We start from the raw sequence: 57,671 nt of genomic DNA, 5'->3' as shown, positions 1-57,671 counted from the left end.
AAAGGACAGCCCGGACACTGGCATCACCACCTACACCTACGACCTCGCGGGCAACCGCACCAGCCAGACGGATGCTCGGGGTGTCACCACCAACTACAGCTACGACGCCCTCAACCGGCTCACCGCTATCCAGTACCCGGACACCAGCCTCAACGTCAGCTACCAGTACGGCCAGCCTGATACAGAAACCGGTTGCCAGAACTCCAGCCCGAAAGGTCGCATGACCACCATGACCGACGTGAGCGGCAGCACCAACTACTGCTACGACCACCGGGGCAACCTCACGCAAAAGACCCAAACCACCGCCGGCGTTGCGCTTACAACCCGCTACCAGTACAACCTGGCGGACCAGCCGACCCGGATCACCTATCCCAGCGGCAAGGTGGTCAACTACAGCCGGGACAGCCAGGGCCGCATCGCCGGCCTGGCCCTCGAAGGGCAGACCCCCGAAACCCTGATTGCCGATATCCAGTACGCCCCCTTTGGCCCGGCCACTCGATTGGACTACGGCAACGGCCATACCCAGGACAGGCTTCTGGACCAGGACTACCGGCCAAAGTCCATCCAAAGCAGTCTCGCCACAGGCCTCAATCTGCACTTTACGCTGGACGATGTGGGCAATATCACCCAGATCGGCAACAGCCCGAGCACAGCCGATCGCAGCTACGACTATGACAACCTCTACCGGTTGACCGAAGTCAAGGACGCCCAGCAGACGCCATTGCACGGCTATAGCTACGACAAAACCGGCAATCGCCAAAGCAAGATCACTGGCACCGAGACAGAAAACTACTCCTACGAGAATGACAACCACCGACTCAGCGCCATTGATGGCAATGCCCGCAGCTATGATGCCAATGGTAATACCCTGGACAATGGTACCGGGCAAAGCTTTACCTATGACGACCGCAACCGTATGGTGGAGGCTCGGGAGAACGACACCGCTGTCCTGAACAACCAATACAATGGTCGCGGCGAGCGAGTAGTCAAAGCTACCGGAACGGAGACTCGGCTGTTCACTTACAATCAGGCCGGACAGCTGATCGGTGAATATACTGACACCGGTGCGCTGATCAAAGAGTACGTCTGGGTGGGAAACCTGCCGGTAGCAGTGCTCGAATCGGCCTCCCATTATGCAATAGAACCGGATCATCTTGGCACACCGAGAGCAGTAATCAATCCTGATAGCCAAGCAACCGTTTGGGAATGGGAAATTCAGAGCGAAGCCTTTGGGGCAACAACTCCAAATGACGATCCGGAGGATGTCGGCAATAGCTATGTATTCCCGCTTCGCTATCCGGGTCAATACGCTGATTCAGAAGCTGGAATAAATCAAAATTATTATCGCGATTATGACCCAGAAACTGGTCGCTACCTCACCAGTGATCCTATCGGTCTGCGTGGAGGAAGTAATACATATAGATATGTAGTTAATAGTCCTTTGCTCTGGGTAGACCCATATGGCTTGAAAAAGACTTGTATTCCATGGTTCTCGAAAAAGAATCCATGGGTAGGAGTGGGGCCTGTTGATTGGGATCAAGAAATTGTGGTAGGAAATACATTTGCAAAATCAGCAGGATTTTGTGCATGGAAAAGGTATGGAGAGCAAAAGCAAGCAAGGTTGGTAACGGAGAGAAAGCTTTGCCGTGAGTGCGATGATTGCACAGGAGAGTGTGACATCTATATACAAAATGGGGAGAGTCATACTGAGACGAGGCATGAAAAAATAAAACAAACAGGAGCTAGCAATATTCAATTTTACATGCACAAATATAAGGAGTGGATGCGATGTGTAAGTCCATGGAATTCAAACGTGGTTGCAGAAGGGCCATTGAACCCAAAAATTTAGGGGTGTTTTTTTTAACCGTTTTCCTTCTTGGTTGTGGGTCGGAAAGAAAGGGAAAGATGATGGAGGTTAATTACGATGAGGGGAAGTCCCCGTATGATTTCGAATCAAGAATAAAAAATAACTTTTATGTCGAAAGTAGGAGAGAGAATTTTATTAAGAGCCTTATGAATGACGCCAAAAAGCGTAATAAGGGTGAAAATTATATTTATAAAGACGAACCAACTGCAGATATAGCTGGATATTTTTTGACTGGAGGGGGCGATAATCCTCACAAGGTATATTTCAACTATTTTGTCATTAGTTATGAAAAGGACTCTGATGGGAAGAAGATTAAAACTGTAGGATTTTATTTTGATGAGAAGAATGAGCTGATTTGGATCCGGTGTTCAAATGGGATCGATTTGGAGTGTCCAGAGTTTGAATACCCAAACTACTTGGGGATGGTGTGGACGTACGGGAATTAACCTATAAGGTTCTTCGTAAATCAGTGTGAAGGCGCCGGTTCGAGACTGTAAATTAAATTGTGTATCAGCCACTTGGCCCCAATGTCGAGTTCTGGCTCCGTGTTTGGTGCGCACAGCGCACCCTACGCATCAATGCTCGGGCGCTTTCCGATCCATTTTCTTCACCCGCGCCCGCGTAATCATCTTGTCCGAGACCGCCTCGATCTCCACGCGGTAATTCAGGATAAAGAAGCTGATATTGCCGTCCGGAATACTCTCCAGGTGCTCCATCGCCAGCCCGTTGAAGGTCTTGGGGCCGTCGGTGGGCAGTTCCCAGTGCAGGGTGCGGTTGATGTCGCGGATCGAGGTGCCGCCCTCGATCAGGTACCAGCCGTTGCCCTGGGCGACGATCTCCTCGTCTTCGCTCGGCACCGGGCTGGCGGTGAAGTCACCGACGATTTCCTCCAGCAGGTCCTCCAGGGTCACAATGCCCATCACCTCGCCGTACTCGTCCACCACCAGGCCCATGCGCCGTTTCTTGTGCTGGAAATTCATCAGCAGCGTCGGCAGCGGCGTGGCTTCGGGGACGAAGTAGGGTTCGTCGGTGTAGGACTTCAGCAGGTCCGGGCTGAATGCGTCCGGGCCGTCGCGCAGTATCTGCGCCGCGCGGCGCAGGTGCAGAATGCCTACCACGCGGTTGATGTCGCCCTGGAATACCGGCAGGCGGGTGTAGCTGCTCTCGGCCAGTTGTTGCAGGATTTCCCCGCCGGAATTCTCCAGGTCCACGCCGACCACTTCGTTGCGGGGGATCATGATGTCCTCCACCGTGGCCTGGTCCAGGTCCAGCACGTTCAGCAGCATGCCCTTGTGCTTGCTGGGCAGCAGGGCACCGGATTCGAATACCACGGTGCGAAGTTCCTCCGGCGCCAGGTGCTCGGCCTCGGACTGCTCGCCGGCCTCCACGCCCACCAGGCGCGCCAGGCCGTTGGAAACGCTACCCACCAGCCAGACGAAAGGCGTCATCAGCCACAGCAGCGGGCGCAGTATTACCGAGGCGGGGAAGGCGATCTTTTCCGGGTGCAGTGCGGCGATGGTCTTCGGTGTGACTTCGGCGAAGATCAGTACCACCACGGTCAGCACCGCGGTGGCGTACCAGGTGCCGGCACTGCCGTAGAGGCGGGTGAACACCGCGCCGGCGAGCACCGAGGCGAGGATGTTGACCAGGTTGTTGCCGATCAGGATGACCCCGATCAGCTTGTCCGGGCGCGCCAGCAGCTCCATTGCGCGCCGGGCACCGCGGTGGCCGCTCTTGGCCTGGTGGCGCAGGCGGTAGCGGTTCAGCGCCATCATGCTGGTTTCAGAGCTGGAAAAGAAGGCGGAAATGACGATCAGCAGGCCTATCAGGGCAAATAGCAGGCCGGGAGGTATCTCGTTCAATTTGGAACTCTGTTTATTCGCGAAACGGGATATTGAAACAGAATTTCCGGGCCCGCAAGTGTTGCGGCGCCCGCAGCGCCGTGCCCGGCGCTATCCGCGCTGTAATATGACCTCGAGTACCAGTTTGCTGCCGAAGTAGGCCAGCATCAGGGCGGCAAAGGCGGCCAGGGTCCAGCGCACCGCGGTGTTGCCGCGCCAGCCCTTCTTCCAGTGGCCCCACAGCAGGATGCTGTACAGCAACCATGCCAGCAGCGACAGCGCGGTCTTGTGCACCAGGTGTTGGGCAAAGAGATTGTCCAGGAACAGGAAGCCGGTCACCAGTGATGCGGTCAGCAGCAGCTGACCGAAGGCAACCAGCCCGAACAACAGGGATTCCATCGTCTGCAGTGGCGGCAGGAAACGGCTGATGCCGCCCGGGCGGTGGTTGTGCAGCTGCTGGTTCTGGTAGTAGAGGTAGATCGCCTGCAGGGTGGCGAGGGTCAGCAGGGAGTAGGCGACGATGGACAGCAGTGCGTGTACCGCAATGCCGGCGGACAGCTGCTGGCGCGGCGTCACGCCGCCCCAGTCGTGCACTGCGGCCAGCTCCGCCAGGGCGCCGACGGGGGCCATGATCACGATCAGCAGCTGCAGCGGGTGCCGGGCGGCGAGAACCAGTAGCAGCAGGTTGACGGTCCAGCTGATCAGGGACAGCATCGCCAGCAGGTCGAAGCGGTATCCTGCGGGGGTCACCAAGGTATAGATGAGAGACAGGCCGTGCGCGACCAGTGCCCCGGCGAGCAGTCCCAGCAGCAGCGGCCTGCCCGGCTGGCGCTGCCGGAAAAAGTTGTGCGCGGCCACGGCGGTGGTCGCCAGGTAGAGTGCAATTGCCGTCCAGTGGGCGATCGTCGCCATGGATAAATCCGTCTCTCCGTTCTTATCAGGGCGGCAGTGTGTCACAGCGTGCCGGTGCAGGAAAGTCATTCGGGCCGGGCGGCGCTTCCGCCGGCACAGTGTTTCTGCCGTGCGGCTCCTGAGCTATACTGCCGCGCCTTGGAAGGGGCACCGGTCGGTGCCCGGGAATTTCCGCCGTCCGGGAAATGTCGCCGGACGGCCAGTCACACAAATCGGGACGTATCCATGTTCGACAACCTCAGCGACCGATTGTCGTCTGCGTTAAAGAAGGTCACCGGTAAGGCGCGCCTGACGGAAGACAATATCCGCGATACGCTGCGGGAGGTGCGCAAGGCGCTGCTGGAGGCGGATGTCGCCCTGCCGGTGGTCAAGGAATTTATCAAGCAGGTGCGCACTGCTGCAGTGGGCCAGAAGGTCAGCAAGGCCCTGAACCCGGGCCAGCAATTCGTCAAGATTGTCCAGGACGAGCTGGTCAAGGTGATGGGCGAGGCGGCCACGCCGCTGAACCTGGCGGTGCAGCCGCCGGCGGTGATCCTGATGGCCGGTCTGCAGGGTGCGGGCAAGACCACCAGTGTGGCCAAGCTGGCCAAATACCTGCAGGAGCGGGAAAAGAAAAAGGTGATGGTGGTCAGTGCGGATGTCTACCGCCCGGCCGCGATCAAGCAGCTGGAGACCCTGGCCGGCGAGGTGGGGGCCATCTTCCACCCGTCCAGCGGCGACCAGAAACCGCTGGATATCGCCAGCGGGGCGATGGAGGCGGCGCGCAGGCAGTTTGCCGATGTACTGATTGTCGACACCGCCGGCCGCCTGCATATCGATGAGGAATTGATGGGCGAGATCCGCGAGTTGCACGGCGCACTGGATCCGGCCGAGACGCTGTTCGTGATCGACGCCATGATCGGCCAGGATGCGGTCAACACCGCCAGCGCTTTCAACGACGCGCTGCCGCTGACCGGTGTGATCCTGACCAAGGCCGACGGCGATGCCCGCGGTGGTGCGGCGCTGTCCGTGCGCCACGTGACCGGCAAGCCGATCAAGTTTATCGGTGTCGGCGAGAAGACCGACGCGCTGGAGACCTTCCACCCGGACCGCATCGCCTCGCGCATCCTCGGCATGGGCGACATCATGTCGCTGATCGAGGAGGCCGAGCAGAAGATCGACAAGACCAAGGCCGAGAAGCTGGTCAAGAAGGTGCAGAAGGGCAAGGGCTTCGACCTGGAGGACCTGCGCGACCAGCTGCAGCAGATGCAGAATATGGGCGGCTTCGGCTCCCTGCTGGAGAAGATGCCCGGCATGGGCAATATGGCGCAGATGGCCCAGCAGGCGGATATGGGCAAGCAGTTCAAGCAGATGGACGCGATCATCAGTTCCATGACCCCGGCCGAGCGCCGCAATCCCGATATTCTCAACGGCTCCCGCAAGCGCCGCATCACCGCCGGCTCCGGCACCCAGGTGCAGGACCTGAACCGCCTGCTCAAGCAGCACAAGCAGATGGGCAAGATGATGAAGAAGTTCAAGGGTGGCGGCATGAGCAAGATGATGCGTGGCATGGGGGGCATGCCGGGCATGGGCGGCGGCGCCGGCGGTATGGGCGGTATGCCCGGCGGCCTGCCGCCGGGCCTCGGCAAGAAGAAGTAGGGCCCGCCAGGCGTGCGGGAACAAGCGCTATACAAACTCCGGGCGGTACATTAGAATACGCCGCCTTTCAGCCGGGTGAGCTACCGGCTTAATTGATGTAGGCGGCCGCGCGAAGCAGTCGTCCAGTGTGTAAAACTACAGGAAAGCTACATGGTAACCATTCGTTTGGCTCGTGGCGGTGCAAAGAAGCGCCCGTTCTATCACCTGACAGTCACCGACAGCCGCAAATCCCGCGACGGTCGTTTCATTGAGCGCGTGGGTTTCTTCAACCCGGTTGCGCGCGGTCAGGAAGAGCGCCTGCGCATCGATCGCGACCGTATCGAGTACTGGGTTGGCCACGGCGCCCGGATCTCTGATCGCGTCAGCAAGCTGCTGAAAGAATCCGCGTAATTCGGGCCGGGAATGGCGGGTGCGCCTGTGACAACTGTTAATCGCGACAGCGGCGGATTCCAATCCGCTGAATTGGTCACTGTCGGGCGTATCACCGCCGTCTACGGCGTCCGCGGCTGGGTAAAGGTGCACTCCTATACCGAGCCGATGGACAATATCCTGCAGTTCGGCCAGTGGTGGCTGCAGGGACAGGGCGGCTGGGAGCCGCTGGAGATCGATCGCGGGCGGCGCCACGGCAAGGGCCTGATCGCCCATATCGAGGGCGTCGATGATCGCGAAGTGGCGGCGCGCTACTGCCAGCGGGATATCGCCATCCGCCGCGATGCGATGCCGCAGCTGCAAGAGGGCGAGTTCTACTGGCATCAGCTGCAGGGCCTGCGCGTGATCAGCCGCTTCGACGGCCGCGAGCAGGATTTCGGCACCGTGATCCGGATGATGGAGACGGGCGCCAACGATGTGCTGGTGGTGCGCGGCGGCGAGGATGGGCGCGAGCGCCTGATTCCGTACCTGCCGGGTGAATTCGTTACCGATATCGACCTGGACGCCGGTGTCATCACCGTCGCCTGGGATCCGTCGTTCTAGGCGGCGCGACAGTGGCCGCCAAGCGCATCGCGCTGGTCAGCATCTTCCCGGAGATGTTCGCCGCGCTGACCGATTACGGTATCACCGGCCGCGCCGTCAAGGACGGCCTGCTGGAAGTGCGCTGCTGGAATCCGCGGGATTTCACCAGCGACCGGCACCGCACTGTGGACGACCGCCCCTACGGCGGCGGCCCCGGCATGGTGATGCTGGCGGAGCCGCTCTACCAGGCGCTCGCAGCGGCGCGCGCCTGGGCCGAAGAGGGCGGGGCTGAAACCCGGAGTATCTACCTGTCGCCCCAGGGTCGGCAGCTGGACCAGGGCGGTGTCGAGACTCTCTCCGCGTCGGGCAACCTGGTGTTGCTGGCCGGGCGCTACGAGGGGATCGACGAGCGTATCGTCGAAATGCTGATCGACCAGGAATGGTCCATCGGCGACTATGTCTTGAGCGGTGGCGAACTGGCCGCGATGGTCATGGTAGACGCCATTACCCGGCTGATCCCAGGTGCGCTGGGGCACGACCAGTCGGCGGTGGAGGACTCCTTCGCCAGCGGACTGCTGGACTGCCCGCACTACACCCGCCCGGAAGAGTACCGCGGCAGGTCGGTGCCGGAAGTGCTGCTGTCCGGCAACCACGAAAAGATTCGCCGCTGGCGCCTGAAACAGGCGCTGGCGCGCACCGAACAGCGCCGCCCGGACCTGCTGCAGGGGCTGGCGCTGGATAGTGAACAGCAGCTGCTGCTGGAGGAGATCCGGCGGCAGCGGCAGGCAGATATCGACGGGCAGTGAACAGCGGCCCGTCGCATGAACGCTGGATTCGCCGGGAGGCGAGAGTAATCCGGCCACCTAGCTGAGAAGCTACATACCTTGTTTGGGAGTATTCCAAATGACTAACAAAATCATCCAGCAGCTGGAACAGGAACAGCTGAAGAGCGAGGTTCCGGCCTTTGCCCCGGGCGACACCGTGATCGTCCAGGTCAAGGTAAAGGAAGGTAACCGCGAGCGTCTGCAGGCCTTCGAAGGCGTTGTGATCGGCAAGCGCAACCGCGGCCTGAACTCCTCCTTCACCGTGCGCAAGATCTCCCACGGTGTCGGCGTAGAGCGTACCTTCCAGACCCACAGCCCGCTGGTCGACAGCATCCAGGTCAAGCGTCGCGGTGACGTGCGCCAGGCCAAACTGTACTACCTGCGCAGCCTGACGGGTAAAGCGGCGCGCATCAAAGAGAAGCTCAGCTAAGCTTTTCCCCGATCGAACCCGAAAAGCCGGAGCAGAAATGCTCCGGCTTTTTTGTTGGTGCTTTCCGGAAGGGCTGCGGCAACCTGCGGGCGGTGTCATGGTGCTGTGCGGGCGGATATGGTAAAACGCGCCAGAGGGCACATTTGTCGCCAATCGATGCCATACTGGCTGGAACCCAAATCCGGTGCTGTCAGTCGAAGCCAACGAAGAATCAGAAAGGAGCTATCGGGAATGATGCTTTTCAACAAGCCGCTGCTGGTCGGCGCAATCCTGGCCCTGCTGGGGACAACTGCCCGGGCGGAAGTCGATACGGAAGTGGCGAAGACCATCAAGGCGCGCCTCGAGGCCGGCAATCCCAAGGCCATCTACGGCGAGGTGCGCGAGAGCCCGATCAGCGGTCTCTACGAAGTGGAAGTGGATGGCGGTGCCAATACACTGTTCGTCTCCGCCGACGGGGGCCATTTCATCTTCGGCGATCTCTACCAGGTCAAGGCCGGCGGCGGCCTGGCAAACCTGTCCGAACAGCGCCGTACCGGCCAGCGGGCCAAGATCATGGATGCGCAGGATATCGACGATATGATCGTCTTTTCCCCCAAGGGAGAGACCAAGGCGCATATCTACGTCTTTACCGATGTGGACTGCGGCTACTGCCGCAAGCTGCACCAGGACGTGCCGGAGCTGAACCGCCGCGGTATCGAGGTGCGCTACCTGGCATTCCCGCGCGCGGGCCTGAACTCCCTGGGTTATCGCAAGATCGCCACCGCCTGGTGCTCCGACGACCCGAACAAGACCCTGACGGCGCTGAAGAACCGCGAGAATGTGCCGCTGAACGTTTGCGAGGGCAACCCGGTTGCGGAGCAGTACAAGCTGGGCAACGACGTCATCGACGTGCGCGGCACGCCCACCATCGTTATGGAGGACGGCTCGGTGGTGCCGGGCTACCTGCCGCCGGATACCATGGCGAAAGCGCTGGGGATCTGACCGGGAATAAAATACCTGGATGTGGATCGGGGGCCGGCGCAGCGGCCGCCGGTAATTGATATTTGCCGACGCAATTTATTGACAGTTTCCCTCCCTTCTCAGTAAGGTTGTCGTCCTTTTATCGTTTTTCATTGCCATTTATTGCGCTGTTACCTGGCTCGCGTCCCGCGCCGGGGTACCCGGTCGTCTGCCGGGGCCGGATTGACGGGTAGGTCGAGCCGCTTGCGCGGAGGGAAGTTGTGAGCGCACCTGTCGAAGAGACCACCGAACTGGAATCCCATCAGCAATCCGAAAGCCCGCGGCGCCCGGCGCGTATCGGCATTTGTGGCCTGGGCACTGTGGGCAGCGGCACGGTCAATGTGATGGCGCGCAACGGCGAGGAAATCGCCGCGCGCTGCGGGCGGCCGGTGGAAATCGTGCAGATCGGCGCGCGCCGGGACAATCCCGCCTGCGATACCAGCGCGCTGAATGTCTCCCGCGAGATCTTCGATGTGGCCGCCAACCCCGACGTGGATATCCTGGTGGAGCTGATCGGCGGCACCACCGTGGCCCGGGAGCTGGTGCTGACGGCCATCCGCAACGGCAAGCATATTGTCACCGCCAACAAGGCGCTGATTGCCGAGCACGGCAACGAACTGTTCGCCGCCGCCGCCGAGAAAGGCGTGACCATCGCCTACGAGGCCGCGGTGGCCGGTGGTATCCCGATCATCAAATCCCTGCGCGAGGGCCTGGTGGGCAACCGCGTCCAGTGGCTCGCGGGCATCATCAACGGCACCGGCAACTATATCCTCACCGAGATGCGCGAAAAGGGGCGGAGTTTTGCCGACGCCCTGAAGCAGGCCCAGGAACTCGGCTACGCAGAGGCCGACCCGACGTTTGATGTCGAGGGCATCGATGCGGCGCACAAGCTGGTGATCATGGCCTCCCTGGCATTTTCGATCCCGCTGGCGTTCGACAAGGTCTACACCGAGGGGATCAGCGGTGTGACCAGTGAGGACATCCACTACGCCGACGAACTGGGCTACCGCATCAAGCACCTGGGTATCGCGCGGCGCACCGAGCAGGGCGTGGAACTGCGGGTGCACCCGACGCTGATTCCCGAGCGCCGCCTGATCGCCAATGTGAACGGTGTGATGAATGCGATACTGGTCAACGGCGACGCCGTGGGACCGACGCTCTACTACGGCGCCGGCGCCGGCGACGAGGCCACCGCCTCGGCGGTGATCGCTGATATCGTCGATGTGGCGCGCACGCTCGAGGCGGCGCCGGACCAGCGCGTACCGGTTTCCGGTGTCGCCGAGGGCGGCCAGAACGGCGGCCAGGTGCTGCCGATGGACGAGGTGGTCACCAGCTACTACCTGCGTATCTCTGCCCACGACAAGCCCGGCGTCATGTCCCAGGTCGCGCGCATCTGCAGTGACCAGGGCATCAGCATCGAGGCCCTGATCCAGCACGAACCGGCCGAGGGCGAGGCCCTGGTGCCGGTGGTGATCCTCACCAGCCGCGCCAAAGAGGGCCGCCTGCGCGACGCCGTGGCCGAGATTGAAGCGCTGGATACCGTCGAGGGCGATGTAGTGCGTATCCGCGTCGAGCCGCTCGGGTAAGCAGGGAGCGCCGAGTCCGGCTCGGCTTGCGGGACGCGGGCCCGTGACTGGTCTATCATCGCGGACCGGTGGCTCCGAAGCGGCCGCGCCACCGGTGGCCATCCGACAAACAGCCTCATCGGCAATCGTTTGTCAGATGGCCCCCGGCGGTGCGACCTCGGCTTGTGCCGGCCGATCCGATCCCGTGCCCCTGTAGAGAAGTTTTCAACCCTGTCCAACTGAAAAAAATACCGTGAAATTTATCAGCACCCGCGGCCGCGCGCCGTCCCTCTCCTTTGCCGACACCGTCCTCACCGGCCTTGCCAGCGATGGCGGTCTCTATGTACCGGAAACCCTGCCGCAATTCTCTCGCGAGGACATCGCGGCCATGGCCGGCCTCGACTATCGCGAGCTCGCCTTCCGCATCATCCAGCCATTTGTCGGCGACGACCTGACTGACAGCGAACTGCGGGATATCCTCGAACGCTCCTACCAACACTTCCGCCACAGCGCCGTGGCGCCGCTGGTACAGACGGACGCCAGCGAGTGGATCCTGGAGCTGTTCCACGGCCCGACCCTGGCGTTCAAGGATTTTGCCCTGCAGTTCCTCGGCCAGTTGTTCGACCACCTGCTGAAAAAGCGCGGCGAGCGCGTAGTGGTGATGGGAGCCACGTCCGGTGACACCGGCTCCGCCGCCATCGAGGGCTGCCGCCACTGCGACAATATCGATATCTTCATCCTGCACCCGCACAACCGCGTGTCGGAAGTGCAGCGCCGGCAGATGACCACGGTGCTGTCGGACAATGTGTTCAATATCGCCCTGGAAGGGAATTTCGACGACTGCCAGAACATGCTCAAGGCCAGTTTCGCCGACCAGTCGTTCCTGGGCGGCCGCCGCCTGGCGGCGGTCAACTCGATCAACTGGGCCCGGATCATGGCGCAGATTGTCTACTACTTCTACGCCGCCGTGAACCTGGGCGCGCCGCACAGGGCGGTCAACTTCTCCGTGCCCACCGGCAACTTCGGTGATATCTTCGCCGGTTACCTGGCGCGGCAGATGGGCCTGCCCATCGACCAACTGGTGATCGCGACCAACGCCAATGACATCTTGCACCGCTGCATCAGCGACAACGACCACTCGCCGCAACCGCTGGTACACAGCCTGTCGCCGAGCATGGATATCATGGTCTCCAGCAACTTCGAGCGCTTGCTGTTCGACCTGTACGGTCGCGATGGCAACGCCGTGGCGGAACTGCTGGCGGACCGCAGCGCGCCCATGCATCTCGACGACAGGGCGTTGGCCAAGGCGCGCGAGGTCTTCTCTTCCTGCCGCGTCGACGACCTGCGCACCGTGGAGGTGATCCGCGAGGTCTACGAGTCCAGCGGCTACCTGTTGGATCCGCACACCGCCATCGGTGTCGAGGCCGCGCGCAGGGTGCGCAGGTCGACGGGGGAGCCGATGGTTTGCCTGTCCACCGCCCATCCGGCAAAATTCCCCGAGGCGGTGGCGCGCGCGCTGCCGACACAGGAAATCCCCCTGCCGTCACATATGCAGGACCTGTTCCAGCGCGAGGAGCGCATGAAGGTGCTGCCGAATGACCTGGGCGAGGTGCAACGGTTTATGGCGGAAGCGCTGGGGTAATCTTGTCGGGACTCGGGACTCGGGACTCGGGACTCGGGACTCGGGACTCGAAAAGAAACCGAAGCTGGACGCGAAGGCCCTGATGCCGGGACTGCTTTGCGGGACTGTCTGCGAGAGGGACCTTGCAGACAAGCCTACAGGGACGTATTCACGGCGTGTCCCGCAAAGCAGTCCCGGTAGCAGGGCCATCCTTGAGCCCGCTTACCTGCAACCCTCCACGGCGGCAGAGGGGCAATCAAAACAAGACACGAAAGATGCAGAAAAAAATTCAACGGCGGCCAGTGGATCTCTCCACTGGCCGTTTTGCTTCTGACATACCCGCAATCCTGCAGCGGGTCCTGCTCGGCCGCGGTGTTGCCAGCGAGGCCGAGCTCGACCACCGGCTCGCGACACTGCACTCGCCGCTGGCCATGCGCGGCCTGGAGACCGCCGTGACTCTGCTGGCGGAGGCGGTGCGGGCGCAGAGGAAAATCCTGATCGTCGGCGACTTCGACGCCGACGGCGCCACCAGCAGCACCCTGGCCGTACTGGCGCTGGGGGCCATGGGCGCACCCGGGGTCGAATTCCTGGTGCCCAACCGCTTCGATTTCGGCTACGGCCTGACCCCCGAAATCGTCGAAGTAGCAAAGGAGTCCGCTCCGGATGTGCTGGTCACCGTCGACAACGGCATCAGCTCCATCGACGGTGTGGCCGCGGCCAAAGCCGCCGGCATGACCGTGATCGTCACCGACCACCACCTGCCCGGCAGCGAACTGCCGGCCGCCGACGCGATCGTCAACCCCAACCAGCCCGACTGCAATTTCCCCAGCAAGAACCTGGCCGGTGTCGGTGTGATCTTCTACCTGCTGAGCCGCCTGCGCAGCGCTCTGCAGGAGAGCGGCTGGTTCGAGCAGAGCGGTATCGCCGCCCCCAACATGGCCGAGTACCTGGACCTGGTGGCGCTGGGCACTGTCGCCGACCTGGTGCCGCTGGACCACAATAACCGCATCCTGGTCCACCAGGGCATCGCCCGCATCCGCGCCGGCCGCTGCCGGCCCGGCATCGCCGCACTGCTGGAAGTGGCCGGGCGCAACCAGCGCAAATTGTCCACCACCGATATCGGCTTTATCCTCGGCCCGCGCATCAACGCCGCCGGGCGCCTGGACGATATCGGCACCGGCATCCGCTGCCTGCTGACCCGCGATCCGACCGAGGCCCGCGAACTGGCCGCGGAACTCGACGGCCTCAACCGCGACCGCAAGGCGATAGAGCAGGGCATGCAGCGCGAGGCACTGGCCGCGCTGGAGAAAGTGCAACTGGAGGGCGAGATTCCCTGGAGCCTGTGTCTCTACGACGAAAACTGGCATCAGGGCGTGGTGGGCATTCTCGCCAGCCGCATCAAGGAAAAATTCCACCGCCCGGTGATTGCCTTTGCGGAAGGCGACAGCATTTCAACCGAGGGCCTGATCAAAGGCTCGGCGCGCTCGATTCCCGGCCTGCATATCCGCGATGCGCTGAGCGACGTCGCCGCCGCCCACCCGGACCTGATCGCCAAGTACGGCGGCCACGCGATGGCGGCCGGGCTCAGCCTGCAGCGGGAAAACTTCCCGGCATTTGTCGACGCCTTCGAGATGGCGGTGCGCAACCGCCTGCACGAATCGCAGTTGCAGGCGGTGATCGATTCCGACGGCGAACTGGAGCCCGCCGACTTCTCCATGCAGACGGCGGCTGCCCTGCGCGCTTGCGCCCCTTGGGGCCAGGCGTTCCCGGAGCCGGTATTCGATGGCGAATTCCTGTTGCTGCAGCAGCGTATCGTCGGCGAGCGCCACCTGAAAATGGTGGTGGCGCCGGCGCAGAATCCGCAGCTGGCACTGGACGCCATCGCCTTCAATATCGATACCGATACCTGGCCACAGCAGGCGGACAGGGTACACCTGGCCTACAAACTGGATATCAACGAATTCCGCGGCCGCGAGTCCCTGCAGTTGATGGTCAGCTATCTGCAGGCTATCTAACCCGGCCGCCTGCGGGACTGGTACCGACCACTGAATTTTCGGAAATGATTGAATGAAAGCACAACAGGCGAGAGCCGAACTCCTGCTGTTACTGGCGGCCTTTTTCTGGGGGCTGGCATTCGTGCCGCAGAAAGTCGCCATGGAGCATATGCCGCCGCTGGCGTTCAACGCCTGGCGTTTCCTGCTGGGTGGACTGATCCTGGTGCCGCTGGTCTACTGGCTGTCGTCGCGGCGCGACGTGGCCACGCCGGAGGAGGGCGCGGCGGTGAAAGGCCGCTGGCGCGACTGTTTTGGCGGCGGCGCACTGCTGGGCTTCTGGCTGTTCCTGGGCGCGGCGCTGCAGCAGTGGGGCCTGGTCTACACCAGCGCCGGTCGCGCCGGTTTTATCTCCGGCATGGAAATGCTGCTGGTGTCGGTGATCGGTCTATCGCTGGGCATCGCCACCAACCGCTGGACCTGGGGTGGCATCGGGCTGGCCCTGGTCGGGCTCTATTGCCTCGGCGATTTCTCCGAGCAATCGCAGATGATCGGCGACCTGCTGGTATTCGCCGGTGCCTTCGCCTTTGCCATCCAGGTGCTGAGTGCGGACCGGCTGGTCAAGCGCTACCACGCCCTGCGGCTGGCGGCGATCCAGTTTCTCTGCTGCGGCCTGCTGTCGGCGGTCGCCTCCTTCTTTATCGAGGAGGCGACGCTGGACGGTGCCATCGCGTCCGCCTGGCCCATCGCCTATATGATGATCTTCTCCACCGCCGTGGCTTTCACCTTCCAGCTGCTGGGCCTGCGCCACGCGGCCACCTCCCACGCCACGGTGATCATGGCACTGGAATCGGTATTCGCGCTGGTGGCGGGCTGGCTGATCCTGAACGAGGTGTTCAGTGGCCACGAGCTGCTGGGCTGTGGCCTGATGCTGGCGGGTATGCTGCTCAGCCGCTACGGCACCCACGCCGGCAGCCATCACTGAGGGGGCGGAAATGGGGGTTATCGATGTTTCCGTGCTGGCGCTGTTCGTGTCGACTTTTTTCTTTGTGTCGATCACGCCGGGGATGTGTATGACCCTGGCGCTGACGCTGGGAATGTCGATCGGCGTGCGCCGCACCGTGTGGATGATGATCGGCGAGCTGGCCGGCGTCGCGGTGGGGGCCGTCTGCACCGTCCTGGGTATCGCCGCCCTGATGCTGCAGTATCCGGCGGTGTTCCAGGTCTTCAAGTACTGCGGCGGCGCCTACCTGGCCTGGCTGGGGATCCGGATGTGGCGGGATCGCGGCGGCATGGTGATGGCGGCGCCGGAAGACCGCGATGGCAGCGCGCCCCTGCCGCAGCGGCGGGCACTGGTACTTCAGGGGTTTGTGACCGCGGTGGCCAACCCCAAAGGCTGGGCCTTTTTCATTGCGCTGCTGCCGCCCTTTATCGACGACCAGCGGCCGCTGTTGCCGCAGCTGGCGGTGCTGATTGCTATCATTCTGCTGTTGGAAACGCTGTGCATGCTGATCTATGCCAGCGGTGGGCGTACACTGAGTGGATTGCTGCGGCGCGGTGAGAATGTGCGCCTGGTCAACCGTATCGCCGGCACGCTGATGCTCGGCGTCGGTGCCTGGCTGGCATTCGGCTGATCGCCGCGCCAACTGATCCGGAATCTTTATGGAGGAAGTTCTGCCGATGAAATCCCATTTTCTGTGCCTGCTGGCCCTGACCCTGTCCCTGGTGTTCGCCGGCTGTGGTCAGCGCGCCGACCGCGAAAAAACGGCCCCGCAGGACGAGCCGCAATCGTCAGCCGAGGAGGAGGCGCCTCCGGTGCAGGCGGAAGAACTGATCTGGGTGCTGGAGGGCCGCGGCAGCAAACAGTGTGAGGGGGGCGGTATCAGCCTTGAGGAGAGTGCCGCCAAGCTGACCGACAGCGGCGTCGAGGTGCAGGAGTCCCGCTGCGGTGTGCGCACCGATCGCATGTATCCCAGTGTCTGCGGCGGGCCCACCGGCGAGATCCTGCTGCACCTGGTCGGCCAGGAGTCACTGGATGCGGCGCTGGAACTGGGCTTCGATCCGGCGGACCGGATCGAGTACCAGCACAAAAGCTGCTCCGGTTCGGGCGGCGCCCAGACACGCTAGCACCGCTTGACCTTACCCTTGCGGTAATCCCTAACCTCCGACATCGTGTTCAACCGACAGTCCGGATCCGCGTTGGCGAGCGGGCTGTGAAGCGGGAGGTTTCATGAATATTTCCCAGGCGGCGCGGCAGTCCGGCCTGACCCCCAAGGCGCTGCGCTATTACGAATCCATCGACCTGCTGCGCCCGCAGCGCTCGGCGAACGGCTACCGGGACTACAGCGAACGCGACCTGGAGACGCTGCGCTTTATCCAGCGCGCCCGCGCCGTGGGCTTTTCTGTCGAGGAGGTGCGCGACCTGCTGGGGCTGTACCACAATCCTTCGCGCCGCAGCCACGACGCCAAGCTGCTGGTATTGGACAAGCTGGAGCATATCGAGACGCAATTGCGCAACCTGCGCGAGATGCGCGCCACGCTGAAAGAGCTGGCGGGTCGTTGTGCGGGCGACGAATCGCCCGAGTGCGCGATCCTGGACCAGTTGGCGGGAGGCGAGCATGACTGACAAGTGCTGTGGTCCGCAGCCGCCCGAGGACGCGCGGATGGTCGAGTCGCACACCTCCGCCTGCTGTGCCGACGAGCCCCACGGCCGCATCGACTGGCTGCTGTGGACCAGCCTGTCGGTCGTGGCGCTTCTCTACGGGCTCTACTGGGCGCTGGGCACGTCGGCCATGCCGGAATGGCTGCACCACATGTCTGCCGGCACCGTAGAGCTGGTGCATACCATGTGGTGGGGTGTGGTGGCCGGCGCGCTGTTCGTGGGGCTGCTGGGGCGGATTCCGCAGGAGCTGGTGATCTCGGCCCTGGGGCGCGGCGGCAGCAAGCGCGGACTGCTGCGGGCGACGCTGGCGGGGCTGTTCTTCGATCTGTGCTCCCACGGCATCCTGATGGTGGGCATGCAGCTGTACCGGCGCGGCGCCAGCTTCGGCCAGGTGCTGGCGTTCCTGGTGGCCAGCCCGTGGAACTCGCTGTCGCTGACGGTGATCCTGATCGCGCTGATCGGTTTCTGGTGGACGCTGGTGTTCATTCTCTGCTCGGCGGTCATCGCGCTGCTGTCCGGCTATCTGGCGGATCGCCTGGTGGACAGCGGCAGGCTGCCGGCCAACCCCAATCACGTCGAACTGCCCGAGGACTATGACTGGCGCGGGGAGGTTTCGGCGCTCTGGCAGCGCGCCGAACTGACGCCCACGAGTATCGGCGGTCTGTTGCGGGAGGGCATCCGCGGCTCGCAGATGGTGGTGCGCTGGCTGCTGGTGGGCATCGTGCTGGCGGTGCTGGTGCGCGCCTTCGTCGATCCGGCGGTCTTCCAGCAGTGGTTCGGGCCCACGGCGCTGGGCCTGGGCGCCACGCTGGTGGCCGCGACCATCCTGGAAGTCTGCTCCGAGGGCGCCACGCCGCTGGCCGCGGATATCTTCAGCCGTGCCGCCGCGCCGGGCAACGCCTTCGCCTTCCTGATGGCCGGCGTATCCACGGACTACACCGAGCTGATGTCGATCAAGGATACCACCCGCTCCTGGAAGATTGCCCTGGCGCTGCCGCTGCTGACCCTGCCGCAGATCATCGCCGCCGGGCTGCTGATGAACGGGTTCGGCAGTTGAACGACGGGGCCCCTTTCCCCGGGATATAGGGCTGAGGGCCCGGTTTACCGGGTAGCCCGGATGGAGCGCAGCGGAATCCGGAGACCGCTGCTTGCCGATGGCACGCAGTCCCCGGATTGCGGCGCTGCGCACCTGCAGCCGGGCTACATCACTATATCCCTGTGTTGTCGCTGTGGGCCGCCACTGGATGAAAACCGCCCCCCTGCGGTAGAATGCGCGCCGCTTTAAATTTCCCCGGAATCCGAGAGTTCATGGAAATCAATCCCCTCCTGAATCAATTGCAAGACCTCGAAGAGCGCACCGACGTTCTTAGGGGGTATCTTTGACTACGCTACCAAGAAAGAACGCCTGACCGAGGTCGAACTGGAACTGGCCGAGCCCAGTGTCTGGGATAACCCGGACCGCGCCCAGGAACTGGGCCGCGAGCGCTCCTCCCTGGAGACGGTCGTCACCACCATTGAAAGCCTCGACAGCGGTATCTCCGATTGCCGCGAGCTGCTGGAAATGGCCGCGGAAGAGGGCGATGAGGATTCGGTTGCCGAAGTCGCCGGCGAGATCGAGGGCCTGCAGAAACAGCTGGGCGTACTCGAATTCCGCCGCATGTTCTCCGGCCCCAACGACGCCAACAACGCCTATCTGGATATCCAGGCCGGTTCCGGTGGCACCGAGGCCCAGGACTGGGCGGAGATGCTGCTGCGCATGTACCTGCGGTGGGGCGAGGCGCACGGCTTCAAGACCACGCTGGAGGAGGCCTCCGCCGGCGAGGTGGCCGGTATCAAGAGTGCCACCATCCACTTCCAGGGTGATCACGCCTTCGGCTGGCTGCGCACCGAGACCGGCGTGCACCGCCTGGTGCGCAAGTCGCCGTTCGACTCCGGCAACCGCCGCCACACCTCCTTCACTTCTGTGTTCGTGTCACCGGAGATCGACGACAATATCGAGATCGAGGTGGACAAGTCCCAGGTGCGCGAGGACACCTATCGCGCCTCCGGCGCCGGCGGCCAGCACGTCAACAAGACCGATTCCGCCGTGCGCCTGACCCATATCGAATCCGGCATAGTGGTGGCCTGCCAGAGCGAGCGCTCCCAGCACCAGAACCGCGACAAGGCCTGGAAAATGCTGCGCGCGAAACTGTACGAGCAGGAAATGCAGAAGCGCAACGCCGAGAAACAGGCGATGGAAGAGAGCAAGTCGGATATCGGCTGGGGTAGCCAGATCCGTTCCTACGTGCTCGACGACCAGCGCATCAAGGACCTGCGCACCAGCGTGCAGACCAGCAATTGCCAGTCGGTACTCGATGGCGACCTGGACCAGTTTATCGAGGCGAGCCTCAAGGCGGGACTTTAAGTCAATACGGAATGCGGAGTGTTGAAGGCGTATTAAAGCCGCTCATCACTCCGCAGTGTTCCGCTTCCGCCATTCCGCATTCATCATTCCGCATTGGAAAGACTAATGACCGATACCCAGCAAGACGAAAACAAACTGATCGCCGAACGCCGCACCAAGCTGTCTGCGCTGCGCGAGAAGGGCAACCCCTTCCCGAATGCGTTTCGTCGCGAAAACCTGGCCGCCGACCTGCAACGCGAGTTTGGCGACAAGACCAAGGAAGAGCTGGAAGGGCTGGGTAAGATGGCCTGCGTGGCCGGCCGTATCCTGGCCAAGCGCGGACCGTTTATGGTGATCCAGGATGTGTCCGACCGCATTCAGCTGTACGCCGACAAGACCGCGCAGAAAGATATCAAGGAGCGCTTCGGTGCCTGGGATATCGGCGATATCGTCGGTGTGCGCGGCGTGCTGCACAAGTCCGGCAAGGGCGACCTCTATGTCAACTGCGAGGAGTACACGCTGCTGACCAAGGCGCTGCGCCCGCTGCCGGAAAAATTCCACGGCATTGCCGACCAGGAAATGCGTTATCGCCAGCGCTATGTGGACCTGATCGCGACACCGGAATCCCGCGATGTATTCCGCACCCGCTCGGAGATCATCGCCTACATTCGCAGTTTTCTGAACGGCAACCACTTTATGGAAGTGGAGACGCCGATGCTGCAGGTGATTCCCGGCGGCGCCACCGCGCGGCCGTTCATCACCCACCACAACGCGCTGGATATCGACATGTACCTGCGCGTGGCGCCGGAGCTGTACCTGAAGCGCCTGGTGGTGGGGGGGTTCGAGCGCGTCTACGAAATCAACCGCAATTTCCGCAACGAGGGCCTGTCCACGCGGCACAACCCCGAGTTCACGATGCTGGAGTTCTACCAGGCCTACGCCGGTTACAACGACCTGATGGACCTGACCGAGGAGATGCTGCGCGGCATCTGCGAAAACGTGCTGGGTAATACCACCGTCGAGTACCAGGGCAGCAGTTACGATTTCTCCAAGCCGTTTGCGCGCCTGTCGGTGTTCGATTCCATCCTGCGCTACAACCCGAACCTGAGCCACTCGGATATCGACAACCTGGAGAGTGCCCGAAAAGTGGCCGCGGAACTCGATATTCCGCTGAAGGATTCCTGGGGCCTGGGCAAGGTACAGATCGAGATCTTCGAGAAGACGGTCGAGCACCGCCTGGACCAGCCGACTTTCATTACCGAGTATCCGACCGAGGTCTCGCCGCTGGCGCGCCGCGACGACGACAATCCGTCCGTGACCGAGCGCTTCGAGTTCTTCGTCGGCGGCCGCGAACTCGCCAACGGTTTCTCGGAGCTGAACGACGCCGAGGACCAGGCCGAGCGTTTCAAGGCCCAGGTGGCGGAGAAGGATGCCGGCGACGATGAGGCCATGCACTACGACGCCGACTATATCCGCGCGCTGGAATACGGCCTGCCGCCCACCGCCGGTGAGGGTATCGGTATCGACCGGCTGGTGATGCTGCTGACCAATTCGCCGTCCATCCGCGATGTGCTGCTGTTCCCGCATATGCGTCCGGAAACGGCCGCGGAATAGTATTCTGCCGCGTATTCTGTAGGAGCCTGCTTGCACGAACGGGACAGGCCGAGCCCGGAGATATTCGCCTGCAAGCAGGCTCCTACAAGGATTTTTACCAGCTTCTCACCCCTGAATGCCCAGCGGCCCGCTGGGCAGGTAAATCACTTCCGTGGCCGAGCTCCCGGCGCGCTGTACTTCCACCTTGACCGTCTCTCCCGGCGCCACCTTGTAGATCTGTGAGCGCAGGTCTCCCGAGTGGAAGATGCGCTCGCCGTTGTAGGAAATGATTTTGTCGCCCGGCTGCAGGCCGGCACTTTGCGCCGGGGTGTTGTCCAGTACCCGGTCCACCTGCATTTCCTGGCGGCCGCCGTTGACATCCAGGTAGAGTTCAAATTCCTGCTCGCTCAGTTCGTGCTCAAACATCTTGCGCGGGTGACTGTAATTGCTGAGTTTCTCCTTGATTTGTTGCGCCTCTGCGGAGGATTTGTCCCGCAGGTGGCGGTACTCGTAGGTGATTTTCATATGCTCGTACTGGAACCGCTCCTGCTTGTCCAGGATGTATTCCGCGCGGTCCGGGTTGAGGCCGGCATCGATCAGCCGCTGTAGCTGCATACGGCGGTATTTGCGGTAGCGTTCGCTGCGCGACAGGTGCTCGTCGGACGAGTGTGCGTCCCGGCGGTGGCGGATTGCCGCGGTGCGGGTTTCCACCGGCTCTTCCGCCGGCGCCACCTGCTCCAGGCGCTGTCCCAGGTCTTCCACCAGGTCCAGCAGTTGCGTCTGTATCCGGTTGGCGTTGCGCAGGGACTCCTCCAGCGATTGCACGCGCTGTTCCAGGTCGGCTTCGCTATCGGCGAAGAGTCCGCCGAGGCCGCCCTTTCCGTCTTCCGGCGTTTTGCTGCGGTCCAGCGCGCCGTTGGCAATGTAGGCCACGGCGATCAACAGCAGTGTCACGGTGGCGATCAGCGCGGGTTTTGCGGATTTCATAGTGTGCTACGCCTTTGTCGCTGCCCGATGCCCGGAACCGCAGCTTCAGTTCAGGATGATCAGGTGGTTGGGTAATTCGTTCTTGATTTCACTGACCGGCGCTGCCTCCTCGAGCAGCTCGCCGCACTTCCCGATACAGTGGACGAAAGCCTCGCCGGTCTTGCCGCGTTTGATCTCGCGGACAAAATGCTCGACGATTTCCTGCCAGCTTTCGTCGGTGATCTGTTCTGCCAGGCCGCGGTCCGCCAGGATCTCCACATAGTGTTCCGCCTGGGACACAAAGATCAACAGTCCCAGGCGCCCGCGGGTACTGTGCAGCTCCTGTTCCAGGAATTCCCGCCGCGCCAGGTTGGCGGCGCGCCAGTATTTCACTTTCCGGGGCACCAGCCGCATGGTCAGCGGGCGCCAGCGGAACAGCACCGCCAGGGTGATAAACAGTATCCACTGCAGGGTAAAGGCCTGCTCGTATTCGATCCACCAGGGCAGGAACTGCATCAGCGGTGCCAGCAGCAACGCCAGGAAGGCGGCCCAGAGGGTGGAAATATACAGGTAGTTGTCGGCCTCCCGCGCCAGCACCGTGACCACTTCGGCGTCGGTGCGGGTTTCCACCTCCCTGATCGTCTCGGCGACCTTGCGCCGGTATTCGCTGTTCAGCATCTACCATCCCCCCGAGGCGCCGCCGCCCCCGAATCCGCCGCCACCGCCGCCGAAGCCGCCGCCAAATCCCCCGCCGCCGAAGCCGCCCCCAAAACCACCGCCGCCGTAGTAGCCGCCGTAGCGCCCGCGCCGGTATTGGCCGCCGGCGGGCGTCGCCAGTACCGAGCTGCCGAACAGTTGCAGCATCACCAGCAGCAGGAACAGCCCCACCAGCAGGGCCAGGCGGCGGTCGTCGCCGGACTCCGTGGGTTCGGCCACATACTCGTCCCCGATCGCCGCGATCATCGCCTGTACACCGGCGGTTACGCCGCCGTCGAAATCGCCGCTCCTGAAGCGGGGCAGGATCTTGGTGTGAATGATATTGGCGGACAGCGCGTCGGTGAGTGCGCCCTCCAGGCCGTAGCCGACCTCGATGCGTACCTGCCGTTCGTCGGGCGCGACGATCAGCAGCGCGCCGTTGTCCTTGTCCTTCTGGCCAATCTTCCAGTGGCGGCCGAGTTGGTAGCCGTATTCCTCGATGGTCAGCCCCTGCAGGTCCGGCAGGGTGACCACCACCAACTGGTTGCCGGTCTCCTCCTCGTGCTGCTGCATGAGTTCCGTCAGCCGGTATGCCGTCTCCTGGCTCAGCAGCCCGGCGTTGTCCACAACGCGGCCGGACAGCGGCGGGAACTGTACGTCCGCGAGCGCGCCCGCCGCCCACAGCAGTACGGCGAGGGCGAAAAGACAGCTGCCAGTGACGGATCCGCGCAAGTGCATTGCTATTCGGCGCACCGCTTACTGGAAGTCGACTTCCGGCGCCTTGTCCGCATCCTCACTGGTGGCCTGGAAGGTATCGCGGATGGGCATATCGCTGTAGAGGACCATGTGCCAGATGCGGCCGGGGAAAGTGCGGATCTCGCGGTTGTAGCGTTCCACCGCCTGTATATAATCCCGCCGGGCCACGCCGATGCGGTTTTCGGTGCCCTCCAGCTGCGATTGCAGGGCGAGGAAGTTCTGGTCCGCCTTCAGGTCGGGATAGCGTTCCACCACCACCATCAGGCGCGCCAGCGCGCTGGACAGCTGCGCCTGGGCGGCCTCGAACTGCTGCAGCTTGGCCGGGTCGTTGAGCAGGTTTTCGTCCACCTGCATGGAACTGACCTTGGCGCGGGCCTCGGTGACGGCCTGCAGCGTCTCCCGCTCGTGGGCGGCGTAGGCCTTGACGGTTTTCACCAGGTTGGGGATCAGGTCGGCGCGGCGCTGGTACTGGTTCTCCACCTGGGCCCAGGCGGCTTTGACCTGCTCGTCGTAAGTGGGAATATTGTTGATGCCACAGCCGCTCAGCCCAAGGGCCAGCAGGCAGAAGAGGGCGCTTTGCCACAGGCGACCGAGTGCAGAGTCCATACCGAGTTACCCCTGTTGTTCAAATTGAGATCCCGAACCACCCAAGAATAGCCTCCCGTCCCCGCAAAGCGCGGGGGCGGCCAGACGCGGAGCACAAATGGCGCTGAAAGCGACAATCTTCAAGGCCCGGCTGCAGGTCGCCGATATGGACCGGGATCACTACGGCGACTACAACCTGACGTTGGCGCGGCATCCATCGGAAACCGACGAGCGCATGATGGTGCGCCTGCTGGCCTTTGCGCACAACGCGCACGGCGAGCTCGAGTTCACCCGCGGGCTGTCCACGGACAGCGAGCCGGATCTGTGGCTGCGTCATCCAGCGGGCGACATCGCGCTCTGGATCGAGGTGGGCCTGCCGGCGGAGGATCGCCTGCGCAAGGCGTGCAATCGCGCGCAGCGTGTTCTGGTGTACAGTTACGGTCGCCGTGCGGCGCCGGTCTGGTGGCGGAAGCAGGGCGCCGCGCTGGCGCGCTTCGACAGGCTGTGCGTCTATCACCTGCCGGCGGATGCCTGCGAGCAGCTCGCGGCGCTGGCCGAGCGCAATATGGACCTGAATATCACCGTCCAGGACGGCCATCTGTGGATCAGCAGTGCCGATCGGAGTGTGGAAGTCATTCCGGAAATCTGGAAGCAGTGACCAAGTAAACGGAGAACAACCGATGCCTTCTTTCGATATCGTGTCCGAAGTGGACAAGCACCAACTGACCAACGCCGTGGACCAGGTCAACCGCACCGTGGCCAACCGCTTCGATTTCAAGGGGGTGGACGCGGAAGTGGAGATGAGCGGCTTCGATCTCACCGTGCGCGCCGAGGCGGAAATCCAGGCGACGCAGATGGTGGATATGCTGCGTTCCGCACTGATCAAGTGCGATATCGACCCGCTGGCGATGGAGGTCGGGGAAATGGAGCAGTCCGGCAAGCAGGTGAAAGTACCGATCGCGCTGAAAAACGGTCTCGACAAGGAGTTGTCAAAAAAGATCGTCAAACTGATCAAGGAGGAGAAACTCAAGGTGCAGGCCGCGGTCCAGGGCGAGCAGGTGCGTGTAACCGGCAAGAAGCGCGACGATCTGCAGCAGGTTATTGCCATGCTGCGCGGCAAGGAACTGGAACAGCCTTTGCAGTTCGAAAATTTCCGCGACTGAACACGATAGCCGTAGGGCGTAGCCTGGATGGAGCGCAGCGGAATCCGGGTTTCCCGCTACGCCCACTACGACCCTCAATGTGCCAGATAGCCCCTTGAGGGGTGTGGAGACAGATGGTATCTACGACAATTGAACAGAAGAGGATTTCCTTGCTCCGCAGCATCCTGGTCGCCGGCCTGCTGGTCCTGTCATCACCACTGTCGGCGACACCCGTCAGCGAGGCGAAACTGCTTTCCGCCCGATGGCTCGACAACAGCGCTGGCCTGGATATTTCCGGATTGAGTTTCTGCGACGGAAAACTGCTGGCGGTTTCCGACAAGGATTCCGGCAACCTCTACCAGGTTGATGTCGCCGATCGTGGCGTGTCGCTGGTTCCGGACCGGGCCCTGGCTGGTCTGGCTGCACCGGGTGGGGAGTCGGCCGGCCTGCTCGCGAGCCTGATCGACCTGACCCGCCCGGATACGGCAATGGATTTCGAGGGTGTCAGCTGTGATGGCGAGTCCGTATACCTGCTCAGCGAACGCCACCACCGTATCGCGAACCTCGACAACCGGGGCACCGCCGAGTGGCTGCCGCAGCGCTGGGCAGAGGCCGCGCGCGAGCGCGGTTACCTGCAAAAATTCAACGCCGCCGGCGAGGGGCTGGCAAAGGTCGGCGGCGATTTCTGGATAGCGCTGGAGCGAGAGCCCCGCGGCCTGCTGCACCTGAAAGCGAACGCCTCCCCGGCACTGCTGGAGATTCCGCCGGTCGCCGGCCTGGATTTTCGCGGCCGCAACGAAGATATTACCGGCCTCGCCTTTTACCACGAGGCGCTGTTCACCCTGGAGCGCAACGCCTTCGCCGTCTGCCGCCGCTCACTCGAAGACCTGCGGGCCGAATGGTGTATCGACTATGGCGCCATCGAGGAAGCCCCCGAGTTTGTCTATCGGGAAACCGAGTACGGCAAGGGCGAGGGGCTCGCCGTGGACGACAGCGGCATCTATGTGGTGCTCGACAACAACAACGTCGCCCGCGTCGCCGACCCCGGGGACAGGCGCGCGCTGTTACTCCATCTCCAGTTCCCCGAGGCGCCCGCCGCCAGCGACGCGAACCAGCCCGGCCCGAGGTAAATCTTGACTACCGATCGTCTCCCGACCCTGCTGGAAGAAATCCGCCACTGCCGCCTGTGCGAGGAACACCTGCCCCTGGGTCCCAATCCGGTGGTGCGTGCCGCCGAAAGCGCGCGGCTGCTGATCGTCGGCCAGGCCCCGGGCACCCGCGTGCACGAGAGCGGCATCCCCTGGAACGACCCCTCCGGTGATCGCCTGCGCGATTGGCTGCAGATGGACCGGGAAACCTTCTACGACGAATCCCGCATTGCGATTATCCCGATGGGCTTTTGCTATCCCGGCCGCGGAAAGGGCGGCGACCTGCCGCCGCGCCCCGAGTGCGCCGCCACCTGGCACCAGCGATTGCTGGCGCAGCTGCCGGATTTGCAACTCACACTGCTGGTGGGACAATACGCCCAGCGCCACTACCTGCCCCATCGGTACGGCAGCCTGACGGAAAACGTACGCCACTACCGCGACGCACTGCCGACCGGCTATTTGCCGCTGCCGCACCCCAGCCCCAGAAACACCCTGTGGCTGCGCCAGCGCCCCTGGTTCGAGGCGGAGGTGGTACCGGAATTGCGCAAACAGGTAAAAAGGGCACTGGCCTGACTCCCGCCGCCGGCCCGGTAATCGGGTCGCAGCCCGACAGCAACAGACACCAGTTAAAGGAATCCCCATGCAGGCCCCAAACAACATAAAAATCCACCCCTCCTGGTACCGGGCTCTGGAGGACGAATTCCACAAACCCTACATGGCCGAGCTGCGCCAGTTCCTGCGCACGGAAAAACAGGCCGGCAAACGTATCTACCCCCCCGGCCCCCAGATCTTCAACGCCTTCAACTCCACCCCGTTTGACCGGGTGAAAGTGGTCATCCTCGGCCAGGACCCCTACCACGGCGCCGGTCAGGCCCACGGTCTGTGCTTCTCGGTCATGCCCGGCGTGCGCATACCGCCGTCGCTGCAGAATATCTACAAGGAAATGCAATCCGACCTGGGTATTCCGCCGGCCCATCACGGCTGCCTGCAGCCCTGGGCCGAGCAGGGCGTACTGCTGCTGAACGCGACCCTGACGGTGGAGGATAGCCGTGCCGGTGCCCACCAGGGGCGCGGTTGGGAGCAGTTTACCGATGCGGCGATTCACAAACTGGCGGAACAGCGCGAGGGGCTGGTCTTCATCCTCTGGGGCAGCTATGCGCAGAAAAAAGGCGCCTTTATTGATCGCAACAAACACCTGGTGCTGCGCGCCCCGCACCCGTCGCCGCTGTCGGCGCACCGGGGTTTTTTCGGCACCAAACCCTTTTCGCAGGCGAACCAGTGGTTGCAGCAGCGGAGTGAAGAGCCGATTGAGTGGGCGTTGCCAGCAGCTTCTGAGTTGCAGCGGGTGGCGGTAGAGGTCTGATCGGAGAGTGTCCTTCTACTTCTACAGGAGCACGGGTGAGGCCGAATCAGGTCAGTGGATCGGCCTCGACGTCGTAGGGCAGTTCCTGCAGTTTTAGTGAACGGCCGTCTGACAGTGCCAGCTTTTCATCCGCAGCCACCTTGGCAATGGTCAACACCGCCAGCAGCTCGATACCCCGCTCACTGCGACAGGCGTCCACCAGGTTGCCGATACTCTTGCCGCTTTCTCCGAGAATATCCTGAGCCACTTCGGGCAATTCACCGGACTCGCAGCGGGCGCGGTACAGCCGGCGCTTGGCGGCGCCGCGGTATTGCATGCGGGCCACCACTTCCTGGCCGGTGTAGCAGCCCTTCTTGAAGCTGACGCCGCCGAGCAGGTGCAGGTTGAGCATCTGCGGGATAAACAGTTCGCTGGCGGCGCCGTGCAGTTGCGGTATGCCGGCTTCGACCTGTAGTTGCAGCCAGTGGTCGTAGCCCGCCGGGCTGGCTTCCCGCGCGAGACGTTGCCACAGGTCGGCGGCGGATTGCGCCGGCACCAGCAGTGCCACCTGGCGTTCGCTCAGCGCTTCGGCAAGGGCCGATTCGCCGTTGCAGTCGAATTCCTTTACATGGCCGGCGGTCAGGCCTTCCAGCCCCAGTAGTCGGGCGGTGTGTCCGGTCGCGCCCTTGCCCTGCAGGCCCAGCCAGCGATACTGCCCGCTGATATCCGCCAGCTCCGATTTGAAAAAGACGGCGTATTTGGCCAGCGCCTCCCTGGCCGTGGAAGCCAGGTCCCGCGGCAGGCGCAGGAAAATCTTTTCCGGTGAAACCTTGCTGGCACTGAATACGCTGATCGCGCGCCCTTTCGGATTGCAGTGAGCGCCCAGGGTGGCGCTGCCGTCGGGCAGGGTGACCAGGTCGCAGGTGAGCTGGCCCTGGAGGAACTTCTGGCTGTCCGGGCCGGTCACGGACACGGCGCCGAGCGGGCTCAGGTCGATCAGTTGCAGGTCATCGTCGGAGGCCGATTCGAGCGGGGGAAAATGCGCCCGGTTATCCTCCCAGACGGCGCCTTCGGCGGTGAGGAATTCCTGCCACTGCTGCTGATCCATGATACTTCCTGTTCGGGTTGCCTGTGCTGGTATTATTTGGGGGTTGGCGCGGGGATTTCAAGTTGTGCACTGCGCCGGGCCGGCGGTTATACTGCGCGCAATTCAAGGACGCCGGTGCAATTCTGCTCTGCCGGCGTCGGTCAACCGGGATACGAAGTATGGATCGCAATCGCCTGTTTTGGGCCAGCCGCCGCGGTATGCTGGAACTGGACCTGGTACTGCTGCCGTTTCTGGACAATGTCTACGAGACACTGGAGCCGGAGGACCAGCAGCGCTACCAGAAGCTGCTGGACGAGCAGGACCAGGACCTGTTCGCCTGGTTTCTGCGCCGCGAGGATCCCAGCGATCCGGAGCTGCAGCGCATAGTGCAGATCATTCGTGACAATACCGGTCTCCAGAAGTAATTACCCGCAGTACCTGGAGCGCAGCGCCCGGCTGAACTGTGCCGTGGCGCCGTCCCGACTCCTGTCCGCTTTTCTCTGCCTGATGGTCCTGCAATCGCTGGCGCTGCTGTGGTGGTGCCGGCTGCAGCCTCTGTTGCTGTGGCCGCTGGTTCTGTTGGTTGTCGCCTGTGCCAGGTGGGAATGGCGGCGACTGTGCTCGATGCGCGGATCGATCAGTACCCGCGAGCGGCGCTGGTTCTGGCTGGGGGGCGACGGCATCGAGCGGGAATTTGAATTCGGCGGCGAGCTGGTGTTGTGGCGCTGGCTGCTGGTGATCAACGGGCGCGATCTGCAGGGGCGGCGGTTGCGGCTGGTGTTGGCGCGGGACAGTATGGGTTCCGACGACTGGCGGCGGTTGCAGGTTGCCTTGCGTTTTTCGCGCTAGGGGAGGGTGGTACAGGAGTTAGGGGCGGTGAGATCCCCGGATTCCGCTGCGCTCCATCCGGGCTACCTGATGCGCTCTACCTATCCTGCAGAGAGCAACAAGGGTGCGCCGTGCGCACCATTGAGCTGCCCCTACCGAAAGTCCCGAGTCAGACAAACTGCCGCTGGTCGGCAAAGTTCTCCGGCACCAGGATGGTGTCCATCGCCAGCTCGCGCAGGCCGGGATAATCCAGCGAGTAATGCAGGCCGCGGCTCTCGCGGCGGTCGAGGGCCGAGCGAATGATCAGCTCGGACACCAGCGCCAGGTTGCGCAGCTCGATCAGGTCGCTGCTGACCTTGTAGTTGGCGTAGAACTCGCGAATTTCACTCTGCAGCATTTTCACCCGGTGCTCCGCCCGCAGCAGGCGCTTGCGGGTGCGCACGATACCCACGTAGTCCCACATAAAGCGGCGCAGCTCGTCCCAGTTGTGCGAGATCACCACGTCTTCATCGGAATCGGTCACCCGCGAGGCGTCCCAGGCGGCTACCTCCCGTGGCGGCTGGACACCGTCGAGGGTTTCCTCGATATGCAGGGCCGCGGCGCGGGCGTACACCAGGCACTCCAGCAGCGAGTTGCTGGCCAGGCGGTTGGCGCCGTGCAGGCCGGTGAAGGTGGTCTCGCCGATCGCGTAGAGCTGGTCCAGGTCGGTGCGGCCGTGCCGGTCCACCATGACGCCGCCACAGGTGTAGTGGGCGGCGGGCACCACCGGGATCGGCTCCCTGGTGATATCGATACCGTACTGCAGGCAGTTCCTGTAGACGGTGGGGAAGTGCTCGCGCACGAAATCCGCGTCCTTGTGCGAGATATCCAGGTAGAGGCAGTCGGCCCCCAGGCGTTTCATCTCGTGGTCGATGGCGCGGGCGACGATATCCCGCGGCGCCAGCTCGCCGCGCCCGTCGAAGTTCTGCATGAAGCGGCTGCCGTCCGGCAGCTTCAGGTGCGCGCCCTCTCCGCGCAGGGCCTCGGTCACCAGCATCGCCTTGGCCTTCGGGTGATAGAGGCAGGTGGGGTGGAATTGGTTGAACTCCATATTGGCCACCCGGCAGCCGGCGCGCCAGGCCATGGCGATGCCGTCGCCGCTGGCGCCGTCCGGGTTGCTGGTGTAGAGGTAAGCCTTGCTGGCGCCGCCGGTGGCCAGCACCACGGCGCGGCCCTCGAACAGTTCCACTTCCTCGCTCTGTTTGTTGTAGACATAGGCCCCGGCGCAGCGGAAGCGGCCCCTGGTGGGATCCGGTTGGCGGATCAGGTCCAGGGCGATATGGTGTTCGAAGCAGTCGATATTGGCAGACTCGCGCACCTTGTCGATCAGGGTGCTGTGCACGGCGCGACCGGTGGCGTCGGCGCTGTGGATGATGCGACGGTGGCTGTGGCCGCCCTCCTTGGTCAGGTGGTAGTCGCCGTCCTCGCGGGTGAAGCTGACACCCTGGTCGATCAGCCAGCGGATGGCGGCGGTACTGTGTTCCACGGTCATGCGCACGGCGTCCGGGTGGCAGAGGCCCGCCCCCGCGTCTAATGTGTCAGCGATGTGCGATTCCACCGAGTCGGCGTCGTCGAGCACCCCGGCAATCCCCCCCTGGGCGAACCAGGTGGAGCCGTCCCGCAGCCGCTGCTTGGACAACAGCGCCACCCGATAGCGGGCCGCCAGCTTCAGCGCCAGGGTGAGGCCGGCGGCGCCGCTGCCGATGACCAGAACGTCGTAATTTACCTGTGCATTCATATATTTCATTTATGTTTGGCGGTGGCGTAGTATAGCGCCAACTTCAGATTCGTCGATTTGGCCCGGAACTTATGTCTCGACTCCCGTGTCTCCATCACCACAGAAAAAACGCCGCCGGCTCAAACCAGGGCCGCGGTGCGGCTGCTTATGGGAGTAGGGGATGACAGGGCAACAGGCGTCACCGAGTGACCGCCAGCTGGTAGAGCGGGTTCAGAAGGGAGACAAGCGCGCCTTTGACCTGCTGGTGCTCAAGTATCAGCACAAGATCCTCGCAGTGGTAAGCCGTTTTATCAAGGACCACGCGGAAGTGCAGGACGTGACCCAGGAGGCCTTTATCAAGGCCTACCGGGCACTGGCCAACTTCCGCGGTGACAGCGCCTTCTACACCTGGATGTACCGCATCGCCATCAATACCGCCAAGAACCACCTGGTCTCCCGCGGTCGCCGTCCGCCGTCGTCCGACGTGGATCTGGAGGACGCCGAGTACTATTCCGGCGCCGATCTGCTGCGGGACAACGAGACCCCGGAAAACCAGCTGTTCCGCGACCAGTTGGAGTCCGCCGTACACGATGCCATCCGCGCGTTGCCCGAGGACCTGCGGGCCGCGGTGACCCTGCGCGAGATGGAGGGTCTCAGCTACGAGGAGATCGCCGAGGTCATGGGTTGCCCGGTGGGCACGGTGCGCTCGCGGATCTTCCGCGCCCGGGAAGCCATCGATCGCACTGTCCAGGCGGTCATGGCGGGCGAGCCCGAGCCCCTGGATGACCGGGGCTGACGGCATGAACGTGGCCACCAAAATATTTTCCCGCGGGGGAAACAAACGGACGGATACCGGGTCATAGGTAGCAGCGGCCAGGTGCCTCCGGGTATCGGGGCCGGTCTGCGAAAGAAGGGCGTCCCCGAGGCGCTGAAAAACGATTGCACAGAGAGGGTTTACCCGTATGTCTCACGGGAATCATCAGGATCGACTGAACGAGTCGCTGTCGGCGTTGATGGACGGCGAGGCCGGTGAGCTGGAGCTGCAGCGCCTGCTGAAGGCCAGTTCTGCGTCGGCCGAGATGGGCGCGCGCTGGTCGCGCTACCACCTGGCCGCCAGCGCGCTGCGGCGCGAGCAGGTGGCGCCGGTGGACGGCGGCCTGGCGACGAGCATCTCCGCGGCCATCGATCGGGAGGAACCCCTGTCCCAGTCGGGCAGCGGCGCCGCTGAAGCGGCCGGGCAACTGACCCGCAGCCGCTGGTGGCGCCCGGTCTCCCGCGGCGCAGTAGCCGCCACCGTGGCCTTTGCCGCGGTTTTCGGTGTGCAGCAGCTGTCCCAGCCGCAGCCGGGTGGCGATATGCTGGCCGAGGCGGAGCGCCCGGTACAGCAGCCTGTGCAGTCGTCGCCGCAACCGTCCGGATTCTACGTGCCGGCGCCCAGCACCCGCTCCGTCAGTACCGGTGCTCCGCGCCTGGTGCCCGACCAGCAGCCGGGCGTCGCCGGGCAGGCGGCCGTGCAGCAGGTGCCGACTCCCGAGTTGATGCGCCACCTGAACCGGGTGATGATCAAACACTCCGAGCAGGCGGCCCACGTCGGCAACCAGGGCATGGTGCCCTTTGCCCGCGCCACCTACGGCGAGCAGGTGGGGATGTAGCGTGCGGAAGCGAGCTGTTTCCCTTCGCGCCCCGCTGCGGCGACTCCGCAAGGCCGGCGGCCTGCCGCTGTCGGCACTGCTGATCTTTTCTTCCCTGGCGACTGCTCAAGCGCCATCTGCCCCCGCACCGGCCCCGGACGACAGTGTTGCCGCCCCAGAACAGGGGGCGGCGGCCGCGTCCGGCGCCGATGCGACCACCGGTTTCGGACCGGCTGACAGCGGGCGAACGGATGTGAATCACTGGCTGGAAAAACTGAGCCGGGCGGTGACCGGGTTGGAATACAGCGGCCTGGTGACATTCGAACACGCCGGTGTGCTGGAAACCCTCGAAGTGGTACACGCCGTCCGCGAGGGGCAGCAGGTGGAGCGGGTGCGCTACCTGAGCGGTGAGCCCCGCGAACTGATCAGCCACGGCAGCAGCGACAGCTGCGAGCGCACCGGCAACCCGCTGGCGCGTACTGAACTCTGGCGTGGCGCCAGCAGTGCGGATGTCCAGCAGACCTATCACTTTATTCTCCGCGGCAGCGAGCGTATCGCCGACCGGGATGCGGTGGTGATTGAAGCGCGCCCGCGCGATCGGGACCGCCTGGGCATGGTGGTAAGCCTGGATCGCGAGACCGGCCTGCCGCTGAAATCCATGCTGGTGGGTACCCAGGGCCGCGTGCTCGAGCGCTACCAGTTTGTGCGCCTCGACCTGTCGCCGATTCAGGACACTGAACTGGAGCCGAAATCCGACAGTGCGCGCCGGATCGACAACAGCGGTGCATGCGCCTTGGCGCAGAGTCGCTGGCAGCTGGGCTGGCTGCCGGCCGGCTTCGAGCCGGTATCGGTGCGCCCGCTGGCCGATGGCGATATGCTGGTGTTCAGCGACGGGCTCAGCGTGTTTACCGTATTCGTGCAGCGCCTGGGGCCGGAACTGGATTTCAAGGGGCGCGCCATCCGCGGAGCCACCGTGGCCTATATGGACCGCATCGAGGTGGATGGCGTCGACTACACCGTGACGGTGGTGGGGGAGATTCCCGACACCACGGCGCGACGTGTAGCCGGATCTGTCTCCGCCAGCGGTTGAGGCTTCGAGCGAGATCCCTGGCTTATGTTGGAAGAGCGCGGTCGGATTGTGGCCATCGAATCCGGTGCCATCTGGGTCGAGACGATACAGCGCAGCGGCTGTCACGGCTGCTCCGCCAGGGCCGGCTGCGGCACCGGGCTGCTCGGCGACTACTTCTCCAGTGCGTCGCGTATCCGTGTTGCCCTCAACAGCTGGGACCCCGACGACATCGCCCTCAATGACACTGCCGTGATCGGCATCGGCGAAAACACGCTCGCAGGCAGTGCCCTGCTGATCTACCTGCTGCCGCTGGTGACACTGTTGCTGGCCGCGCTGGCCGGTGACGCGGCGGGCGGCGAGGCGGGAGCCATCGCTGGCGGCCTGGCCGGCCTGCTGGGCGGCGCGGCGCTGGTGCGCTGGCACAGCCGCCGCCACGCGGCCGATCCGGCCTACGCACCGATGCTGCTGCGTATCGAGCCCTCACAATCCCCCTGAACACTCCCTGAATTTCAGTTTTCCCGCGTATCTGTTCACCGGCAGGTTCGGTGTTCCTCCCGCTAAGTCGCATTACTCAACCTGAATGGCAGAATTGAAGCTGGCTGACCAGCTGATTTCACCGCTCGGATACTCCCGCCCTTGAGGTCGCTGTTGTGTTTCGCGACACAGTTAGTAGACGCAATTCTCACTTTCCCACTGCTCTCGATAACGGGCGCTTAATTCATTTATTGGGAGCTGGATGGGTATTGTGAGTTTAATCAATTGATTATACGTTTCTTGATCACTTGATTAAAAAAGCGAAGCCATACGATGGATGAGCAGAGAACCGTTTTTCGTCGTTTCTCCACCCGGGCATGCAAAGTAGGTGCTCTTGCACTTGTTGTAGCTCTTCTTGGCAATTGCTCTGAATCCAATAAGGAAAATGCGATAGGACCAATTCCACGGCTGGTGGATACGGCGTTGGTGCAAAGAGCTGACAACAAAGAAACCGTCGTTCTCGCGGGGGAAGTACAGGCGGCAGAACAGTCTGCTTTGAGTTTTGAGGTGGAAGGTGAAATCAAGCATATTTTTGTCGATGTCGGGGACCCCGTAGAGGCGGGACAGGTGCTGGCGGAGCTGGATGAGAGCCGCTACCAATTGGCTAATGCCCTTGCGATTTCTAATGAAATGGAAGCGCTCGCCGCTTATCGTGAACGAAAACTGGATTACGATCGTCACCTTTTGCTGATAGATAAGGGAGTGATCAGTCAGGCACAGTTGGACAACTCCAAAGCCTCTATGGAAACTCTCAAGTCGCGGTATGAGTCTGCCAGAGTTTCCCGGATGTTGGCTGAGAGAGATCTCCGGTTGACGCGCTTGAAAGCCCCCTTCTCCGGCTCAGTCAGTCAGCGCCTTGTCGAACCTTCAGAGCGGGTAGCGCCCAACCAGGTTTTGTTGGAGGTTATCTCTGACAGGGATGGCTATGAAATTGAAACGAACTTACCGGAAAACCTGATTGGCCGGATCGAGGAAAGACAGCGCCACTTGGTAGAGCTCCCAGCGCTGGGGATAAAAGACATTTCCGCTCGTATCAGCCAAATTGGAACCCAATCAAGATCCTCCAACACATATCCCGTGATACTGAAGATTGAAAACGCTGTTCCGGCTCTCAGGTCAGGGATGACGGCTGAAGTACACCTGACATTGGAGAGCGCGAGAGGACGGCAGGCAGATAGAGTACCTGGACTAGCTATTCCCCTGACCTCTCTAATCTATGATGTTGAAGAGAAAGCTCATGTACTGCGTGTATCGGAAGAGAGACGCCTTGAGCGAGTTGATGTTGAAGTAATATCTCTCTATGAAGGGCATGCAAACATAACCGGAAACTTACTGGTGGGAGACCGTATAGTCTCTCGTGGTGGCGAATTTATTGCTGCCGGGGATGCCGTCACAATCCTCGGCGAAGGGCCTGAACGGTTCAACTGAGGTTGGGTTCATGAATTTGTCACAGCTTTCCTATCGTTACCGTGCTGTAGTTATACTTTCCCTGATTCTGGCAATCATCCATGGGTTCTTCAGTTATTTTTCTCTGCCCGCCAGGGAGGATCCTAAAATAACGATTCGAGAGGCCGTAGTGATTACCAGGTTTCCTGGGTTGCCTGCGGAACAGGTTGAGAACAATATTACAAAGGCTCTGGAAGAACACATCAGGAGAATTGGAGAGGTGGAAGAAATACGCTCCACCTCAATGCGGGGGAAATCGATAATTCATGTCGAAATTCATGATAGATACTTCAATCTTGGTCAGATATGGGATGAAGTACGTGAGAAAGTTAATACTGCCAAGGCCGACCTTCCCAAGGGTACGCAAGATCCCGTCATTAATGATGACTTTGGGGATGTGGCGGTTGTTACCATAGCCCTGACTGCGAATGATTTCTCTCAATATGAACAGCTGGAAATTGCTGAGCATGTTCGCACTAAACTGTATGCAGTAGAGGGGACTCAAAGAGTACAGTTACTGGGCGTACAACCACAGAGGATCTACATTGACTTCAGCGAACCCTTAATTTCTGAACTGGGATTGGAGCCCTCAGAGCTGGTATCTCAGCTACAAGCCAGAAATATCATGCCTCCCGCCGGCATCATAGAAACCGGGGCGCAGAGATTTGCCCTGTATGTTTCTGGAGAGTACCAGAGTTTATCTGAACTGGAACGTACAGAGTTAAAATTACCACACAGGCAGGGAACCGTTCGGCTAAAAGATCTCGGACAGGTAAGAAGAGGATACGTAGATCCGGTTGAGCAAGCTGCGTACTTTAATGGAAGGCGAGCGATAGTTTTCGCAGTTTCGATGTTAGATGGATATAGCGTTCTTGATTATGGCGATCGTATCTCCAGAGTCTTAAACCAAATTCGGGAAACTCTCCCAGCGGGATATCATCTGGACGTCATGACTTTTCAAGCTGATCAGGTGGCCGATGCTGTTTATGGAGTCAGTGCCAATGTGATCCAGACACTGATTATAGTGCTCTGTGTCGTTGTAATTTTTCTGGGAGTGAGAACAGGACTTATAGTTGGATCCATTATTCCTGTCACAATGTTGGTAACCATCGCAGTTATGGGGCTTTTGGATCTCTCCTTGGAGCGAATGAGTCTCGCGACACTGATAATTGCGCTGGGGCTGTTGGTTGATAATGCTATTGTTATTGCCGAAGACTTCAAAACACGGCTTGAAAAAGGTGCATCCAGAAATGAAGCGCTGAAACAGACCGGTGATGAGTTGTCAATTCCATTGCTTTCTTCAACTCTTACTACAATATTAGTGTTTCTTCCACTCATGTTGGCTGAAACTGTATCTGGAGAATACACACGATCTATATCTATTGTAATTGCTATTTCCCTGATGTCATCGTGGCTACTGTCTCTGACAGTGACACCTATACTATGTCATAGATTTCTAAAATCCGATAAAGAAAATATTGAATCGGATGAAAAAATAGATGTTCGTTTCTCGGATAGATTTTTTCGATGGATGTCTTTCTATTACGAGAAAATATTGCTGGCAATAATGCATCATCGCCTATTGTTTCTTATGTCGATGTTAATAACACTTGTATTTGGAGTTGGGGTTTTGAAGGCTGTGCCAAAGAAATTCTTCCCGGATTCTGATAGAAGTCAAGTTCTGGTATATATAGATTTTCCTTCTGACATTGCAAAGAACGAGTTAGACAGAAAAATAAAGAATATTAGTGTCAGGCTAAAGAATGATTTAAGACTGAAAGATAATATAGAAAGTGTAGTGTCTTATTCAGGTTTTGGCGGTCCTAGATTTGTGCTTTCCCTTACTCCTATAGATCCAGCACCAAACAAGGGATTTATGGTGATTAATGTTGAAAATAGAGAGGACGTTGAAAAAACTATTGATGAAGTGAAGGTCATTTTAAGTAAGGAATTTCCAGAAATATTTTCTAGAGTTACCAAGATGTTCCTGGGACCATCCGATAGTAGCTTGCTGGAGGTTCAGGTTAAGGGGCCGGATCGTGAAACGATTTATTCTTCTGCCAAAGATGTAATAAGAATACTGAACGAGATTCGAGGAACAATTGATGTAAAACAGAGTTGGGAAGCGCGCATTCCTTCTTTGAGAATAAATGTTGATCAGAATCAGGCCAGAAAAACTGGACTCACTTCCAGTGACATAGTTCAATCTCTCAACGGGGTTATAAATGGCTTCGAGTTTAGTCAATATCGGGACGGTGATCGTGTAATACCGATGGTGTTACGGTATGAGGACGAAAAACGTTCAAGCTTGGAACACTTAAGTTCCCTTATCGTATATCCACTTAACAGACAAGGCATGGGGGTTCCCCTTAATCAGATAGCCGAACTCGAATTGGATAATGGCTACTACAGGATAGATCGCGAAAATTTAGTACGGAGCATTACCGTAGAAGCGCGAAATAGATATATGACGGCTGAAGACCTTGTACCTAAAGTTCGGAAAGAATTGTCAAAGTTGGAGAAAAACCTTCCTCCTGGACATTGGATCGAGTTCGATGGTGTGGTTATAGACTCAGCCGAGGGAAAAAGTGCTCTACAAGCGAACCTGCCATTTTGCTTGTGCCTGATTTTTGTTCTCCTTGTCGCACAATTTAATTCAATTAAGCGTCCACTACTAATTGTCGCCACTATTCCACTCGTTATTGTTGGAGTAGCTATGGGTTTATTGCTTATGCAAGCAGAGTTCGGCTTTATGGTACTTCTGGGAATATACAGTCTGGCGGGAATTATCATTAATAACGCAATAGTTCTCATTGATCGGATAGATATAGACAGAAAAGATCATTCATACACTGTGTATGAGGCAATAGTACGGGCATCGGTCCGTCGACTCAGACCTATAGTAATGTCGACAGTAACGACTGTCCTCGGCTTTTTGCCGTTAATACTTGGACGCGATCCCTTATTTTATGGAATGGCCAGTGCAATGACATTTGGATTGGCTGTTGGAACTATTATGAGCCTGGGAGTTATCCCTGTTCTATATAGCTATTTCCTGGCCAATAAAAATGATTCCAGAGAGAGCTAGAGTTTTAATACCACGCGAGGTCATTATATGAGTGAGAAAGAAAGATTCGAGGATGAAGCCGCCGGGAAATTGATTTACGCAGGGATGCAGCTATTTGGTGAGTATGGGTTCAAGGGAGCCACTACCCGAATGATTGCAAGTGAGGCGGAATCTAACATTGGTTCTATCGCATATTACTTTGGCAACAAGAAGAGCCTATATCTGGCAATTGTCAACCATATAGCGGAAAGAATGAAAGAAAGCTTTAAACTGGATGATGTTTTGAAATTGGAACAGAAGGAAAAAAGTGGTATAGATCAACGGCAAGCCAATCATATTCTAAAAAAAATAATAAAAAATATGATTCAGACATTTATAGCTGATGATGAAGCCAGTAGTTGGCTTTTGTTAATAATGCGAGAACAGGCTAATCCTACAGAAGCCTTCGATATTTTATACAACAAAGTTTTTGACTCAATATATATAAGTATAGGTGATCTTATATCTGTGCTGATGGGACTGGATAAATCCGATGTTCGAGTAACGCTGGAAGCGCACTCTCTTATAGGGCAGGTAGTATTTTTTCTCACTGGTCGAACATCCCTCCTGAGAAGAATGGATGGGGTAATTGAAGGTTCCTACAGTAAAGAGGATATCTCTCTTATCGAGGAGGTTATAACGTCTCGTATCGAATGTTACATGAAGGAAGACTCTTTGATAAGTTAAAAAAATGTATGGAATATGCTTTATATTAATATAGAGTTTGAATAAATAATAAGTAGGTGGCATTAATTTGCGTTTGATAAGGGGAGGCTTCATCTTAATATAACGGAGAGCGAAAATGAATATAGGCTGCATTCAGGATTGTAAAGGTTGTAGGAAGTATTTTCCGGGAAAATTGCTTTCACCATATATTAATAGTTTCCAGGTTTTTTCGGGAGGCTTCGAATTTTATAGAGTTATTGATTTATACCCAGATGGAGGCATTGGCCTAATTGTTAACCTGGGCGAATCGGTCACTATTAATGAAAAAGTACTTGGAAAAGGTGTGTACTTTGATGGTGCAAACTCAAGAAATGTTTCCCTATGTATTGATGGTAAAGTAAATCTGATCAGGATAAGGTTCAATCCGGGAATGTTTTATCTTTTTTTTAAAATGAATCTATCAAATTATCATAATGTTCTTGATAACTTATGCTTTACGAATAATATATTTCCGAGGAATTTTTTTAAATTTCTTGAATTTTGTGATTCGGACATACAGAAGATAACAGCAGTAGAAACTTGGTTGACTTATAACCTTTCAGATCCGGACAATAATATATTGCTAGTTCTTTCCATACTGAAGCATATAAATTCCAATCAGTATGATATCAAACTGCAGGCCTTGGCGGAAGATATGGGAGTAGAAATAAGAAGGCTACAACGGCTTTTCAGGAAGGTTGTTGGAATGACCCCCAAGAAATTGGTAAAACTCTTACGTGCAGATAATGCGAGAAGAATGCTGGATGCTAATGACTCATTGAGTTGCCTCGATATTACATATCGCTGTGGCTATTATGATCAAGCTCATTTTAACCGCGAGTTCAAAGGTTTTTATGAAATTACACCAAGTGAATATCGAAAAAGAGCTGTCGAAAAGAGATCTAACTATATCGCATAAATGGATTAATTGGACGACTGTTCTCCCTGTTATCTAAAGCACCCTCTGGCAGGGTGTTTTTTATGAGCGCTGCTGTATTTTAAATATACGAGGATTCAACCTCGAAGCGCATACGAGGCTGTAAATAATTCTGTGTAACCGCCCATACCGTTTATACAGCCTGTGCCGCTAGATAAAAAAATATTGATTCCTTCTGCATGTAATCTTACTCTAATATTTTAACTTAAAGAGAGGGCCGTACGCTGCTGTAAAAAAGTGCATTTTGTAATTGTATTTTTATTTTTCGCCCAGTTTTGGAGCGCTTAACATAATTGTTAAATCTATGACATGTATTGGAAATATATAAAATAATAAATCATTTTTTTCAGTTCATTCTGTCGTAAATTTACTATTTTCCATTCTGATCAATAATTTAATCTGAATTTAAGCGTAGAAATTAATCATTTTTTTGATCTTCTCTATTCTGTTCTGAAATATTCGATTAGAAAGGGGCTGGACATGTCAATTTCAAAGAAGCTTCAAAAGAGCGTAAACATTTACTCTCCAGAAAGAATTCTGAGTCCACAGAGTATTTGTGACGCCTATCCGTTAGGTCGAGAGGAAGCAGCCTTTATAGAGAGCTCCCGTAGGACTGTGAGGCGTATTATTCATAGGGAAGACCCCAGGTTGCTGGCAATTGTTGGGCCCTGTTCCATACACGATATTGCCGGGGCACAGGAGTATGCATGCAAATTGAAGGAGCTCCATGAGCAATATAAAGACAGCCTTTACATACTAATGCGAACTTATTTTGAGAAACCACGCACAACAGTGGGATGGAAAGGTTTTATCAATGATCCGGATCTGAATAGATCGTTTGAAATCCAAAAAGGAATATGCAAGGCCAGGGAGTTGCTACTTTTTATGGCAGGCCTGGAGCTGCCGTGCGCTACAGAAATATTGGATCCTATAACTTCCAGGTATCTGGGAGACCTCACCAGTTGGGTTGCCATTGGAGCACGAACCACGGAATCCCAGGTACACCGTGAAATGGCAAGTGATCTTTCTGTGCCAGTGGGATTCAAGAATGGAACTGATGGCAACATCCGGATAGCTGCCAATGCCATGAAGTCGGCAGCCAGCTCACACTCTTTTCTCAGGGTCGATGATGATGGACTTATTTCTATTATAAAAAGTCAGGGCAATTCTGATAGCCATTTGATACTCAGGGGTGGAACAAAACCAAATTATTTCAAGGAATGTGTATCGGAATCTGAAAAAATCCTATTGGATTCGGGAGTTAATTGTAGTGTTGTAATAGATTGCAGTCACGGTAATGCAAAACCAGATTATAAGAATCAACTTCAGGTGATTGAAAGCGTTGGGCGACAAGTAAAGTTTGGTGGAAATTCTATTTCCGGAGTGATGCTGGAGAGCCATTTATATGAAGGGAAGCAGTCCGTAAATGTTGGAACTTTGGAAAATCTGAAATATGGAGTTTCAATAACAGACCCCTGCATAGGTTGGGATGATACCCGGGAAGCATTAAAAAATCTTGGTAAAGACGTCTTACAATCTTTTGAAAGTAGATTGAATCATAAAAGCTTTGCTGACGTAGTTTGTTCTTGAATTTCTTGAAATCTATATGATCTTAAGATCTAAAAAACTAATATTTATCTCAGTTTTAGCCAGTTCTACCCAATGGAGGGTGCTATGAAGAAAAGTATAGCAGTTATAGGTGCGGGTTTGTCCGGAATAGCAGCTATAAAACAGCTGTCAGACGAGGGGCACAATGTTCAATGCTTTGAAAAACTGAGTGATTTAGGTGGCGTTTTCTCATTAAATGAAACATATGAGAACCTTCACCTCACCATATCCAACTATTTCATGGCTTACTCGGATTTCATACCTTCCAATGAAAGGCTGAAATTTTGGTCGAAAGAAGAGTATAGGAAGTACCTTTTGTCCTATGTTGAGAAATTTAAGCTTTTCGAAAAAATAACATTTAATACGGAAGTTGTTTCTATCAAGCAGACTTCAGAAGACGCTCTCTGGACTGTGGAGGTTTCCAGATCTGGGAGAAGTAAGATATTGGAATTTGATGCCGTTGTCGTATGTTCTGGGCACTTTCAGAGAGAAAAAATCCCTGAAATTCCTGGTTTGAATTTTTTCAGAGGAAGTGTAACTCACTCAAAGTCCTATCGAGATAAAAGTTTTTTTTCTGATAAGAGAGTTCTCTGTATCGGAATGGGAGAGAGTTCGGCTGATATAACTTCCGAGATATCAAGTGTTGCGAAAAAGTGCATTCTTTCTTTGCGGAGATATCCCGCAGTAGCCCCTAGATATATGCCTTTTCAAGAAGACAGCTACTTCACAATAGATACATCATGGACAACGTCGAGAATTATCAACAGGCTTCCACACAGATTTCATGCGGGCATAACGAAAAGCTTATTCAGTCGATATGTGAAAAGTCTGAATCCGGATCTAAGGCTAAGAGGACAGTGGCTTTTGAAAGCAGGCCCGTCCTATAATCAAACTATTACAAAGAATGAAAGACTGTTCAAGCCTATCGCCGATGGCTATGTAATTCCTAACATTGGCGGTATCGAGAGATTTAAAGAAAACAAGGTTGTCTTTAAGAATGGGATAGAAGAAGAAATCGATGCGATAGTATTCTGTACCGGATACAAACTGGAATTCCCATTTTTTGATAGGTCTATTGATAATATCAGGGATCTATACAAGCAAATTTTTATTCCGGAAGTGGGAGATTCACTGGCTTTTGTTGGCTTCGCGCGCCCACAGCAGGGAGGTATTCCTGCTATAGCGGAGATGCAATCCAGATATTTGGCAAAACTTTACAGTGGAAAATCCAGTTTGCCTCCAATATCCGAGCAGAAAAATGTAATTAAACATGATACTGAACATTGGCGGAGAGAGTACAAAATAACACCTGACGTGGCATCTTTAGTCAACTATTGTCACTACATGGACTCTATGGCGAAGCTGGTTGGTTGTATGCCACGAATTCCTTCGGCCCTGGAGAACTTCAGACTTCGAGTAAAACTTCTGCATGGTCCACAATTTTCGGCTCAATACCGTATCTCTGGACCTCACAGTAACACTGAAGAATCTAGAAACTTCTTGCTTGGCTTCCCAAATATATTCTCCTGGAAGAGAATTTTATATTTGGAGTTGGGAACAGCTTTTTGCAAGTTAGCTTCGTTTATACCCAGGTTCAGGCTCAGGTTTTCTCCAGAATATAAGATAAAGAGATCTGCAGCGACCTAATAAATAGGATTCTGGTATTTTCTAACTTTTAATCAGGTTGAAATATATGATTAGATTATCTAATGATTCATTTCGTGGAGTTGATGGGGATTCCTCGGGAGCTGATTTTCTTAGTAAATTCCAGAGAATCATATTATCTTCTGACGGAACCATGACCAATTTGCTGGAAGAGATCACTGGGGAAAACCTATGCGCCAACAAAATTATGGAAGACGCCGATGCCTCTATCAATTATACGTCGGGATTAAGAATAGAAAGAGGGCAGTCTGCCTGTCGCCGAATTGTAACACTTCAAGGAGCAGAATCGGGTATCAACTATCTTTACGCGGAATCAGTAATAGCTTTAGATAACCTCGATAAAAGATTTTCCCAAGCTTTGCTTAGTACTGGCAGTCCTATAGGGAAGGTTTGGGAATTATACAAAGTCGAAACATATAAGAAGCTCGAGGAATGGGGCGAGGTACAGGCCGGAGAGATTGCGTGTTATTTTGCTATTAGTGAAGAGGAGTCTCTTCTCTACAGAACTTATTTTGTTTTCTCTGGTGGGAAACCAGTAATGAAAATAAAAGAAATGTTTCCAAAGAAATGGTTTGAAAATATCAACTTTTCAATCAGTAAAGTTGAAAAAAATGGTTGGATAGGAATTACCATTATTTAGGTTCTTTATTGGCAGTTTTATAGTTTGGCGAATAATTTAAATCTGGAGGCTTGGAATGTATAGGAAATTAAATGAAGAAATGCCATATGATGGTTCAATGGATAGCGCCACGGAAAATGAAAAAGAGAGAGTCATTCCAGGTCCTTCACTATTTTCATGGGACAATATATCTCCATTTATAAGTGATAAAATGCACCTCAAGTTAAGGAGTCTGTCAAAAAAGTATGGTGATGTTTTCCAGGTTAATATGGCAGGTGAAAAATGGGTTATCCTCACTAGCTATCAATCAACCTGGGACGCACTAGTTAACCAGGAAGGTTTACTGGTAGATAGGGCGGCTATGCCAGCATTCAGGTTACCGCCCGTTGGTTACTTCATGGAAACCAAGAGTGGCGATCACTGGATTAAGCACCGAGGATTGTTTCTGGATTCAATAAAAGAGTATTTTTCCGGCCGATGGTCTGAAATTGGGGAGTGGTTGTATGAAGAGACAGAGCGATTATCCGACTATATGGAAAGTGAGGAAGGAAATGCTTTTGATCCTAATAACTATATAACGTTAACCAATCTTAGTTTTATCCAGAGAATGATGTTTGGCGAAAGGTATTTTGAAGGCGATGATAATGATTTCGATGGAAGTGTTTTAACCTACCTTCCAAACGGATTCATACACACCGTCAGGTATGGTTATGTTCCAAAGATACTTCACATGTTTTATCTTTCAAGAAAAAAGACAATTGTTGATTTCAGAGATGGAATAAACAAACTGGCAGATTATGTTTCCAGAAATTTTGAGGAGCGTAGCAGGTCGTATGATCCAAATAATATGCGAGATGTATGCGACCACTTGATAAGGGCGTGTTCTTTGCTGTCTGAAGATGAGAGAGAGACTTTTGACTTACAGGGATGGAAAATTGCGATCGGTTCTCTTTCACAGTTTGCCGGTGCTGGAACAGGGGTTGCCACTTTCGCTATACGTTGGGCATTAATCTATTTGGTGAAAAACTCTGACGTTCAGGAAGAGCTCTATAATGAAATGAGGTCTGTATTGACGGAGCCACCAAAAATGTCAGATAAAAGCAAGCTGCCGTATATGCAGGCATTCATTAATGAAGTATTACGACACTCTGGTCTAAGTCCTATGCCGGCTATTTACTATGCGACGTCTCGCGACGGGAGTATCAAGGGTTATCCAATCAAGAAAGGGACTCCTGTGATTGTGGACTATTATGGTGTGACCAGAGACTCGAATGTCTGGAAATCTCCAGACTCTTTTGATCCAAAAAGGTTTATTGATGTTCACGGGAAGCTGGATAAAGAAAAACAGAATAAATTTTTTCCGTTTGGCGTTGGGGCGAGGCGGTGTGTCGGAGAGCATATTGCCAGAATGCAGGTATTCCTTTTCTGTGCAAACCTGGTTTACAGGTTCAGATATAGCGCGCCGTCAGAAAATGCCTTTAATGTAGAAGAAATGCCAGGGGTATTCCTTGTTCCCAAGAGCTTCAAGATAAAAGCCGAGAAAAGAATTCATGCTGTTTGATATTTATAATTAACACATTTTTGGGGGCATGAAGATGTATCGAAATGAAATTTTTAATAGGGATATATCATATTCTCGTGATAAGCGACGTCTGAATAGAAGTTGCCCTCCGGGTCCGTCTAGACTGTCATTTAGCAATTTATCTCCATTTGTTAGTCAGGATATGCATATAAAGCTTAATAAGCTGGCTGATACATATGGAGATGTTTATCGACTAAAAGTCAGTGAAGGAGATATCGTTGTTCTAAACGGTCTTAATACTGTCAATTATGCATTGCTTGACCAAGATGATGTTTTTATGCATAGGGCAGAGTTTGATATTATGAAGCAGTATCCTCAGCGCCATTTCATGGAGTTGAAAAGTGGTGAAAGCTGGATGAAACACAGGCATATATTTATCACGGCAATAAGAAACTACTTTTCAAGTAAGTCTGGAGAAATAGAAAGGTGGTATTTAGAGGAAGTAAATGAGTTGGCACAGGGCATGAGAAAGAATCAAGGCATAGCTTTTAATCCGGCATATCTTTTGGCTTATGTTAACCTGAGTTTTATGCAAAGGATGGCATTTGGTCGTAGATGCAGCGAAAATGATAAGCATGGATTTGATGTCGATGCCAGAGGCACCATGCCAAACAATGTGATGAATGCAATTAATTTCGGCTTGCTTCCCAGATTTTTTAAACTGATTTTTTTTGCTTTCAGGGTCCGTAATATTTTAGGGGCAATAAAGAACCTCAGTGGACTGACCGCATATATAGACCTAAACTCGAAGGAAAGGAAAAGGACCTACTCTCCAGGCAGGTTGCGTGACATTTGTGATCATCTATTGAAGGCATACTTTCAACTCGACACTGAGGAGCGAAAAAATCTAGGTCTTAATTATGACGATGTTGTCAATGGATCTTTAAACCAGTTTATTGGTTCGGGGGTTACCCTTTCTTCCTCTGCTTCACTCTGGATGCTGTATTATTTAATGAAATATCCTGATGTTCAAAAGGAACTGCAGAGTGAGATGGACTCTACCCTGTCTGGGCCCCCGAAAATGTCGGACAGAAGTAAGCTGCCGTACATGCAGGCATTTATATGTGAAGTATTACGACACATCCCAATTTTTATTATCCCGGCTGTTCATTATCGTACAGGAAAGGATACCGTGATTAATGGCTTCTTTATAGGTAAAGATACACCGATAATAATAAACTATCATAGCGTCACTCGAGATCCTGTTGCCTGGCCGGATCCGGAGTCGTTTGATCCAAAGAGATTTATTGACTCTTCTGGAAATTTTCGAAAGGAGCAGCAGAATAAATTTTTTCCTTTTGGTATTGGGGCCCGCCGATGTATTGGCGAGCATATAGGAAGAATGCAGATATTTTTGGTTCTGGCCCAGTTGTTGTATCAATTTGACTTCTCGTTTCCTGAAAAAGGTGATACCAGTGAGGTGCGGCCAGGTATGCTGAGGGTTTTGAAAGACTGCCGTATAGTGGCTACACCACGAAGATAAATAGCATTGTATAAGAGAAAGGCTATGACCTCTATGTTAACTGGAGCGACTACTCGAGCCCGTGACTCTATTTCGCTGGTGACGAGAGACCGGAGGCCTATATTAAGGGGAATATTGCTGTGGGGGGCTTGGTTGGTTGCTTTCTATGCAGTCTGGGTATTTCTGGTTTTTGTCTTGGGCAACTGGACGCAGGTAAAAGAACATTGGCCGATGGCAGTCGCGATGGCTCTGGGCAGTTACGCGGCAGGATCTACGCCTATGGGTGGAGGAACCGTGGGCTTCCCGGTATTGGTATTGCTGTTCGATACACCGGCGAGCCTTGGACGGGATTTCAGTTTCGCGGTACAGGCCATCGGTATGGTTAGTGCAAGCTTCTTTTTGTTTGCGAGGCGACAACCGATGGCCGGCTCCATGTTGAAAGGGGCAATATGGGGCTCCCTGTTGGGGACTCCTCTGGGTATTCAGTTTATTGCACCACTGGTTCCTGAATTGTGGATCAAGCTGGCTTTCGCTGTAGTTTGGGGAAGCTTCGGTATCCTGCATTTGTATCGTCTTCGGGAAATTATCAGCCATACGGGCAATGGCAGTCTGCACCCGGCGAGGGACTTCCGGATTGGTTTGGTTTTGGGGGCGCTGGCAGGGGCTTTTGCGGTGGCGATTACCGGAGTAGGGATCGATATGGTGATCTATGCTGCACTTGTACTGTTTAGCCGTGTGGACCTGAAAATCGCCATTCCGACTTCGGTGGTGATTATGGCGTTTAATTCCTTGGTTGGCGTGGTGGTAAAGAGCGTCATAGGTGATTGGCACCCAGAAGTGTATGGAAACTGGCTCGCTGCTGCGCCAGTGGTGATTCTCGGTGCGCCCCTGGGAGTATTCATTGTCGCCTTGATCGACCGAAAATTGACGCTTCTTGTCGTTGCACTTCTTTGTGTAGTCCAATTGGCTTGGACTTGTTACGCCGAGAGGGCCGCGCTGGGGACCCTTGGACTGCTGGCGGCCACCGGTGCCGTGGGGGCATGCCTGCTGGTTTTCGAGTGGTTGCGCAGTTTGGGCCGCGGGTTTGTACATGGCAACGGGAACTTGCAAGACACGACTGTAGGGCCTTCCGATAGGGCGCCTCACACCTCTCTTTCCCTGCTCGGGTGAGGAGTCTTTCCAGAGCGGCGCATTCGCTTTTGGCCCCTTCATTATTGACCACGCTCAATGCCCGACAATAGCGGCTTTTCCGGTCCCGGCCTGCTCAGCGTTGCCGCTCCAGATCGGTCGCGGCGCGCACCCCAATCTACACTATGATCTCCAGTCGACTGGAGAGACGTCTATGCAGGCCCGTTGTTACGCGGAGAACTGGCCCCTGCGCACCTCTTTCGTGATCTCCCGCGGCGCCCGCAGCGAGGCGGAAGTCGTGGTGGTCGAAGTGGCGGGCCAGGGCGTTGCCGGGATCGGCGAGTGCACCCCCTATGCCCGCTACGGTGAGAGCCCGGCGTCGGTTATCGCGCAGCTGGAGCCGGTGCTGGCGCAGGTGGCCCGGGGGGTGACGCGGGCGCAGCTACAGCAATGGATGCCCGCGGGCGCCGCGCGCAACGCATTGGACTGCGCCCTGGTGGACTGGGAGTCCAAGTGCCGGGGAGCTGTTTTTACCGGTCCCGGGTCGCTGCCTACGGTACAGACTCTGGTCATCGATAGCCCGGAGGCCATGGCTGTGGCCGCTGCCGAGGCAGTGGCCGCGGGGGTAGGAGTGCTCAAGCTGAAGCTGGACGACCGGCTGGTGTGCGAGCGGGTCGCCGCGGTGCGCGATGCCGCGCCCGGTGCCCAACTGGTGATCGACGCCAACGAATCCTGGGCGGCGCGGGGCCTGGAGGCGCGCTGTCGGTTCCTGCGGGACCGGGGTGTGTCGATGCTGGAGCAGCCGTTGCCGGCGGATGGCGACCAGTTTCTGGAAACCTTTGCCCACCCGCTGCCAATCTGCGCCGACGAGAGCTGCCATACCCGCGCGGACCTGCCGCGACTGCGGGGCCGCTACGAGATGTTGAATATCAAGCTCGACAAGACCGGCGGTATCACCGAGGCCCTGGCGCTGGCCGAAGCGGGGCGGGCGCAAGGGTTCGAACTGATGCTGGGTTGTATGCTGTGCACGTCGCGGGCGATACGGGCGGCCTGGCCGCTGGGGGAAAAGGTGCGCTTTCTCGACCTGGATGGCCCCACCTGGTTGGCGAAGGACGTCGAGCCGCCACTGCGCTTCGTTGCCGGTCGGGTCTACTGGGACAGTGCCGCCGCCGGGCATTAGCGGCCGGTCCGAGAAATTCACTGCCAAAAAAAGATAACGCTAACACAAGTCTGGCCTTGCCCGGTGCTCCCCGGTTGACAGTCTTCTCATATCGTAATCAGATTGATTGGTAGCGCTACCAATTATTATGGCTGGCGACCTGTCGTGGTGCGGGTCGTTCGACGGCGGGTAGCGCTGTCACTTTATGGATTAATAATATAAATAGATGGGAGAAACATGCTAATGAAAGTCCTAATCAGGTTTACCCTGTTGCTGGCCGGCATTCTATCGGCGGCGCAGGCGTTTGCTTCATACAGCTGTAGCGTGGCTTCGAATGTCTGGGGCAGCGGCTACCAGTTGGACGTAACGGTGACCAATGACGGCCCGGCCAGTATCGATGGCTGGACAGTGCAGCTCGACTTCGGCGAGCCGGCCAATGTCACCAGCAGCTGGAATGTTGTCGAGAGCGGCGGCGATACCGTGACGCCCTCGTTCAGCAACTGCTGCGGCTGGAATGGCAGCCTGGCGCCGGGGCAGAGCGCCACTTTCGGCTTCCAGGGAACACACGACGGTAGCTTCAGTATGCCCAGCTGTTCCGGCAATGGCGGTCCGGGGGGCGGCAGCTCCTCCTCCAGTAGCTCTTCGAGTTCCGGCAGTTCCTCGAGCTCCTCCAGTTCCGGCGGTGGAACCAATACCATCCTGGTGCGCGCGATTGGCACCACCGGCACCGAATCCATCACTCTGGCGGTGGGTGGCACCCCGGTGCAGACCTGGACGCTGACCACTGCCATGATGGATTACTCGGCGACCACGGATCTGGGCGGTGAGGTCACGGTGGAGTTCACCAACGACAACGACGACGCCGACGTCCAGGTGGATTACATACAGGTCAACGGCGATATCCGCCAGGCCGAGGACCAGAGCGAGAACACCGGCGCCTGGGATGGTTCCTGCGGTGGAGGTTCATTCAGCGAGTGGCTGCACTGCAACGGCCTGATCAATTTCGGTCCTGTCTCCGGATCGGGCTCCTCGTCCAGTAGCAGCTCGAGCAGCAGCTCCAGTGGCGGTACTCTGCCCGGTTTCCACGTGGGCAATATCACCACCGGAGGCCAGGTCCGGTCCGACTTCATTCAGTACTGGGACCAGATTACGCCTGAGAATGAAGGCAAATGGGGCTCCGTGGAGGGCACCCGGGATGTCTACAACTGGGGCCCCCTGGATGCGGTGTACGATTACGCCCAGCAAAACAACATCCCGTTCAAGGCGCATACCCTGGTGTGGGGCAGCCAGGCCCCGGGCTGGATCGGAGGGCTCAGTCCCGCCGAGCAGCGGGCGGAAATCGAGGAGTGGATTCGCGACTTCTGTACGCGCTACCCGGATACGGCGATGATCGACGTGGTGAACGAGGCCACACCGGGTCACGCGCCGGCACAGTACGCGCAAAGCGCCTTTGGTAACGACTGGATCATCGAGTCTTTCCAACTGGCGCGGCAGTATTGCCCGAACGCCACCCTGATCCTGAACGACTACAATGTCCTGAGCTGGGACACCCAGGCGTTTATCCAGATGGCCACGCCCGCCGTCAACGCCGGGGTGGTGGATGCGATCGGTGTGCAGGCGCACGGTCTCGAGGGCTTTTCCGTGGCGGAGCTGGAGAGCAACCTGAACCAGGTGGCCGCGTTGGGACTGCCGATTTATGTCTCCGAGTATGACGTTGCGGAAACCAATGATCAGTTGCAGTTGCAGATCATGCAGGCGCAATTCCCCCTGTTCTACAACCATTCATCGGTGGCCGGGATCACGCTGTGGGGATATGTGGTCAATCGCACCTGGGTCACCGGCAGTGGCCTTATCCAGGAGAATGGTACCCCGCGTCCGGCCATGACCTGGCTGATGAACTACCTGGGTCGGTAACAATGATGTAACGATTTTCCCCCGGAGCCCCTGAATGGCTTGGGGGATATCCAGGAGAGACAGCGCCCCTGCAAAACAGAGGGGCGCTGTTTTTTTATGGGCGAAAGCATTTTTCCCGCGAAGGTCATTCACCGGTCCTGTTCCAGCAACTCGATCAGCGTCTCCAGGTAGTCCTCACTGGCGGCGTCGGCCGATACTGGTGGGAATTCCAGCGTGATGCAGGGCAGCTTGCGCTCCGAGCACCAGGTGCCGAAGGAGCCCGGTGTGGCATAACCCACATCGGTGACCAGCGGCAGTGCCAGGCGGCGCGACAGCCACTCGCCCAGTTCGCTGTTGTCCGGGTCCTCGACACAGGCCAGCGGCTCGTGGATCGTGACCGTCCAGCGTGGCTGCAGTTCGTCGATCAGCTGGCTGAGGGCCCGTGTTTCCGGTTCCGAGCCGGCCTCGCTGCCGGTGCCGAGCCGCACGTCGCGCTCCTCGGCGGCGCTGTTCCAGCGGTAGACAGTGCCCTCGGGCTGCCAGTTGCCGGTGGCGAAATTGCGGTTCAGGTCGACGCCGCGGGCGTTGGCGCGCAGCCCCAACTGGCAGCCGTCCGGGTTTACTGCCAGTATCACATGGTGGCGCAGGCGTTCCGCCGGCAGGGCGCGCAGGGCGCAGGACAGGGCCACCACTGCGGCCGACTCGTCGCCGTGGGTGCCGGCCATCACCAGGCCGTGGTCGTCGCCGCACTGGGCGGGGAAGTAGAGCAGGGGAGCACCGAGCTGCGATCGCCCGTACTGCAATTGGGGGTGGCAAAAATGGCCGCGTTCGGTGCGGGGTCGCAGTGTCGCCATCTCGATCTCCGGGCGTTTCGGGGCCGCCGTTTTTCCGTGTGTGTCCCGCAGGCCGCGAGATCTGCTGGACATCGGTTCCGGGAGCTTCTTAACATTGTTTTACACTGGGCGGGAGAACTTTCGTGGCCAGATCGCCACTAACTGTTTAGTGGGAGCCTCCACAGTGCGGTTGTCCGTATTTCGGGGCCCGCTCCAGTCATGAATTCTTCAATTGCATATTAGAAGGGATCAATAAGGGTAACAAACCGATGGTTACACGTTGTACACAGTTTGTGTTGACTCTCTGCCTTTTGATATCGGCATCCGCGTGCGCACGGGGATTGCCCGAGCTGACCGATCTGATTGAGCAGAACTCCCCGGCAGTGGTAAAAATCAATACCACGGATCGCCGCCAGGCCTCCCGCGGTGGCATACCGCCCCAGTACGGCCAGGAAATTCCGGATATCTTCCGCCACCTGCTGGAACCGCGCCGCCGCGAGCAGCGCCCGGTAGCCAGTATGGGCTCCGGCTTCATCATCTCCGACGACGGCTATGTGGTGACCAACAACCACGTGGTGGACGGGGCCGACGAGGTCACCGTGACGCTGACCGATCGCCGCGAGTTCAAGGCACAGGTAATCGGCACCGACGACAGCTCCGACTTGGCGCTGTTGAAAATCGATGCCGAGGACCTGCCGTCGCTGAAGTGGGGCGATTCCGACGACCTCAAGGTCGGTGAGTGGGTGGTGGCCATCGGCTCGCCGTTCGGTCTCGACTACTCGGCCAGTGCCGGTATCGTCAGTGCCATGGGCCGCAGTATCCCGAACGAGAGTCGCGAGAACTACGTACCCTTTATCCAGACGGACGTGGCCATCAACCCGGGCAACTCCGGCGGTCCGCTGTTCAACCTGAACGGCGAAGTCGTGGGGATCAACTCGCAGATCTATACCCGCAGCGGCGGCTCCATCGGCCTGTCCTTCGCCGTGCCCGCCAGCCTGGCCCGCGACGTGGTGGCCCAGTTGAAGGAGAAGGGCCGGGTGGACCGCGGCTGGCTGGGGGTCGGCATCCAGGATGTGGACCTGAACCTCGCCCGCGCCATGGGCCTGAACAAGCCCCACGGAGCACTGGTGGCGCAGGTGGAGGCCGGGGCACCGGCGGCTGAGGCCGGAATCCTGGCCGGCGATATCATCACTCGTTTCGACGGTCACAAGATTCGCGAGCAGGGCGATCTCCCGCACGTGGTCGGCCGCACCCGCCCGGGCAGTGAAGTCACCGTCGACCTGATGCGCAAGGGGCAGAACAAGAAGGTGCGCGTCACCGTCGGCGCCCTGCCCGGTAGCGACGAGTCCCACCAACTGGCCGGCGACGACAGGCCGTCCACCGACATCGGCGGCCGCCTGGGCCTGGTGGTCAGCGAGATCCCCGACCAACTGAAGCAGCGCCTGGGCGTGGATGATGGCGTGCTGGTCAAGCAGGTGGTGCCCGGCAAGCCGGGCGCCCAGGCCGGGCTGCGCAGCGGCGACATCATTGCCCAACTGGGCTTTGATGAGGTGGCCGATATGGACGACTACGAGCGGGTGGTCGACGCGCTGCCCGCGGGCGAGTTGCTGCCGATCCGCTTCTTCCGCGCCGGCCAGCCGACTTTCCGCACCATCCAGATAGACGAGGATTAACGCGGGGTTCGGAATGCGGAATGTGGAATAGGTGCGCAGCCTGCGCCCGGCCCCGGAGGGCCATTCCGCATTCCGCATTCATCATTCCGCATTTTTCCTGATAGACTTGCGCCACGTCGCCGGCATGCCTGTCGGCTAACAAACTGATTTTCAAAGGATTTCACCCCTCACGTGGCCACAGATCTCTCCCATATCCGCAATTTCTCCATCATTGCCCATATCGATCACGGCAAATCCACGCTGGCGGACCGCTTTATCCAGGTCTGCGGCGGGCTGACGGACCGCGAGATGGCCGAGCAGGTGCTGGACAGCATGGACCTGGAGCGGGAGCGGGGCATCACCATCAAGGCCCAGAGCGTGACCCTCGACTACAAGGCACGGGATGGCAAGACGTACCAGCTGAACTTTATTGATACCCCCGGGCACGTGGACTTCTCCTACGAGGTGTCCCGCTCCCTGGCGGCGTGCGAGGGCGCCCTGCTGGTGGTGGACGCGGCCCAGGGCGTGGAGGCCCAGTCGGTGGCCAACTGCTACACCGCGATCGAACAGGGCCTGGAGGTGATCCCGGTACTGAACAAGATGGACCTGCCACAGGCGGATCCGGACAAGGTGGCCGAGGAGATCGAGGACATCATCGGTATCGATGCCACCGAGGCCACCCGCTGCAGCGCCAAATCCGGCCTGGGCGTGGAGGATGTGCTCGAGGACCTGGTGCGCCTGGTACCGCCGCCGGAAGGCGACGTGAATGAGCCGCTGCAGGCGCTGATCATCGATTCCTGGTTCGATCCCTATCTGGGCGTGGTGTCGCTGGTGCGGGTGGTGCAGGGCACCCTGAAGGCCAAGGACAAGATCGTGACCAAATCCATCGGCCGCGCCCATGTGGTCGACAACGTCGGCATCTTCACGCCCAAGCGCCGGGAGACCGGCGTGCTGCGCGCTGGCGAGGTGGGTTTTGTGGTGGCCGGTATCAAGGACATCCACGGCGCGCCGGTGGGCGATACCCTGACCCACGCCAAGGGTGTCGAAGAGGTGCAGATGCTGCCGGGTTTCCAGAAAGTGAAGCCGCAGGTCTACGCCGGCCTTTTCCCGGTCAGCTCCGACGACTACGAGGCCTTCCGCGACGCGCTGGAGAAACTGTCCCTGAACGACGCCTCACTGTTCTTCGAGCCGGAGACTTCCGACGCCCTCGGCTTCGGTTTCCGCTGCGGTTTCCTGGGCATGCTGCACATGGAGATCATCCAGGAGCGGCTGGAGCGGGAGTACGATCTCGACCTGATCACCACGGCGCCCACCGTGGTCTACGAAGTAGAGCTGAACGACGGCACCGTGATGATCGTGGACAACCCGTCGCGCCTGCCGGAAGTGGGCTCCATCGCCGAGATGCGCGAGCCGATCGCCGAGGTCAACGTGCTGGTGCCACAGGAATACCTGGGCAATGTCATCACCCTGTGCGTGGAAAAGCGCGGTGTACAGAAAGACATGCAGTACGTGGGCAGCCAGGTGGCGCTGCGCTACGACCTGCCCATGAGCGAAGTGGTGATGGACTTCTTCGACCGGGTAAAATCCGTCAGCCGCGGCTTCGCCTCGCTGGATTACAGTTTTGTGCGTTTCGACGCGGCAAAGCTGGTGCGCCTGGATATTCTGATCAACGGCGACCGCGTCGACGCGCTGGCCCTGATCGTGCACCGCGACACGGCGCAGCAGAAGGGCCGCGCCATGGCGGAAAAAATGAAAGAGCTGATTCCGCGACAGATGTTCGATGTCGCCATCCAGGCGGCCATCGGCGGCCAGGTGGTGGCGCGCACCACGGTCAAGGCGCTGCGCAAGAATGTGACCGCCAAGTGCTATGGCGGCGACGTGACACGAAAGAAAAAACTGCTGGAAAAGCAGAAAGCCGGCAAGCGGCGCATGAAACAGCTGGGCCGCGTGGAAGTACCGCAGGAGGCCTTCCTGGCAGTGCTGAAAGTGGATCAATAGACAATGGGGCAATGATCAGTGATCCACATTCGCGGATCATGGATGGACGTTCTTTGTTGGTTGATCATTGTTAATTGATCATTGAGAAAAACATGGATATCAATTTCCCACTGATACTACTCTGGCTGGTGGTGATCACCGGTGCCATCTGGTTGCTGGACAGCCTGTTTCTCGCGCGCCGCCGCGAGTCGGATACCGCGGAGCCGGTGCTGGTTGAGTACGCCAAGTCGTTTTTCCCGGTACTGGCGATCGTCTTCATCCTGCGTTCCTTTGTGGTGGAGCCCTTCCAGATTCCGTCGCGCTCCATGGTGCCGACGCTGCAGGTGGGCGATTTTATCCTGGTGAACAAGTACGCCTACGGGCTGCGCCTGCCGGTATCCCGCACCAAGGTGGTGGACCTGGGCGAGCCGCAGCGGGGCGATGTGATGGTGTTCTTCCCGCCGCACATGAACGAAACCTATTTCATCAAGCGGGTGATCGGCCTGCCGGGTGACAAGATCGAGCTGAAGGACAACGTGCTCTATATCAACGGTGAGCGCGCACCCCAGCAATTGCTGCAGGCACTGCCGCCGGCGAATCCGCAGGTGGAGATCATGTGGGAGGAAATCTACGGCCGCCGGCACCTGATGGCCAAGCATGTCCGCGGCGGGGATTTCAGTAATTTCAGCACAACGGTGCCCGACGGGCACTATTTCATGATGGGCGACAACCGCGACAACAGCCTGGACAGCCGCAAGTGGGGCTTCGTACCCGAGCGCGATGTGGTGGGCAAGGCCTTCGCCATCTGGATGCACTGGGACGAACTGTTCAGCTTGCCCAGCTTCAGCCGCGTGGGCAAAATCGAATAATCCCTGACGGGCCGCGGCAAATACGTTGCAGCGGTCGCGAACGATAAGAAAACAGAGGACAGAACCATGGGTGGGCAAATCCGTTCTTCCCTGCGCAGCCAGCGAGGTATGAGTTATTGGGGCTGGCTGGGCATTGTGGCGATATTCGGCTTTATCCTGACCTGCGTGTCGAAGATGGGCCCGGCCTACATCGACGCCTACTATGTGGACGAG

54 protein-coding genes (2 of these 54 only partly in view) are annotated in these 57,671 nt (G+C 58.0%); 45 read left to right on the top strand and 9 right to left on the bottom strand.

The annotated features are described in order from the left end of the window. On the top strand, nucleotides 1-1,849 hold the 3' end of the coding sequence (locus MWN76_RS16075; RefSeq protein ID WP_250463072.1) for an RHS repeat-associated core domain-containing protein. Its footprint begins 2,378 nt before the window's first position; the window shows 1,849 of its 4,227 coding nt (coding positions 2,379-4,227); the start codon falls outside the window, past its left edge; its stop codon occupies nucleotides 1,847-1,849. After that, nucleotides 1,801-2,313 carry a hypothetical protein gene (locus tag MWN76_RS16070; RefSeq protein WP_250463070.1) on the top strand — a complete coding sequence of 171 codons (513 nt, stop codon included), beginning with the start codon at nucleotides 1,801-1,803 and terminating at the stop codon, nucleotides 2,311-2,313. Before MWN76_RS16075 ends, MWN76_RS16070 begins: the two co-directional genes overlap by 49 nt. Before the next feature lie 129 nt (nucleotides 2,314-2,442). Here the strand turns inward: MWN76_RS16070 and MWN76_RS16065 are convergent, their stop codons facing one another. Together MWN76_RS16065 and MWN76_RS16060 are read right to left on the bottom strand one after the other, a co-directional pair. After that, complete coding sequence (locus MWN76_RS16065; protein WP_250463068.1) at nucleotides 2,443-3,729, bottom strand: HlyC/CorC family transporter; 1,287 nt, start codon at nucleotides 3,727-3,729, stop codon at nucleotides 2,443-2,445. Nucleotides 3,730-3,819: 90 nt separating this feature from the next. Further along, on the bottom strand, nucleotides 3,820-4,620 hold the full coding sequence (locus MWN76_RS16060) for a cytochrome C assembly family protein (protein ID WP_250463066.1): 801 nt from the start codon (nucleotides 4,618-4,620) through the stop codon (nucleotides 3,820-3,822). Between the two features lie 225 nt (nucleotides 4,621-4,845). On the opposite strand from MWN76_RS16060, the gene ffh reads away from it, so the two are divergent. The 16 genes from ffh (at nucleotide 4,846) to lysS (ending at nucleotide 21,298) form a co-directional block, all read left to right on the top strand. Continuing rightward, nucleotides 4,846-6,258, top strand: a complete 1,413-nt coding sequence (gene ffh / locus MWN76_RS16055) for a signal recognition particle protein (RefSeq protein WP_250463063.1) — start codon at nucleotides 4,846-4,848, stop codon at nucleotides 6,256-6,258. Nucleotides 6,259-6,408: 150 nt separating this feature from the next. Then, on the top strand, nucleotides 6,409-6,648 hold the full coding sequence (gene rpsP / locus MWN76_RS16050) for a 30S ribosomal protein S16 (protein ID WP_250463060.1): 240 nt from the start codon (nucleotides 6,409-6,411) through the stop codon (nucleotides 6,646-6,648). 27 nt (nucleotides 6,649-6,675) lie between these two features. Beyond that, the gene (rimM, locus tag MWN76_RS16045; protein ID WP_250463057.1) at nucleotides 6,676-7,230 is read left to right on the top strand and encodes a ribosome maturation factor RimM; all 555 of its coding nucleotides are present in this window, start codon (nucleotides 6,676-6,678) and stop codon (nucleotides 7,228-7,230) included. 11 nt (nucleotides 7,231-7,241) lie between these two features. Beyond that, nucleotides 7,242-8,015: a tRNA (guanosine(37)-N1)-methyltransferase TrmD gene (gene trmD, locus MWN76_RS16040; RefSeq protein ID WP_250463053.1), complete on the top strand. Its 774-nt coding sequence runs from the start codon at nucleotides 7,242-7,244 to the stop codon at nucleotides 8,013-8,015. A 97-nt stretch (nucleotides 8,016-8,112) separates the two neighbouring features. Next, nucleotides 8,113-8,463 carry a 50S ribosomal protein L19 gene (gene rplS / locus MWN76_RS16035; RefSeq protein WP_250463050.1) on the top strand — a complete coding sequence of 117 codons (351 nt, stop codon included), beginning with the start codon at nucleotides 8,113-8,115 and terminating at the stop codon, nucleotides 8,461-8,463. Between the two features lie 231 nt (nucleotides 8,464-8,694). Next, complete coding sequence (locus MWN76_RS16030; RefSeq protein WP_250463047.1) at nucleotides 8,695-9,444, top strand: DsbC family protein; 750 nt, start codon at nucleotides 8,695-8,697, stop codon at nucleotides 9,442-9,444. Between the two features lie 269 nt (nucleotides 9,445-9,713). Beyond that, a complete protein-coding gene (locus tag MWN76_RS16025; protein WP_250463083.1) occupies nucleotides 9,714-11,048 on the top strand; it encodes a homoserine dehydrogenase in 1,335 nt (444 codons plus the stop codon). Nucleotides 11,049-11,280: 232 nt separating this feature from the next. Beyond that, nucleotides 11,281-12,669 carry a threonine synthase gene (thrC, locus tag MWN76_RS16020; protein WP_250463044.1) on the top strand — a complete coding sequence of 463 codons (1,389 nt, stop codon included), beginning with the start codon at nucleotides 11,281-11,283 and terminating at the stop codon, nucleotides 12,667-12,669. A 254-nt stretch (nucleotides 12,670-12,923) separates the two neighbouring features. Beyond that, nucleotides 12,924-14,663 carry a single-stranded-DNA-specific exonuclease RecJ gene (gene recJ / locus MWN76_RS16015; RefSeq protein WP_250463041.1) on the top strand — a complete coding sequence of 580 codons (1,740 nt, stop codon included), beginning with the start codon at nucleotides 12,924-12,926 and terminating at the stop codon, nucleotides 14,661-14,663. A 52-nt stretch (nucleotides 14,664-14,715) separates the two neighbouring features. Next, complete coding sequence (locus tag MWN76_RS16010) at nucleotides 14,716-15,624, top strand: DMT family transporter (protein WP_250463038.1); 909 nt, start codon at nucleotides 14,716-14,718, stop codon at nucleotides 15,622-15,624. A gap of 10 nt (nucleotides 15,625-15,634) precedes the next feature. Further along, nucleotides 15,635-16,273 (top strand): LysE family translocator, encoded by a 639-nt coding sequence (locus tag MWN76_RS16005; RefSeq protein ID WP_250463034.1) that lies wholly within the window; start codon nucleotides 15,635-15,637, stop codon nucleotides 16,271-16,273. Between the two features lie 46 nt (nucleotides 16,274-16,319). Further along, on the top strand, nucleotides 16,320-16,766 hold the full coding sequence (locus tag MWN76_RS16000; protein ID WP_250463033.1) for a hypothetical protein: 447 nt from the start codon (nucleotides 16,320-16,322) through the stop codon (nucleotides 16,764-16,766). Between the two features lie 103 nt (nucleotides 16,767-16,869). Next, nucleotides 16,870-17,265 (top strand): MerR family transcriptional regulator, encoded by a 396-nt coding sequence (locus tag MWN76_RS15995; RefSeq protein WP_250463031.1) that lies wholly within the window; start codon nucleotides 16,870-16,872, stop codon nucleotides 17,263-17,265. Then, on the top strand, nucleotides 17,258-18,358 hold the full coding sequence (locus MWN76_RS15990) for a permease (RefSeq protein ID WP_250463028.1): 1,101 nt from the start codon (nucleotides 17,258-17,260) through the stop codon (nucleotides 18,356-18,358). Before MWN76_RS15995 ends, MWN76_RS15990 begins: the two co-directional genes overlap by 8 nt. Nucleotides 18,359-18,609: 251 nt before the next feature. After that, nucleotides 18,610-19,705, top strand: a protein-coding gene (prfB, locus tag MWN76_RS15985; protein ID WP_250463025.1) for a peptide chain release factor 2 whose coding sequence is annotated in 2 segments (ribosomal slippage) — nucleotides 18,610-18,681 and nucleotides 18,683-19,705 — 1,095 coding nt in all. Because the reading frame shifts where the segments join, the coding sequence is not laid out codon by codon here. Between the two features lie 105 nt (nucleotides 19,706-19,810). Beyond that, nucleotides 19,811-21,298 carry a lysine--tRNA ligase gene (gene lysS / locus MWN76_RS15980; RefSeq protein ID WP_250463022.1) on the top strand — a complete coding sequence of 496 codons (1,488 nt, stop codon included), beginning with the start codon at nucleotides 19,811-19,813 and terminating at the stop codon, nucleotides 21,296-21,298. A 105-nt stretch (nucleotides 21,299-21,403) separates the two neighbouring features. On the opposite strand, the gene MWN76_RS15975 is transcribed toward lysS, so the two are convergent. The 4 genes from MWN76_RS15975 to MWN76_RS15960 are packed head-to-tail and all read right to left on the bottom strand — an operon-like array spanning nucleotide 21,404 to nucleotide 24,301. Beyond that, the gene (locus MWN76_RS15975) at nucleotides 21,404-22,264 is read right to left on the bottom strand and encodes a PDZ domain-containing protein (RefSeq protein ID WP_250463019.1); all 861 of its coding nucleotides are present in this window, start codon (nucleotides 22,262-22,264) and stop codon (nucleotides 21,404-21,406) included. A 45-nt stretch (nucleotides 22,265-22,309) separates the two neighbouring features. Continuing rightward, on the bottom strand, nucleotides 22,310-22,921 hold the full coding sequence (locus tag MWN76_RS15970) for a TPM domain-containing protein (protein ID WP_250463016.1): 612 nt from the start codon (nucleotides 22,919-22,921) through the stop codon (nucleotides 22,310-22,312). After that, a complete protein-coding gene (locus MWN76_RS15965) occupies nucleotides 22,922-23,677 on the bottom strand; it encodes a TPM domain-containing protein (RefSeq protein ID WP_250463013.1) in 756 nt (251 codons plus the stop codon). A gap of 18 nt (nucleotides 23,678-23,695) precedes the next feature. Beyond that, complete coding sequence (locus MWN76_RS15960) at nucleotides 23,696-24,301, bottom strand: LemA family protein (protein WP_250463011.1); 606 nt, start codon at nucleotides 24,299-24,301, stop codon at nucleotides 23,696-23,698. Between the two features lie 97 nt (nucleotides 24,302-24,398). Between MWN76_RS15960 and MWN76_RS15955 the strand changes: the two genes are divergently transcribed. The 5 genes from MWN76_RS15955 (at nucleotide 24,399) to ung (ending at nucleotide 27,933) form a co-directional block, all read left to right on the top strand. Continuing rightward, on the top strand, nucleotides 24,399-24,938 hold the full coding sequence (locus tag MWN76_RS15955) for a YaeQ family protein (RefSeq protein WP_250463008.1): 540 nt from the start codon (nucleotides 24,399-24,401) through the stop codon (nucleotides 24,936-24,938). A 22-nt stretch (nucleotides 24,939-24,960) separates the two neighbouring features. After that, nucleotides 24,961-25,443, top strand: coding sequence for a YajQ family cyclic di-GMP-binding protein (locus MWN76_RS15950; RefSeq protein ID WP_250463005.1), 483 nt, complete (start codon nucleotides 24,961-24,963; stop codon nucleotides 25,441-25,443). 149 nt (nucleotides 25,444-25,592) lie between these two features. Then, nucleotides 25,593-26,552: an esterase-like activity of phytase family protein gene (locus MWN76_RS15945; protein WP_250463002.1), complete on the top strand. Its 960-nt coding sequence runs from the start codon at nucleotides 25,593-25,595 to the stop codon at nucleotides 26,550-26,552. Nucleotides 26,553-26,555: 3 nt separating this feature from the next. After that, nucleotides 26,556-27,143, top strand: a complete 588-nt coding sequence (locus MWN76_RS15940; protein WP_250462999.1) for a uracil-DNA glycosylase family protein — start codon at nucleotides 26,556-26,558, stop codon at nucleotides 27,141-27,143. Nucleotides 27,144-27,210: 67 nt separating this feature from the next. Next, complete coding sequence (gene ung / locus MWN76_RS15935; protein WP_250462996.1) at nucleotides 27,211-27,933, top strand: uracil-DNA glycosylase; 723 nt, start codon at nucleotides 27,211-27,213, stop codon at nucleotides 27,931-27,933. 46 nt (nucleotides 27,934-27,979) lie between these two features. Here the strand turns inward: ung and ygfZ are convergent, their stop codons facing one another. Beyond that, complete coding sequence (gene ygfZ / locus MWN76_RS15930) at nucleotides 27,980-29,020, bottom strand: CAF17-like 4Fe-4S cluster assembly/insertion protein YgfZ (protein ID WP_250462993.1); 1,041 nt, start codon at nucleotides 29,018-29,020, stop codon at nucleotides 27,980-27,982. 158 nt (nucleotides 29,021-29,178) lie between these two features. Here ygfZ and MWN76_RS15925 point away from each other — a divergent pair, with 158 nt between their 5' ends. Both MWN76_RS15925 and MWN76_RS15920 read left to right on the top strand, forming a co-directional pair. Next, on the top strand, nucleotides 29,179-29,424 hold the full coding sequence (locus MWN76_RS15925; protein WP_250462989.1) for an FAD assembly factor SdhE: 246 nt from the start codon (nucleotides 29,179-29,181) through the stop codon (nucleotides 29,422-29,424). Next, a complete protein-coding gene (locus MWN76_RS15920) occupies nucleotides 29,399-29,848 on the top strand; it encodes a protein YgfX (RefSeq protein WP_250462986.1) in 450 nt (149 codons plus the stop codon). The genes MWN76_RS15925 and MWN76_RS15920 overlap by 26 nt, the downstream gene beginning before the upstream one ends. A gap of 148 nt (nucleotides 29,849-29,996) precedes the next feature. Here the strand turns inward: MWN76_RS15920 and nadB are convergent, their stop codons facing one another. Beyond that, complete coding sequence (gene nadB, locus MWN76_RS15915) at nucleotides 29,997-31,613, bottom strand: L-aspartate oxidase (protein ID WP_250462983.1); 1,617 nt, start codon at nucleotides 31,611-31,613, stop codon at nucleotides 29,997-29,999. A 151-nt stretch (nucleotides 31,614-31,764) separates the two neighbouring features. Between nadB and rpoE the strand changes: the two genes are divergently transcribed. The 16 genes from rpoE to MWN76_RS15835 all read left to right on the top strand — a co-directional run bounded on the left by rpoE (nucleotide 31,765) and on the right by MWN76_RS15835 (nucleotide 52,148). Next, entirely contained in the window at nucleotides 31,765-32,379 is a 615-nt protein-coding gene (rpoE, locus tag MWN76_RS15910; protein ID WP_250462981.1) for an RNA polymerase sigma factor RpoE, read from the top strand. Nucleotides 32,380-32,545: 166 nt separating this feature from the next. Then, on the top strand, nucleotides 32,546-33,235 hold the full coding sequence (locus tag MWN76_RS15905) for a sigma-E factor negative regulatory protein (RefSeq protein ID WP_250462978.1): 690 nt from the start codon (nucleotides 32,546-32,548) through the stop codon (nucleotides 33,233-33,235). Between the two features lies 1 nt (nucleotide 33,236). Further along, nucleotides 33,237-34,304, top strand: a complete 1,068-nt coding sequence (locus MWN76_RS15900; protein WP_250462975.1) for a MucB/RseB C-terminal domain-containing protein — start codon at nucleotides 33,237-33,239, stop codon at nucleotides 34,302-34,304. A gap of 24 nt (nucleotides 34,305-34,328) precedes the next feature. Beyond that, nucleotides 34,329-34,778 (top strand): SoxR reducing system RseC family protein, encoded by a 450-nt coding sequence (locus MWN76_RS15895; RefSeq protein WP_250462972.1) that lies wholly within the window; start codon nucleotides 34,329-34,331, stop codon nucleotides 34,776-34,778. A gap of 312 nt (nucleotides 34,779-35,090) precedes the next feature. Then, complete coding sequence (locus MWN76_RS15890; protein WP_250462969.1) at nucleotides 35,091-36,245, top strand: efflux RND transporter periplasmic adaptor subunit; 1,155 nt, start codon at nucleotides 35,091-35,093, stop codon at nucleotides 36,243-36,245. 10 nt (nucleotides 36,246-36,255) lie between these two features. Next, the gene (locus MWN76_RS15885) at nucleotides 36,256-39,351 is read left to right on the top strand and encodes an efflux RND transporter permease subunit (RefSeq protein WP_250462966.1); all 3,096 of its coding nucleotides are present in this window, start codon (nucleotides 36,256-36,258) and stop codon (nucleotides 39,349-39,351) included. 27 nt (nucleotides 39,352-39,378) lie between these two features. Further along, a complete protein-coding gene (locus MWN76_RS15880) occupies nucleotides 39,379-40,056 on the top strand; it encodes a CerR family C-terminal domain-containing protein (RefSeq protein WP_250462964.1) in 678 nt (225 codons plus the stop codon). 115 nt (nucleotides 40,057-40,171) lie between these two features. Continuing rightward, nucleotides 40,172-40,993, top strand: coding sequence for a helix-turn-helix domain-containing protein (locus MWN76_RS15875; RefSeq protein ID WP_250462961.1), 822 nt, complete (start codon nucleotides 40,172-40,174; stop codon nucleotides 40,991-40,993). Nucleotides 40,994-41,491: 498 nt separating this feature from the next. Next, on the top strand, nucleotides 41,492-42,601 hold the full coding sequence (locus MWN76_RS15870; RefSeq protein WP_250462958.1) for a 3-deoxy-7-phosphoheptulonate synthase: 1,110 nt from the start codon (nucleotides 41,492-41,494) through the stop codon (nucleotides 42,599-42,601). An 84-nt stretch (nucleotides 42,602-42,685) separates the two neighbouring features. Continuing rightward, nucleotides 42,686-44,266, top strand: a complete 1,581-nt coding sequence (locus MWN76_RS15865; protein WP_250462955.1) for a flavin-containing monooxygenase — start codon at nucleotides 42,686-42,688, stop codon at nucleotides 44,264-44,266. A 46-nt stretch (nucleotides 44,267-44,312) separates the two neighbouring features. Further along, nucleotides 44,313-44,924, top strand: a complete 612-nt coding sequence (locus MWN76_RS15860) for a chorismate--pyruvate lyase family protein (protein ID WP_284500585.1) — start codon at nucleotides 44,313-44,315, stop codon at nucleotides 44,922-44,924. Between the two features lie 55 nt (nucleotides 44,925-44,979). Next, entirely contained in the window at nucleotides 44,980-46,464 is a 1,485-nt protein-coding gene (locus tag MWN76_RS15855) for a cytochrome P450 (protein ID WP_250462949.1), read from the top strand. Between the two features lie 28 nt (nucleotides 46,465-46,492). Then, nucleotides 46,493-47,968 (top strand): cytochrome P450, encoded by a 1,476-nt coding sequence (locus MWN76_RS15850; protein WP_345780078.1) that lies wholly within the window; start codon nucleotides 46,493-46,495, stop codon nucleotides 47,966-47,968. A gap of 132 nt (nucleotides 47,969-48,100) precedes the next feature. Next, a complete protein-coding gene (locus tag MWN76_RS15845; RefSeq protein ID WP_250462943.1) occupies nucleotides 48,101-49,117 on the top strand; it encodes a sulfite exporter TauE/SafE family protein in 1,017 nt (338 codons plus the stop codon). 172 nt (nucleotides 49,118-49,289) lie between these two features. Next, the gene (gene ycjG, locus MWN76_RS15840; protein ID WP_250462940.1) at nucleotides 49,290-50,255 is read left to right on the top strand and encodes an L-Ala-D/L-Glu epimerase; all 966 of its coding nucleotides are present in this window, start codon (nucleotides 49,290-49,292) and stop codon (nucleotides 50,253-50,255) included. 222 nt (nucleotides 50,256-50,477) lie between these two features. Next, nucleotides 50,478-52,148, top strand: a complete 1,671-nt coding sequence (locus MWN76_RS15835) for an endo-1,4-beta-xylanase (protein WP_250462937.1) — start codon at nucleotides 50,478-50,480, stop codon at nucleotides 52,146-52,148. 128 nt (nucleotides 52,149-52,276) lie between these two features. Here the strand turns inward: MWN76_RS15835 and mpaA are convergent, their stop codons facing one another. Continuing rightward, complete coding sequence (gene mpaA / locus MWN76_RS15830; protein ID WP_250462934.1) at nucleotides 52,277-52,981, bottom strand: murein tripeptide amidase MpaA; 705 nt, start codon at nucleotides 52,979-52,981, stop codon at nucleotides 52,277-52,279. 248 nt (nucleotides 52,982-53,229) lie between these two features. On the opposite strand from mpaA, the gene MWN76_RS15825 reads away from it, so the two are divergent. From MWN76_RS15825 to MWN76_RS15810, 4 genes are all read left to right on the top strand, one after another. Continuing rightward, nucleotides 53,230-54,633 (top strand): Do family serine endopeptidase, encoded by a 1,404-nt coding sequence (locus tag MWN76_RS15825; RefSeq protein WP_284500581.1) that lies wholly within the window; start codon nucleotides 53,230-53,232, stop codon nucleotides 54,631-54,633. A 171-nt stretch (nucleotides 54,634-54,804) separates the two neighbouring features. Then, on the top strand, nucleotides 54,805-56,610 hold the full coding sequence (gene lepA, locus MWN76_RS15820) for a translation elongation factor 4 (RefSeq protein WP_250462929.1): 1,806 nt from the start codon (nucleotides 54,805-54,807) through the stop codon (nucleotides 56,608-56,610). A gap of 92 nt (nucleotides 56,611-56,702) precedes the next feature. Beyond that, nucleotides 56,703-57,458, top strand: a complete 756-nt coding sequence (gene lepB, locus MWN76_RS15815) for a signal peptidase I (protein WP_250462926.1) — start codon at nucleotides 56,703-56,705, stop codon at nucleotides 57,456-57,458. Nucleotides 57,459-57,524: 66 nt separating this feature from the next. Beyond that, nucleotides 57,525-57,671 carry the beginning of a DUF4845 domain-containing protein gene (locus MWN76_RS15810; protein ID WP_250462923.1) on the top strand. The gene runs 294 nt beyond the window's last position, so the window shows 147 of its 441 coding nt (coding positions 1-147); it begins with the start codon at nucleotides 57,525-57,527; its stop codon lies beyond the right edge, outside the window.

It is taken from the genome of Microbulbifer litoralis, assembly GCF_023634065.1.
Classification (GTDB): Bacteria; Pseudomonadota; Gammaproteobacteria; order Pseudomonadales; family Cellvibrionaceae; genus Microbulbifer; species Microbulbifer litoralis.
Note: the sequence above shows the minus strand (reverse complement) of the source record. Positions and strands in the feature narration are given on the sequence as shown.

Excerpts from the sequence above, each read along its gene's own strand:
- MWN76_RS16070 (WP_250463070.1), top strand. The coding sequence starts at position 1,801 with ATGGAATTCAAACGTGGTTGCAGAAGGGCCATTGAACCCAAAAATTTA.
- MWN76_RS16060 (WP_250463066.1), bottom strand. The coding sequence starts at position 4,620 with ATGGCGACGATCGCCCACTGGACGGCAATTGCACTCTACCTGGCGACC.
- ffh (WP_250463063.1), top strand. The coding sequence starts at position 4,846 with ATGTTCGACAACCTCAGCGACCGATTGTCGTCTGCGTTAAAGAAGGTC.
- rpsP (WP_250463060.1), top strand. The coding sequence starts at position 6,409 with ATGGTAACCATTCGTTTGGCTCGTGGCGGTGCAAAGAAGCGCCCGTTC.
- rplS (WP_250463050.1), top strand. The coding sequence starts at position 8,113 with ATGACTAACAAAATCATCCAGCAGCTGGAACAGGAACAGCTGAAGAGC.
- MWN76_RS16030 (WP_250463047.1), top strand. The coding sequence starts at position 8,695 with ATGATGCTTTTCAACAAGCCGCTGCTGGTCGGCGCAATCCTGGCCCTG.
- recJ (WP_250463041.1), top strand. The coding sequence starts at position 12,924 with ATGCAGAAAAAAATTCAACGGCGGCCAGTGGATCTCTCCACTGGCCGT.
- MWN76_RS16010 (WP_250463038.1), top strand. The coding sequence starts at position 14,716 with ATGAAAGCACAACAGGCGAGAGCCGAACTCCTGCTGTTACTGGCGGCC.
- MWN76_RS16005 (WP_250463034.1), top strand. The coding sequence starts at position 15,635 with ATGGGGGTTATCGATGTTTCCGTGCTGGCGCTGTTCGTGTCGACTTTT.
- MWN76_RS16000 (WP_250463033.1), top strand. The coding sequence starts at position 16,320 with ATGAAATCCCATTTTCTGTGCCTGCTGGCCCTGACCCTGTCCCTGGTG.
- MWN76_RS15995 (WP_250463031.1), top strand. The coding sequence starts at position 16,870 with ATGAATATTTCCCAGGCGGCGCGGCAGTCCGGCCTGACCCCCAAGGCG.
- MWN76_RS15990 (WP_250463028.1), top strand. The coding sequence starts at position 17,258 with ATGACTGACAAGTGCTGTGGTCCGCAGCCGCCCGAGGACGCGCGGATG.
- lysS (WP_250463022.1), top strand. The coding sequence starts at position 19,811 with ATGACCGATACCCAGCAAGACGAAAACAAACTGATCGCCGAACGCCGC.
- MWN76_RS15975 (WP_250463019.1), bottom strand. The coding sequence starts at position 22,264 with ATGAAATCCGCAAAACCCGCGCTGATCGCCACCGTGACACTGCTGTTG.
- MWN76_RS15970 (WP_250463016.1), bottom strand. The coding sequence starts at position 22,921 with ATGCTGAACAGCGAATACCGGCGCAAGGTCGCCGAGACGATCAGGGAG.
- MWN76_RS15965 (WP_250463013.1), bottom strand. The coding sequence starts at position 23,677 with ATGCACTTGCGCGGATCCGTCACTGGCAGCTGTCTTTTCGCCCTCGCC.
- MWN76_RS15960 (WP_250463011.1), bottom strand. The coding sequence starts at position 24,301 with ATGGACTCTGCACTCGGTCGCCTGTGGCAAAGCGCCCTCTTCTGCCTG.
- MWN76_RS15955 (WP_250463008.1), top strand. The coding sequence starts at position 24,399 with ATGGCGCTGAAAGCGACAATCTTCAAGGCCCGGCTGCAGGTCGCCGAT.
- MWN76_RS15950 (WP_250463005.1), top strand. The coding sequence starts at position 24,961 with ATGCCTTCTTTCGATATCGTGTCCGAAGTGGACAAGCACCAACTGACC.
- ung (WP_250462996.1), top strand. The coding sequence starts at position 27,211 with ATGCAGGCCCCAAACAACATAAAAATCCACCCCTCCTGGTACCGGGCT.
- ygfZ (WP_250462993.1), bottom strand. The coding sequence starts at position 29,020 with ATGGATCAGCAGCAGTGGCAGGAATTCCTCACCGCCGAAGGCGCCGTC.
- MWN76_RS15925 (WP_250462989.1), top strand. The coding sequence starts at position 29,179 with ATGGATCGCAATCGCCTGTTTTGGGCCAGCCGCCGCGGTATGCTGGAA.
- nadB (WP_250462983.1), bottom strand. The coding sequence starts at position 31,613 with ATGAAATATATGAATGCACAGGTAAATTACGACGTTCTGGTCATCGGC.
- rpoE (WP_250462981.1), top strand. The coding sequence starts at position 31,765 with ATGACAGGGCAACAGGCGTCACCGAGTGACCGCCAGCTGGTAGAGCGG.
- MWN76_RS15905 (WP_250462978.1), top strand. The coding sequence starts at position 32,546 with ATGTCTCACGGGAATCATCAGGATCGACTGAACGAGTCGCTGTCGGCG.
- MWN76_RS15895 (WP_250462972.1), top strand. The coding sequence starts at position 34,329 with ATGTTGGAAGAGCGCGGTCGGATTGTGGCCATCGAATCCGGTGCCATC.
- MWN76_RS15890 (WP_250462969.1), top strand. The coding sequence starts at position 35,091 with ATGGATGAGCAGAGAACCGTTTTTCGTCGTTTCTCCACCCGGGCATGC.
- MWN76_RS15885 (WP_250462966.1), top strand. The coding sequence starts at position 36,256 with ATGAATTTGTCACAGCTTTCCTATCGTTACCGTGCTGTAGTTATACTT.
- MWN76_RS15880 (WP_250462964.1), top strand. The coding sequence starts at position 39,379 with ATGAGTGAGAAAGAAAGATTCGAGGATGAAGCCGCCGGGAAATTGATT.
- MWN76_RS15875 (WP_250462961.1), top strand. The coding sequence starts at position 40,172 with ATGAATATAGGCTGCATTCAGGATTGTAAAGGTTGTAGGAAGTATTTT.
- MWN76_RS15870 (WP_250462958.1), top strand. The coding sequence starts at position 41,492 with ATGTCAATTTCAAAGAAGCTTCAAAAGAGCGTAAACATTTACTCTCCA.
- MWN76_RS15865 (WP_250462955.1), top strand. The coding sequence starts at position 42,686 with ATGAAGAAAAGTATAGCAGTTATAGGTGCGGGTTTGTCCGGAATAGCA.
- MWN76_RS15860 (WP_284500585.1), top strand. The coding sequence starts at position 44,313 with ATGATTAGATTATCTAATGATTCATTTCGTGGAGTTGATGGGGATTCC.
- MWN76_RS15855 (WP_250462949.1), top strand. The coding sequence starts at position 44,980 with ATGTATAGGAAATTAAATGAAGAAATGCCATATGATGGTTCAATGGAT.
- MWN76_RS15850 (WP_345780078.1), top strand. The coding sequence starts at position 46,493 with ATGAAGATGTATCGAAATGAAATTTTTAATAGGGATATATCATATTCT.
- ycjG (WP_250462940.1), top strand. The coding sequence starts at position 49,290 with ATGCAGGCCCGTTGTTACGCGGAGAACTGGCCCCTGCGCACCTCTTTC.
- MWN76_RS15835 (WP_250462937.1), top strand. The coding sequence starts at position 50,478 with ATGAAAGTCCTAATCAGGTTTACCCTGTTGCTGGCCGGCATTCTATCG.
- mpaA (WP_250462934.1), bottom strand. The coding sequence starts at position 52,981 with ATGGCGACACTGCGACCCCGCACCGAACGCGGCCATTTTTGCCACCCC.
- MWN76_RS15825 (WP_284500581.1), top strand. The coding sequence starts at position 53,230 with ATGGTTACACGTTGTACACAGTTTGTGTTGACTCTCTGCCTTTTGATA.
- lepB (WP_250462926.1), top strand. The coding sequence starts at position 56,703 with ATGGATATCAATTTCCCACTGATACTACTCTGGCTGGTGGTGATCACC.